The organism is Ralstonia flaminis (assembly GCF_958415495.1).
Taxonomy (GTDB): Bacteria; Pseudomonadota; Gammaproteobacteria; order Burkholderiales; family Burkholderiaceae; genus Ralstonia; species Ralstonia flaminis.
Genome location: NZ_CATZLL010000014.1, coordinates 115,344 through 171,816, shown reverse-complemented (window position 1 = coordinate 171,816; position 56,473 = coordinate 115,344). Strand labels below are relative to the sequence as shown.

The following is a 56,473-nucleotide window of genomic DNA, read 5'->3' as shown; positions in this document are numbered from 1 at the left end:
TTCCTTCTATAAGTGGGTGTGGCAGTTGCTGGTGCGTTTTTGGAGCGCTCGGACCGAGTTGTCCAAATAGGCGTGCAATCCAATCACAGGAGACAGGCATGACCTCGCTGGATGCATTCCTGCGGTGCCGCGATTTTCTGCTCGCGCACCGTGAGGACTACGACACCGCCGTACGCGATTTCGCATGGCCTGTGCTGGATCGCTTTAACTGGGCGCTCGATTATTTCGACGCCATGGCGCGCGGCAACAACGCGATCGCCCTCTGGGTGCTCGACGACCAGGGCAACGAAACACGCCTGTCGTTTGCGCAGATGGCCGAGCGTTCCGCCCGCGTGGCCAACCACTTGCGCGCGCTGGGCGTGCAGCGCGGAGATCGCATCCTGCTCATGCTCGGCAATGTGCCCGCGCTGTGGGATGTGATGCTCGCCTGCATCAAACTTGGGGCTGTCATCATTCCCGCAACGACGCTGCTGACGGCCGAAGACCTGCGCGAGCGCATTGCTATGGGCGACGTGCGGCACGTGATCGTGGGTGGGGCGGATTGCGCCAAGCTCGATGCCGTGTCGGGCACCTTTACGTGCATCGCAGTGGGTACGGACAAGGCGCCTGCAGGTTGGCACCGCTTTGAAGATGCCTACGGCGCCGCGCCCGAGTTCACACCTGACGCGCCAACGCAGGCGAGCGATCCGCTGCTGCTGTATTTCACCTCCGGTACCACTTCCAAGCCCAAGCTGGTGATGCACACGCACGCGAGCTATCCAGTGGGGCATCTTTCCACGCTGTACTGGATTGGTCTGCGCCCGGGCGATGTGCACTGGAATATCAGTTCGCCCGGCTGGGCCAAGCACGCCTGGAGCTGCTTCTTCGCGCCGTGGAATGCCGGTGCCACCGTGTTCGTCTACAACTACGCGCGCTTTGACGCCAAGGCCACGCTCGATGTGCTATGCCGTGCCAAGGTCACCACGCTGTGCGCACCGCCCACGGTGTGGCGCATGCTGATCCAGGAAGACCTGGTGGCCTGGAAGCCCGCGCTGCGTGAACTCGTGGGCGCAGGCGAGCCGCTCAACCCCGAGGTGATCGAGCGTGTTCGCGCGGCCTGGGGCATCACGATCCGGGATGGCTACGGCCAGACCGAGACCACCTGCCAGGTCGGCAACAGCCCGGGGCAGCCGGTCAAGCCGGGCTCGATGGGCCGGCCGCTCCCAGGCTATCAAATCACCTTGCGCGACCCTGACGGCAACGAAGCCAGCGAGGGAGAGATCTGCATCGAATTGAAATCACGTCCGCTGGCGTTGATGGCGGGCTATGCCGGCAATGCCGAAAAAACGGCTGAGGCCATGCGCGGTGGCGTGTATCACACCTCCGACATTGCTGCGCGCGATGCGAACGGCTACCTCACCTACGTTGGCCGTGCCGACGATGTGTTCAAGGCGTCGGACTATCGCGTGAGCCCGTTCGAGCTGGAGAGCGTGCTGATCGAGCACCCTGCCATCGCCGAGGCCGCCGTCGTACCGAGCCCCGACCCCGTGCGGCTGGCCGTGCCGAAAGCCTTCTTGGTGCTGCGTGCCGGGCACGAGCCTGGGCCCGAACTGGCGCGCGACATCCTGCGCTTCTGCCAGAGCCGGCTGGCTTCTTACAAGCGCGTGCGGCGCATCGAGTTTGCGGATTTGCCCAAAACCATCTCGGGCAAGATCCGGCGCGTCGAATTGCGCCTGCGCGAAGCCGCTCGCCCTGAAACAGGCCGCAACGCTCAGGAATACTGGGAAGACGATTTTCCAGCGGATTGATACCGACGACGCCCGCACACCCGGTGCAGACAAGCATGCTGCCCCCCCCGAGGCCGCATGCTTCGTACTGCGCGAGGCTGTTTGAGAAGGCTGTCTAGCGCGACGAACGCGGGACCAAACGCAGCTGGCGCGCGCGATCCAGGTCGTACGCCGGCACACCGCCATGCGGCAGCGATGCACGCGAAGCCGCCAGATCACGGCCGCGCACGATCACCGGGGCAAGCGCGCCCGCACGGATCAGATCCGATGCGGCCTGCTCGATCCAGTCGCGGTAGCTGCGATAGACGTCTTCGGCAGTGGCTTTTTGATGTGCGCAATCGCACAGCGACAGGGCTTCGGATGTGACAAAACAGCTCACAACCTTGCCGTCGACGATGGCTTGGAAGAACAGGTCTCCCACAGACCTGAAAGTCTTACCGGTAAACGAGATGTTCATGATGCTCCCCCCAATGATCAGGCACGCTGCTTGGGCGGCGTGCCCCACATACCGCTTTCGCGGCGCATTGATCACATGCGGGAGCGTGGTTTCCGAAAGGAGGGAAGACGATGGTCCAGTTGCCAATACCATCCGGACGCAATTGACCCAGTGAAGCGGGTCGGACTATCCCTCGGTGCCGTTATGCGGTCTATCAATTCGGTGTTTGACGACAAATTCGCTCTCGCGCTGCGACCTTCCCCGTACAGATGCTCTTCAATATTGTTATGGTCACCACAATCGCTGCAGCAGCACACGGCCGATACCAATTGCGATGGAAATCACCAGCAGCCAGAGCAAAATAACAGGAATACGTGTCGGCGGAAGGCGTGACGTTTGAAACAAGCGCCGTCGCGTTGGAATGACCTGCCAGTTGACAGTGTGTCGTTCCCACCCCAAGCGGGCTGATAGTCCCACGCTTCCCCGTTTCATCGTTCCCATGGCTTGCTCCCGACAGCCTTGTTTTGCTGTGAATTTAGTTTTGTTTAATTCTGTTTTTCTTTGGTTGCATTCTAGGACACTCTACGCGGAGCGCTAGTGCGCCTTGGCATGATTTCTCTACTCCATTTGGCTCACGTCTGTGTGATCTAAGACCTAATGAGGGAGGGAATATGCTGAGGTTTTTTGGGTTGCGAAGGCGATTATCGGAGACGCAAACGCTTACGTTTCAAGCGAATCGGAGGCAAACCAGACAATCATCCCGCAAGGTGGGACGACTAGAGTCGTTCCCCATTTCCAACGCTCGGATGTTGCGGTGCGATGTCAACGTCACGAGGTAGGAAACGCCACCAACACGCGGTAGAGTGCTGGCGGCTACAAAACACCATAAAAAAGCAGGAAACCACACATGACGGAAGCAAAACGCGCCCGGAAGCCTCGGGCGCTGGCAGGGCTTGGCCGCTGTTCGGCCGCCGTGCTGGCAGCCGTGGGGGCAGTCGGGGTCATTGGCATGACGGACGCGGCCTGTGCGCAGGAGCCGAGTCTGGCGACGCGCCGTGCCGCTGTTGAATCGACACTGGCGCACGCTGGTTATTGCCAGCGCCTGGGCGACTACTACTGGGAAATCGGCGACGCCAGCGGCGTGCTCATGCAAGGCCAGCAGGGTCAGCGCATTGGCGCTAACAAGACGGTGCGGCTCGCGTCTGCCTCCAAGTGGGTGTTTGGCGCCTACGTGGTCGAGCGCATGCGCGGCAAGCTCACGCCGGTCGAGATCGACGCGCTCACCATGCGCTCGGGCTATGACGCGCTCAATCCGCTCCTCTGCAATCGCAATGACACGGTGCAGAGCTGCTTTCGTCGTGGGCGCAACGATGCCTTCACACCAGGCCATGTTGGCCGGTTCAGCTACAACGGCGGTCATGACCAGAAGCTGCTGGTCGACCTCGGTTTGGGCAGCGCCGATGCGGCTACGCTTAGTGACGAATTGGATCGCGAGCTTGGCCACACGCCCGGCATGCGGGATGCCGACAAACCGCTCGGCATCAAGTACTTGGCGCCGGAGCCGGCTGGCGGCATGATCGCCACGCCGGCGGCGTACGGGCAGTTTCTGCGCCGGCTGATCCGGGGCGATTACCTGCTCGGCAAGATGCTCGGTCAGCATGCTGTATGCACCGAGCCCGGCAGTTGCCCCACCGCAGTGAGTACGCCCGCCGCGCTGCCGTGGCACTACGCGCTCAACTACTGGATCGAAGACCAGCCCGGCGGCGATCGGGCGTTCAGCTCACCCGGAGCGTTCGGCTTCTATCCGTGGGTCACCGCCGACAAGCGCTACTACGGCATGATCGTGCGCGAGACGCTTGCCCCGCGTGCCTACGTGCGCAGTGCGGCATGTGGCGCGCTGATCCGCAAGGCCTTTGCCGAGGGACGCGCACAGCAATCCCCCGCTGAGAACGAGCAAGCCGGCAGCGCCGACGCCGGTGACTGATCAGCCGGGCATATGCCCCGGCGATCAATAACCGCGGTAGTACGGGTGATAGTAGTGCGGGCCGTAGTAGCCGCCGGCCGGTACGACCACGCAGGCGCTCAGCGAGGCTGCGGCAGCAGCGGCAAGGATCAGTAGGGCAATCGTGCGTTTCATGATGAGGCTCCGGGTGTGTTGTTGGACTTGGCCTCACTCTATGGAAATGCCTCGCAACCGCGCTTTACCGTTTGTAAGAAAAACTGCGATGCCTGGGCTGCCAATCGACGGCTCGGGCTGTCTTTGCCGCGCTCGCGTATGGGCGGACGTAACTTGCCGTTACCTTTGCGAGCAGACCGTGAAGCGAAGTGCACTGGTAAGCGACCGCGCCACGCCGATGCGGGCCTGTCTGGGGTGCGCCACAATGTTCCACGAACTTATCGTCAATCTATTGACAGATTGCCGCGATAGGCAGGAAATACATCAAACAGCAAACGTTGGGCATTCAAGTCTGAAAACCCGGCGCCGATAGCTGTTCATAGAGACATGTCAGGGCGCAACGACGCCCTGCGGGGACTAAGCGATGCGCGCCAACCTGACCGCGCGCGTCGGCACTATGTGTTGGGGGGAACGCATCATGACGACTTTTCTGGAATCCACCATTGCCTGGGCCGTGCCGTGCCTGATCGCCACTGCGATTGTCGTGCCGGTGATGTGGCGCAAGTTGCGTACGCGCCGTGCCCTGGAAGCCATCCATCAGGCGCGCGAACACCGCGACGAATAAGCCACCGGGCCGGGCCTTTTCTGCATTCTGCTTGCCCATGCAAAACGGGCGCCGCATTGCTGCAGGCGCCCGTTTAGGCGTTGCAAGAATCCTCGGCGACGCGCTTTGTCGCGTCGCGCTTGGTTTCGCTTAGGCTGCCACGGCCTGGTTCACCACATCGCGCATCGCAGTGTGTGCGGCTTCCATGGCTTGCGTACGGGCATCCGGGCCCATGGCCAGGCCTTCAGCGCGCACGAATTGCACGTCGGTAATGCCGAAGAAGCCGAACACCGCCTTCAGATAGGCTTCCTGAAAGTCCAACCCTGCGGCCGGACCGGTCGAATACACACCGCCGCGCGTCGACGCGACGATGACCTTCTTGCCGCCTGCCAGGCCAGCCGGGCCCTTTTCCGTGTACTTGAACGTACGGCCGGCTTGCGCCACGCGGTCAACCCAGGCCTTGAGCTGGCTTGGCACTGAGAAGTTGTACATGGGGGCGCCAACCACGATCACATCGCTGGCGAGCAGTTCGTTGACCAGTGCTTCCGAGCGGGCGTGTTCAGCACGGGTGGCATCGTCAAAATCGTTGCTGCCCGTGGCACGGAAGCCAGCGGCAATGGCGCCGTCCAGGTGGGGGATGGCTTCCACGGCCAGGTCACGGCGGGCGACGATGGCGTCGGGGTTTTCACGGCGCAGTTCGTCGACGATGGCAGCGGTCAGGATGCGCGAGGCCGAAGCGTCGCCGAGGATGCTGGAATCGATGTGAAGGACTTGCATGGTGTCTCTCCAAGAAAAAGGTGGGTTGCTGCAAAGATAGTGCGGCGCACCAAGTTCCAGTAGTGGGTCGAATCGACACACATCGTTCTATGGGTGAGACAATGCGCGTGGATCTCGGAGAACGGCCATGGAAGACCTGAACGACCTCGTCCTGTTTGCCAGCGTAGTGACGCACGGCAGCTTTTCCGGCGCCGCGCGGGCATTGGGTATCCCCAAGTCGCGCGTGAGCCGCCGCGTGGCAGATCTGGAGGCGCGGCTGGGCGTGCGGCTGCTGCAGCGGTCAACGCGTGCGGTGCACGTCACCGATGTCGGCTCAGCGTTCTATGCGCATTGCGAGACCATGACCCAGGCCGCGCGCGCCGCTCTGGAAGTGGCCGAGCATGCTGGAGAGAAGCCCTCAGGCCGCTTGCGCGTGAGTTGCCCCGTGGGCGTGTCGAGCCTGTTTCTGGCACCGGTCATACCGAGATTCCTGCGTGCCCATCCGGACGTGCGCCTGGAGCTGGACGTGACCAACCGCCGGGTGGATGTGATTGGCGAGGGGTATGACGTGGCATTGCGCGTGCGCTCGACGCTGGACGATTCCAACCTGATCGTGCGGACCTTTGGTGTGAGCCATCAGGTGCTGGTCGCCAGCCCCGAGTTTGTGGCCGAGCACGGGCCGTTCGACACACCGGAATCACTGCAGGGTGTGGCCGGACTGTGGTTGGGGTCCCTCAGCGGTGAACGATCGCGCTGGCGCCTGACCGCGCCGGATGGTGCGGCCGTTGAGATCGAATGCCAAGCGGTGCTCGCCACCGATGACCTTCGCCTGCTCGGCCTGAGCGCCATCGGCGGCGTGGGGGTGGGGCGGCTGCCGTACAACGTGTGTGCTGAAGCGCTGCAGGAAGGCCGGCTCGTGCAATTGCTGGCCGACTACAAGCTGCAAACGCACCAGTTTCACGCGGTGTTTCCGTCGCGGCGCGGGCTGGTGCCGGCGGTGCGAGCATTTATCGAACTGCTGGCGGCGGAAATGCCCCCATTGACCGAAAAGGTGCTCACCCGCTGCTACGAGGGCGACGACGTCAACCTCAATCGTTGACGCTGCAACGAATTCGGATCGGCAGTATCATCAGGGGCTTCGTTCCTGCCTTTGTGTGACGCCTCCAGGGTGCTCGCACGCGTCTCCATGTCCTCCCGCCCGAACCTCGAATCGCCCACCCCCGATACCGCGACCACGCCGTTGGCCGCCTCGCTCGATGCACCGCCGGTGCCCGAGATTCCGGTGATGGTGGTGATGGGCGGCCTGATGCTCGCCATCTTGCTGGGCGCACTGGAGCAAACGATTGTCGCGGTGGCGTTGCCCGTCATCGCGGGGGAGTTCAACGGTTTTGCGCTGATGGCGTGGCTGGTATCGGCCTACCTCGTGGCCTCCACCGTGGTCACGCCCATCTACGGAAAGCTGAGCGATCTGTATGGCCGTCGCGCCATGCTGACGACGGCCATTGCGCTGTTCGTGCTGGCCTCGGTGGCGTGTGCGCTGGCGACCAGCATGCCGATGCTGCTGGTGGCGCGCGTGCTGCAGGGGCTCGGCGGCGGCGGGCTGATCTCGGTGGCTCAGGCCACCATTGCCGACGTGGTGCCGTTGCGCGAGCGCGGCCGCTACCAGGGCTACGTGAGCGGCATGTGGGCCATGGCCAGCCTGGCCGGCCCGGTGATCGGCGGCTACCTGACGCACTACCTGTCTTGGCGCTGGATCTTCTGGATCAACCTGCCGCTGGGACTCGTCGCATTGGTGGTGGTACGCCGCGCACTGCGACACCTGCCGGTGGCGCATCAGCGTCGCCCGATCGACGTGCCGGGTGTCGTGCTGTTTGCCGTGGGGTTGACCGCGCTGCTGATCATGATCACGCGCGTGGGCCAGGGCGTGCCGCTCATGCAGCCCGACAACCTCGGGCTGCTGGTGGGGGCGGTGGTGGTGCTGGGCGCCTTCGTCTGGCAGGAAAACCGCGCGGCCGAGCCGATCATTCCGCTGTCGATGTTCCGTGTGCGCACGGTCACGATCTGCTGCCTGGCGCTGTTCCTGTGCTTCTTCCAACTGATCGCCACGTCGGTGTTGATGCCGCTGCGCTTTCAGATGGTGGCGGGTGCCAGCCCCGATGCCGCCGCACTGCGTCTGGTGCCGCTTACGCTGTCGATTCCGTTTGGAGCCTTCCTTGCCGGCAAGTGGATGACGCACAGCGGCCGCTACAAGCCGCTGATGATCTGTGGTGCCTGCGTGGTGCCGTTTGCCGTGGCTTCACTGGGTTTGCTGGACCCGCACAGCGTGCTGGCTCTGACCTTGGCGATGATCGTGCTGGGCTTGGCGATTGGCGTGCAGTTCCCGACCGGGCTGGTGGCGACGCAGAATGCCGTCCCGCCGGAAACCGTGGGGCTGGCCACGGCGCTCACGGCGTTCTCACGCCTGCTGGGTGGCGCGGTGGGCGTGGCGGTGCTCACGTCGGTGCTGATCGCGCTGCTGCGTCAGGCCGCGCCAGAGGCGCAGGTGGCTGCTGGTGGGGATCTGCTGATGGATTTGTTCCACGCGGCGCTTGCCAGCAACAGTGCCAACGCACAAGCTTTGCAACGCGAGGGCGAGACGGCGTTCCGCCATCTGTTCTTCTTTGCTGCAGCCGTGTCGGTCATCTCGCCGCTGTTGATTGTGCGGCTTGAGGAAAAAGCGCTGCGCGGCAAGGTGTCAGTCGCGCACGCAGTGGTGGATTAATCGCTACGAAATGCTCGGCGCGAGTGCCCGGCGCCGGGCACGGCGCACGACGCTGCCGTCATGCAGCGCCCAGCGCAGCGTCGGCGCCACGGTGCGCATGGCAGCTGCGCTGAAGGCGGCGCGCAACGGTGGGCGCTCCAGTTGCAGCATCTGCGTGGCCCACGGCGGCAACAACTGGATGCCGGCGTCGAGAAAAAGGCGCACCGCCGGTTGCAGCCCCGGCCGTGGTGCCTGCCATGTCATCAAGACTTCCACCACGGCGCGGGTGCGATCGCTTGCCACCAGTTCGGCGCGCATCGCGTTCAGGTAAGCCTGCACCGCTGCGCGTGATTTCGGTACGTCGGCAGCGCCCAGCAGTTCGGCAATCAATGCGGTCTCTTCAAAGTAGCGGTCCTGATTGGCACCGCTCAGGCTGCCATCCACATAGCGCAGATAGCCCGCCAGGAAGCTCGACATTTCAGCCACGTGCACCCAGGTGAGCAGATCCGGATCGTTGGCGGAATAGGGGCGCCCATCGGGGGCAATGCCCTGGATGCGGCCGTGGATGACTTTGACGTGTTCGATCAGTGTCAGCGCGTCGTGCCGGCTGCCGTAGGTGGTGCCGGCCACGAACTGAGCGGTGCGGCCCAGGCGCCCTTGCAGGTCTTCTCGGAAGTTGGAGTGATCCCACACGCCGGCCAGGGCACGCGGGTGCAGCGCCTGCAGCAGCAAGGCACTGATGCCGCCGGCCATCATCGAGGGGAAGTCGGCATGGACCTGCCAGCAGACGGCATCTGGGCCGAACAGGCCGGGGTCGCCGGGCGGCGAGGCGATGTCGAGCGTGAGGCCACCGGTGGGGCGCGTCAGACCGCGGACCTGATTGGCGATGCGTTCGCGCAGCGTTGCAAGCGGGGAGAGCATGGTGCCGAATTGGTGCCGGATGGCGCGAGAGGTGAATGCCTCCATTTTAACGGGCGGCCCGGTCTCCCGCCGTGATGACAGAACGCCGCACGACCTGCCAGGCATGTGGATCGCTTGTTGCTGGGCCTGTTGCATTCGGCTCTCCTAGAATGCAGATCACGCCCGACGAGAACAGCATGCACGCCAGACTCCATTCCTCCGTCTTGTTTTGCCGATGCATTGGTTTGCTGATTGCCGTTGGCCTGTGTGCGCAAGCGTGGGCGGCCGAAGGCGGGCAAGCCTTGCGCGACAAGTATCAGAGCCTCGCACAGCAACTGGCCGACAACGCGTTCCATCGCCCGCTGGTGCTGGAATCGACCGAGACGCCCAACATGCTCAAGGGCGACATCTACAGCGTGGTCGATTACCCGTTTGCCACCGTGAGCGGCGCGCTGGGCGACCCGGCGCAAGGCCCCGCCAACTGGTGCGATGTGCTGATCCTGCATCTGAACATCAAGTACTGCCATGCCGCGTCGGGCGCCAGCGCAGGCGTGCTCGACGTGAACCTGGGCCGCAAGGTGGAGCAGACGCTTTCCAGCAGCTACCGCCTTGAATTCGGCTATCACCCGGTCGTCAGCAATGCGGACTATTTCCGTGTGGAACTCAGTGCGGATTCCGGCCCATTCAGCACAAGGGATTACCGCATCGTGCTGGAGGCGATTCCCTCACCGGCCGGCGGCAATCACACCTTCCTGCACCTGACCTATACGTATGGCTATGGCACTGCTGGCCGGCTGGCGATGCGCACGTACCTTGCCACCGTCGGCAGCAACAAGGTCGGCTTTACCAAGGCGGCCGAGTCGCCGGGCGCGGCGCCCGAATACGTGGGCGGCGTACGCGGCCTGCTGGAGCGCAACACGATGCGCTACTACCTCGCCATCGATGCGTATCTGAAATCGCTCTCCGCACCGTCGGACAAGCGCCTGCAGCAGCGGCTGACAACGTGGTTCAGTGCCACCGAGCAGTATCCGCAGCAGTTGCACGAAGTTGAACGGCAGGACTACCTGCAGATGAAGCACCACGAGGTTGAGCGCCAGCAGACGGCGCAATAGCGCAGCAGGACCGCCGCCTTACGCTGGGCGATAGACCTTGGCGAAGCGCTGTGCCTGCACGACGCCGTAATCACCGGGGGCGTATTGCAGGACCCAGTCTCCGGCTTGCCCGTGCAGCACGTCGCCCGCTTCGGATCGGGCCATCGAGAAAGGCTCGCGCATCTGCTTGGCGAGCACCACGCTCGGGCGGTTGCGATACGCGCCGGCCAATCCATGCGTGAGCGATGTGTCTGCCGGCAGGTACTTGGCATCGAAGCGCTCGCGCGAGACCACCCAGCGCTCACCCGTTGAACCCGTGATGAGGGCATCGCCGGGCGCATAGCGGTTGGGGCCTTCCAGGCTCATCAGCTCGCCGGGCTGCGTGGCGAAATCGACCTGGACGGTCTCGTCCTTGACGAAGGGGCGCGCGGCGGGGTCGGTGCGCAGGTCGACATGTTGCAGGGTGGGCATGAAGCAGGGGCTGTAAGACAAAGTAAGACGCATACCGCAGCGAAGGGCATAAGGGTAACGCGAATGCGCTGGAAGCGCCGCAGCGTCGAGCGCACAATGCGGCAGCCCAACCCCTTGGAGCGCACATGCCGATCGACTGGACCCTCATCGAGACACGCGGGGCGGATGCCTTGCACGACACCATCGTCGAGATGGAAGGTTGGGCGATGCCGCTCGATGCGGCCGCGCAGTCGGCAAGCTACTTTCTGCTCTCGGCAGACGCGCCTTGCTGTGGCGGCTGCATGCCCCGCTGTCCGGCGACGAGTATCGAGGTGTTCGCCACGCAGCCGGTGCGCATGGGCGATGACGTTATCCGCTTGCGCGGCCGCCTGCTGCGCTTGCAGGATGATCCGGCGGGCTGGCGCTATCAACTGGTGACAGCCGCACCGACGGCAGCTCAGCCCGCGGCCCAATCGGCACGCGTGAGCCGCCGCGTGTTCCTGGCCGCCGGCGCCGCGTTGGGGCTGGCGGCCTGCGCGCCTGGCCGCTTTGCCAACTACACCGAAGGCGAGGCCGGGGCGGATACCACTTGGACGCCACTACCGGGCGCACTCACGATCGACATCCACAGCCACGCCGGCCGCGTGATCGTCTCGCGCGATCCCAAGATCGGCGCCAACCGGCCGTTTCTGCCGGTAGCTGAGCCGATGCGCGCAGGCGGCATGAACGTCATCTGCCTGGCCATCGTCACCGATACCACTGCCGTGCACGTGGCGGCCAGCGGCAACCGCTTCGAGGCCTTCCGTACGCCTGAGCCCGGTGAGCTGTACCAGCTCGGCATGACCGAGTTTGCGCGTGCCCAGCGCTTGATCGACAAAGAGCAGCTGCATGTGGTGACGGATGCCGCATCGTTGGCGGACGTTGGCACACAGGGGCCGAGCGTCATCATTGCGTCGGAGGGTGCTGACTTTCTGGAAGGCCGCATTGAGCGTGTGGACGAGGCCTACACACAGCATCGTCTGCGGCAACTGCAACTCACGCACTACCGTGTGAACGAGCTTGGCGACATCCAGACCGAGCCGCCTGTGCATGGCGGTCTGACGGACTTCGGTGCCGAGGTGGTACGACGCTGCAATACGCTGGGCATTGTCGTGGATGTGGCGCACGGCACGTATGACCTCGTCAAGCGGGCAGCGGCAACCACGACCAAGCCGCTGGTGCTGTCGCACACGGCGCTCTCAGGATCGCCGAGGGCGCGCAGCCGTTTGATTTCGGCAGAGCATGCGCGCGCAGTGGCGGATACGGGCGGCGTGATCGGCGTATGGCCCAATGCGGCGGACTTCCCCAACCTGGATGCCATGGCGACGGGCATCAAGCGGATGGTGGATGTGGTGGGCGTGGCGCACGTGGGGTTGGGTACCGACATGCTCGGCTTCATCAAGCCGCCGGTATTCACCAGCTACAAGCAGTTGCCTGCGCTGGCGGCTGCGTTGCTGCAGGCAGGCTTCACGCAGGCAGAGGTGGGGCAGATTCTTGGCGGCAACTATCGGCGCGTGTTTGAGGCGACGGTTGGCTGATACCTGTGCGGCGATTGGGTGTGTATGGGGCGTCGTATGGCCTGTGATGGGCTGATCAGCCGGTTGTAATCAGGCGCACGTCGTACAGCTCCTGCTCCATGTCATCAAACGGCTCCCACCGATCACTCGCCATCTCGAAAAATGCATCTGGGACTTCCATGGCGAACGTCGCACCTTTCTCTCGATTACGCGTACGAACCCGTTCGCGGCGGATATCTCTGGAGGCGTCCAGCACGTAGATCTTGAGCGGGTGACCTGTGTCTTCAACGCGCGCGTAGAAGCGTTGGCGGCTGCTTTTTTCCAACAGGCCGAGTTCAAGAATGACATCGTGTCCGGCGTCCAGGATGTCGCTGGCCGTTGCCCAGATTTGCGACAGGCAACGTTCCTTCCGTTCGATGTACCACGGCAACAGGCCGTCGGCGGGCCGGTCTGGGCTGAACAACTGAACGAACCACGCATCCAGGATCAGGCTCGGTGCACGATGCTGATGGCGCAGGCGTTCAACGTAGGTTGTCTTTCCCGCACCAACAGGTCCTTCCACCAGATGAATGGTTGGCATGTTTGTGTGGCGGGTCAGGAAAACACCGGGCGGAAAAAGCTGCGTTCGTAACTGACGATGCAGCCGGTTTCGTCTGCATATTGAAAGGCGGCGATGCACGCAGGGTCGCGCTTCGACTGTTCCCGATAGACCTCGTATGCCGCGAGGCTTGGGAACGAGAACAAGGCCAGCGCGACGTTGTTTGCGCCTTCGGACGGCAGAAAGTAGCCGTGGTGTTGGCCGCCAAATTTCTCGACCAGCGGAATCCACATCTTGCCGTAGGTCTCGAACTCAACAAGCCGGGCCGGATTGATGATGTAGCGGAGGTAGCAGGTGATCATGGCGTGTGCGGGCGAGAGGGGAAAGGCTGTGAGCCTAAATGCCTGCCCGCCGCGTCGTCAATCTCAGTAGTACCGCAGCTCTGTCGCCTTGCCGTGGAACACCTTGTACGAGTAGATCGTGTAGCCAACGATGGTCGGCAGCACGATGGCCACACCCACCAGCATGAATTCGAGCGACTCCGGCGCGCTGGCGGCCTGCCAGATGTCGAGCTGGTCCACCACCAGATACGGGAACAGGCTGTAGGCCAGGCCATTGAAGGCCAGCAGGAAGATCGCGCCGGTGCCCACGAAGGGCGCCCAGATCAGGTGTTCATCTCCCTTGGCGATCTGTTTGGGCAGTCGGCGCAGCACCCAGTCGATCAGGCCGAACAGCGCGATCGTCACCAGCGGCACGGGCGCCAGCAGAATGATGTTGGGCAATGCAAACCACTTGTCGAACACGCGTGTGCTGACCCACGGTGTGGCCAGCGACACCGCAGCCACGCCCAGCGCGGTGAACCACAGGCTGCCGCGCGCCCACTGCACCGCGCGCAATTGCAGCGCGCCTTCCGTCTTCATGATGAGCCACGTGGCGCCTAGCAGCAGGTAGCCTGCAATGAGCCCGCCCGCCGTGCAGAGTGCAAAGATGACGTTGGCCGTGTCGTACTGGAAGCCCGTGATGTACAGCCCCAGCATCAGGCCCTGTGCCGCGGTGGCGATGACTGAGCCCGCATAGAACGCGCGGTTCCACCACGGCTTGTGGTGTGCGCGCGCCTTGACGCGAAAGTCGAATGCCACGCCGCGCAGGATCAGCCCGAACAGCATGATGGCGACGGGCAGGTACAGCGCGCCCAGGATTTCGCCGTGCGCAGCAGGAAACGCCACCAGCAACAGGCCGACGCCGAGTACGAGCCAGGTTTCGTTCGCATCCCAGAACGGGCCGATGGAAGCGATCATCGTGTCCTTCTCGGCATCATCGGCGCGGCGCAGCAGGATGCCGACGCCCAGGTCGTAGCCGTCCAGCACCACATAGGCCAGCACGGCAATGCCCATCAGGGCCATGAAGACCACCGGCAGCCAGCCGGCGGGTTGGGTAAGGTCAGGGATGGTGCTCATGCGTGGCTCGCGACGGGGGCGGAAGGTTGGGGGCTGTGCTTGGCTGGCACGTCGGCGTCAGTCGGGTCGATGGCGCCGCCGGCCTTGCGGGCCAGGTAGAACACCACACCGATGTATGAGGCGATGAGGAAGGCGTACAGCGCTAGATACATCGCCAGCGTGCTGCCAATCATCTGGGCGGGCACGGTGGAGGCGGCCTGCGCGGTGGTCAGCACGCCGTAGACGAGCCACGGCTGGCGGCCGATTTCCGTGACGTACCAGCCGGCGATCACGGCCACCCAGCCGGAGAACGTCATCGCCACCAGGGTGCGTGCCAGCCAGCGCGGCAACTCACCACCACGGCGCAGGCGCCAGGCACTTGCCCACGACACGGCCAGCATCAGCATCCCCACGCCGACCATCAGGCGGAACGCAAAGAACACCGGCAGCACGGGCGGATGCTGGTCGAACTGGTCCAGCCCACGCACCTCGCCATCGAGCGAATGCTTGAGATACAGCGACGCCAGCTTGGGCACGGCGATCTCGAAACGGTTGCTGCGCGTGGCTTCGTCCGGAATGCCGAACAGCACGGCTGGCACGCCGCGCTCGGTCTGCCAGATGCCTTCCATGGCGGCCAGCTTGGCCGGCTGGTGCTCCAGTGTGTTCAGGCCGTGCGCATCGCCTGCAACGATCTGCAAGGGGATCAACATTGCAGCCAGCACCACGCCGGTCTTGAGGGCGGCGCGCACGTCGGCGCCACGGTCGTTGCGCAGCCAGCGATACGCCGAGAGCCCCGCCAGCAGGAACGACACCGTCAGCCCCGAGGCCAGCAGCATGTGCGTGAACCGGTATGGGAACGACGGGTTGAAGATGATCGCCAGCCAGCTTTGCGGATGCGCGCGGCCGTCGATCATCACGTAGCCGGTGGGCGTCTGCATCCACGAGTTAAGCGCGATGATCCAGAACACCGAGATGGTCGTGCCCAGCGCGACGAGGAACGTGGCGAACGTATGGACGCGCTGGCTTACGCGGCCCGTGCCGAACAGCATGATGCCGAGGAAGCTCGCCTCCAGAAAGAACGCGGTCAGCACTTCATACGCCAGCAGCGGCCCGGCGATGTTGCCCACGGTGTTCATGTAGCCCGGCCAGTTGGTGCCGAACTGAAAGCTCATCGTGACGCCCGACACGACGCCCAGCGCAAAGGTCAGTGCAAAGACCTTCACCCACAGGCGATACGCGGCCATCCAGGCTTCATCGCCCGTTTTGCGATAGCGCAGTTTGAAGAACAGCAGTACCCATGCGAGTGCAATGCTGATGGTGGGAAAGAGGATGTGGAAGGTGATGTTGGCGCCGAACTGGATGCGCGCCAGTACAACAGGATCGAGTGACATGGTTCTTCTCAGGTGCTGACTACTTGCTCTTGCTGCCGCCACCAACGACAACGGCCAGCTTGTTCTTCACTTCCAGCAGCTTGTGGACCTTGGCGCCCATCTTCATGAGCTGCTGCAAGGAGTCGGCATCCAGCTTCTGTACGTCGTCAAACCAGTTGGTCATGAGCGTGATGAGCTGGTACATCTCCTTCATGCGGGCCTGGGCGTGGCGGTCATCCGGGTCGGCGGGAGATTCGAGCATCACGTCGCGCAGCAGCGTGAGCGTGGGGTCGATCTCACGCTTGCGGCGTTCTTCGGCCAGCGTGCGGAAGATGGTCCAGATGTCGTCGGGGGCAGAGAAATATTCGCGCCGGTCGCCAGGTTTGTGCGAGAGGCGCACCAGCTTCCACGACTCCAGCTCCTTCAGGCCGATGCTCACGTTCGAGCGCGAGAAGCCGAGCGCCTCGGCAATCTCGTCGGCGTTGATCGGCTCGCGCGCGGCGTAGAGCAGGGCGTAGATCTGCCCGACCGTGCGGTTGATGCCCCAGCGGCTGCCCATCTCGCCAAAGTGCAGGACGAAGCGCTGTTTCAAGGGAGAAAGTTGCATGGTTTTGATCTTTCTCAATTTTCAGGAATTTCTGAAAGTTTAGTCGTCTTGTGCGCTTGCACAATGCGGCGCGCTGTCGCGGCACCCCGCAAGCGAGCGTCGCAGCAGGTCGCCGACCGGATGGCATGCGCCTCCATCTTCCCGCACTTCTTAGGGCCTTTTCATGTGAATGAAATTGTCAAGCAAACGTATGGCGATTGATGTTGACTAGGCAGTTATGCGGTAAAAATTAGAAAATTAACCCAGATGAGTAATTATCAAAGGTTATTTTTTGAATAATAAAAACGGCTCTCATGAGTGAGGAAAGGATTACCTTTGTGCCGCGTTTTCCATTGACACAGATAATGAAGGTTGAGCATCACATTCCTTGCTGTATAAGGGGTTTTTGCTGACCTGATATGACATCTTGAATGTCGATTGGCGTGTCGAATTGCAATAGATAAAAGTCACTCTCATCTACGGATTTATACAGAGGCTGACCTGTTTTTGGTTGGTACCCTCCGAAAGAGGGGGGGATTTTTGTCTTAATAAATTCAGTTTCTTGCCGAAAATTCGTTTGCAAAACAAATCAGCAAGGAGAAGCCCCATCATGCGTGTCAACGAACCGGTGACCCAACACGAATACGAGTTCCCCGACAACGCCACGCTCATGTCGACCACCGACACCCAGAGCTACATCGCCTACGCGAACGCCGCGTTCGTCGAGGTCAGTGGTTTTTCGCGAGAGGAGATCGAAGGCCAGCCGCACAACATCGTGCGTCACCCAGACATGCCGCGTGAAGCCTTTGCCGATATGTGGGCCACCCTCAAGGCGGGGCAGCCCTGGACGGCGCTGGTCAAGAACCGCCGCAAGAACGGCGACCACTATTGGGTTCGTGCCAATGCCACGCCGGTGGTACGCAACGGCCAGCCGACGGGCTATATGTCGGTGCGCACCAAGCCCACGCGCGAAGAGATTGCGGCTGCCGAGGCGCTGTACAAGGATTTCTGCACCGGCCAGGCCGGCAGCCGCAAGTTCCACAAGGGGTTGATCGTGCGTACCGGGTTGATGGCCTGGCGCTCGATGTTTCAGGTGATGCCGGTGCGCTGGCGTATTCGCTTGACCTTCCTGACGTTGTTGCCGGCCCTGTTGGCAGTGGCATGGGCGTTTGGGCTGTCTGGTGCCGCGCTCGGTGGTTTTGCCATTGTGGAGCTGGCCATGCTGGTGCTCGCTTCATGGTCGCTGAAGGTGCAGATCGCTACGCCGCTTGAAAAGATGCTCGAGCAGGCGCTGACCGTTGCCTCGGGCGAGAATCAGAAAGTCGCGATGATGAACCGCGTGGACGAGATCGGCATGACGCTGCGCTCCATCAGCCAGCTGGGCCTGATGTTCCGCTGGCTGATCGACGACGTGGCTGAGCAGGTCATCAACGTGCAATCGGCCAGCCAGGAGATCGCCAAGGGCAATGGCGACATCAACATCCGCACTGAACAGGCCGCGGCCAGCCTGGAGGAGACCTCCAGCTCGATGACGCAGATGACTGCCACCGTGGCCAGCAATGCGGAAACTGCCGGGCAGGCCAACACACTGTCTGGAGCGGCTACGCAGGCTGCGCTCAACGGTGGGCGTGCCATGGAAGAGGTGGTGGAGACAATGAGCGCGATTTCGCAGAGCGCCAAGCAGATTGCCGACATCATCGGCGTGATCGACAGCATTGCCTTCCAGACCAACATCCTGGCGCTCAATGCTGCCGTGGAGGCTGCGCGCGCCGGTGAGCAGGGGCGTGGTTTTGCGGTGGTGGCCGGCGAGGTGCGTGCCCTCGCGCAACGCAGCGCCGGCGCGGCCAAGGAGATCAAGGCGTTGATCGGCACCAGCGTCGACAAGGTGGAATCGGGCTCGCGACTGGTTGATCAGGCCGGCAAAACCATGGAAGACATCGTCGATCAGGTCAAAAAGGTGTCGTCCATGATCGCTGACATCAGCCTGGCCACTGCGCAGCAAACCGATGGCATCACGCAGGTCAGCCAGGCGGTCATCCACCTGGATCAGGTCACGCAGGAAAACGCTACCCTGGTCGGGCAGAGCGCGGCGGCTGCGGAAGGTTTGCGTATTCAGGCCACGCGCCTGGTGGAGGCTGTGAACGTGTTCCGTTGAGTCACTTTGCGTTTGCGCGTGAGCCGTTGCATGCACTCGGTAATTGCAAAAACAGCGTAGTCGCCACATGGCGATTGCGCTGTCTTCGCCTACTATGCCTATGCAGCAACGTCCCTCACAACGCACATTCTCTGGAGCGGAAACATGGCCTCACACGGTTTGATTGCCTGGTTGATCATTGGCGCAGTGGCTGGCTGGCTGGCCGGTCTGCTGGTCAAGGGCGGCGGCTTTGGCATCTTCGTCGACATCGTGGTCGGCATTGTTGGTGCATTCATCGGTGGATGGCTGGCAGGAGTGCTCGGCATCTCGATGGGCGGCGGGTGGATCGGCTCGATCATTACGGCGGTGATTGGTGCGGTGATCCTGCTGTTCATCCTCCGGCTCATCAAACGCGCGTAGCGATAGGGGTGCGGCCAAGGCCCCCGGCGGGGCCTGGCCGTTGTGCCCCAATACCCCAAAAACCGCCGAATTCCACAACGCTCCGCATCACCTAGACTGGTTGTACAAGACAGCCAAGCCGCGCCACAAGCGCAGGCGCGGCAGGCACACGCTAACCAAGCGAGACCACCATGTCTGACCAGCTATCTCCGCCGCAAGAACTCTACGAAGGGTTCGAGATTCACGTGTCGCCCAGCCCAATCCGGGCCGACAACACCCGATACACCTATACCGGTTACGTCTGCCACCCCGGCGCTAACCCTGCGCAGCCCGGCCACGTGGTGCCTTTCCACGCCGATGGCGACGACAGCTTCCGCAGCCCGGAAGCTGCGATGGAGGAGGCTGTGCACGTCGCGCGCAGCATTGTCGACGGCACGCATCCGGATCTGTCGGTGCTGTCGCTCGTTACGCACGGGTACTGACCCCCTTCCGTATCTACCTCAGCGTTCTTTTGGCGCTCACGCGTGGTGCGTCGATCGTCTTCCATTGACGCGCGCCGCGTTTGTTGTGTCGCACCATAAGGAATCGCTTACGCACCGAAACCGTGCTTCCCGCTGCCCGCGTGCGAGGCACGGCGGCCGTGCACACTCGCGGTAAACCTCTACAGATCAAGGGTTCTAGGTGCTGGCACACCTGTTGCATAGCACCGTTGCGCGGGTCAATGGCGATTCGCGCTCTTCGTGGTGAAGGCTCTGGTGCTCAGGGCCATTTGGACAACGGCGTCCCAGAACCTGGCAAGTGCAGCCCGGTTCTCGGGCGCCTTTCTTTTTTTCGGAAGCGGGATTCGACATGACCGGCAAAGCCACCCGAATCGATCTGTTCAGCCTGCGCACGCCGCAGATGCGCGCCTTTCATCTGACGTGGCTCGCGTTCTTCGTGTGCTTCTATGCGTGGTTTGCCTGCGCGCCCCTTATGCCGGTGCTCAAGGGCGAGTTTCATCTCACCCCCGGGCAGATCGCGAACATCAACATTGCAGCGGTGGCGGTGACGATTCTTGTGCGGCTGATTGTCGGCCCCTTGTGCGACCGCTTCGGCCCGCGCAAAACCTATACCGGGCTGCTGGTGCTGGGGGCCGTCCCTGTGCTGGGTGTGGCAACGGCGCAGAGCTACGAGGCGTTCCTGTTCTTCCGCCTGGCGATTGGTGCGATTGGCGCGAGCTTCGTCATCACGCAGTACCACACCTCGGTCATGTTCGCGCCCAATGTGGTGGGTACCGCCAACGCGGCGGCGGCTGGTTGGGGCAATGCGGGCGGCGGCGTGGCGCAGGGCACGATGCCGCTGCTGCTGACCGCCATCGTGATGATGGGCGTGACGCAAAGCCTGGGCTGGCGCCTCGCCATGGTGGTGCCGGGTGTGGCCATGCTGATCGTCGCGGCGCTGTACTGGCGTTACACGCAGGATTGCCCAGAAGGCAACTTCGATGAGCTGCGCGCCGCCGGTAAGACCATCGACGGTGGCAAGAAAGGCGGCTGGGGCAGCTTCGTCACGGCAGCCGGCAACTACCGCGTGTGGTTGCTGTTCATCACCTACGGCGCGTGCTTTGGCGTGGAGATCTTCATCCATAACATCGCGGCGACTTTCTATGTTGATCGTTTTGGGCTGTCGCTCTCGGCTGCCGGCATGGCCGCGGCGAGCTTCGGCCTGCTGGCGCTGTTTGCCCGTGCACTGGGCGGCATCGTGTCGGACCGCGTGGCGGCCAAGCGAGGTCTCGATGCCCGCACCCAACTGCTGTGCCTGCTGATGGTGGGCGAGGGCCTGGGCCTGTTTGGTTTTTCCCACGCCGGCAGTGCCACGGTGGCGGTGCTGGCCATGCTCGGCTTTGGCCTGTTCACCCACATGGCGTGCGGCGCGACGTATGCGCTGGTGCCGTTCATTGATCGCCGCGCGCTGGGTGGCGTGGCCGGCATCATCGGCGCGGGCGGCAACGCCGGCGCGGTGGCGGCGGGCTTCCTGCTCAAGGGCATGGGCGATACGCAGGCCACGTTGTCCATCCTGGGCGTGCTGGTGGCGACCTCCGCCGTCTGCGCGATCGCGGTGCGCTTCTCGGCAGAACACAAGGCGCGTGAACAGGCGCTGTACGACAACACGCTGGCAGCGGCCGGCAATGCCTAAGGAGAACAACGCCATGACCATGAAGATCGTCGTCATCGGCCACGGGATGGTAGGCCACAAGTTTCTGGAAAGCCTGCTGCATGCCCCCGGCCATCACTTGCACGTGACGGTGCTGTGCGAAGAGCCGCGCCCCGCGTACGACCGTGTGCACCTGTCGGAATTCTTTGCCGGAAAAACGGCGGAAGACCTCTCGCTGGTGGCCCCCGGCTTCTTTGACCGCGACGACGTGGTGCTCAAGCTGAATGTGCGCGCTACCGCCATCGACACCACGGCCAAAACAGTGACGACCTCTACCGGCGAGGTGCTGCCGTACGACAAGCTGGTGATTGCCTCGGGCTCCTCACCGTTCGTGCCGCCAGTGCCGGGCAAGGACCGCAAGGATTGCTTCGTCTACCGCACCATCGAAGACCTGGAGGCAATGGCCGAGTGCGGCCAGCGCGCCAAGACCGGTGTGGTGATTGGCGGTGGCCTGCTGGGGCTGGAATGCGCCAAGGCCCTGCGCGACATGCATCTGCAGACGCACGTGGTGGAATTTGCCGGCCGCCTGATGGCGATGCAGGTGGACGATGGCGGCGGTCGCATGCTGCGCCGGAAGATCGAAGACCTGGGCGTGACCGTCCACACGCAGAAGAACACAGTGGAGATTGTTGACGGTGAAGACGGTACGCACCGCCTGAACTTTGCCGACGGCACGCACTTGGACGCCGACATGGTTGTCTTCTCCGCCGGTATCCGCCCGCGTGACGAACTCGCACGCGCCTGCGGCCTGGAAGTGGGCGAGCGCGGCGGCATCGTGATTGACTCCGAGTGCCGTACCTCCGCGCCGGATGTGTACGCCATTGGCGAATGCGCACTGTGGGGCGGCAAGGTCTACGGCCTTGTGGCACCGGGTTACGAGATGGCGCGCATCACTGCCAAGCGAATTCTGGCCGCTGATGGAGAAACCACCTTCACCGGCGCCGACATGAGCACCAAGCTCAAGCTGATGGGGGTGGACGTGGCCAGCCTGGGCGACGCGCAAGGCTCGACGCCGGGTAGCCGCAGCGTGCAGTTCACCGATGAGCGCAAGCAGATCTACAAGAAGCTAGTGGTGTCGGAAGACGGCAAGTACCTGCTGGGCGGCGTGCTGGTGGGCGACGCAGCCGAATACGGCACGCTGCTGCAGATGATGCTCAACCGCATCGAGTTGCCGGAGGCGCCGGAATTCCTGATCTTGCCGCAAGCTGATGGCCACACTCGCCCAGCCTTGGGCGTGGATGCGCTGCCTGACAGCGCGCAGATCTGCTCGTGCAACGACGTGTCGAAGGGCGCGCTGTGTCAGGCCGTGTGCAGCGGCGCCACCACCGTGGGCATGCTCAAGGATGCGACGAAGGCCGGCACCTCATGCGGCGGTTGCGTGCCGCTGATGACGCAGGTGATGAAGGCCGAGATGAAGAAGCAAGGCCTGGCCGTCAACAACCACATCTGCGAGCACTTCCCGTATTCGCGCCAGGAGCTGTATCACTTGGTGCGCGTGGGCCGCATCCAATCGTTCGAGGCGCTGCTCAAAGCGCACGGCCAGGGCATGGGCTGCGATATTTGCAAGCCTGCAGCGGCGAGCATCCTGGCTTCGTGCTGGAACGAGTTTGTGCTCAAGAAAGAGCACGCCAGCCTGCAGGATTCCAACGACTATTTTCTTGCCAACATCCAGAAGGACGGTACGTACTCCGTGGTGCCGCGCATGCCGGGCGGTGAGGTGACGGCCGATGGGCTGATCGCCGTGGGCCAGGTCGCCAAGAAGTACGGCCTGTACACCAAGATCACCGGCGGCCAGCGCGTGGACCTGTTCGGCGCGCGCCTCGAACAACTGCCGCTGATCTGGGAAGAACTGATCGCAGCCGGCTTTGAATCGGGCCACGCGTATGGCAAATCGCTGCGTACGGTGAAGTCGTGCGTGGGCTCCGCATGGTGCCGCTATGGCGTGGGCGATTCAGTGGGTTTTGCGGTGGCGCTGGAGAACCGCTACAAGGGCCTGCGTTCACCACACAAGCTGAAGTTTGGCGTGTCGGGCTGCACGCGTGAGTGCGCTGAAGCACAGGGCAAGGACGTCGGCATCATCGCCACCGAAAAGGGCTGGAACCTTTACGTGTGCGGCAACGGCGGCATGAAGCCCCGGCATGCCGAACTGCTGGCGGCGGACCTCGACCAAGACACGCTCATCAAATACGTCGACCGCTTCCTGATGTTCTACGTGCGCACCGCAGACCGCCTGCAACGTACCAGCACGTGGCGCGACAACCTGGAAGGCGGACTAGACTATCTGAAGGACGTGGTTATCAACGACAAGCTGGGTATTGCGGCTGAACTGGAAGCCGAGATGCAGCACGTGGTCGACACTTACCAAGACGAATGGAAGACCGCCGTGACGAACCCGGACGTGCGCAAGCGCTTCCGCCACTTCGTCAACAGCGACGCGAACGATGCGAACGTCGTCTTCGTTGAAGAGCGCGGCCAGATTCGCCCCGCCACGCTGGAAGAGCGCAGCAAGACGCGCCCCGTGCGCATTCCTGTTGTTGCTGAAGCTGCCTGAGTGCCTGAGGACAAGGAAATCGCCATGCAAGCCAACCGCTGGACCCCCATCTGCGCCCTGGACGATATTGTCCCGAACACCGGCGTGTGTGCGCTGGTGGGCGATGAGCAAGTCGCTGTGTTTCATGTCGGGGGCGACACACCGCAGCGTGTCTACGCCATCGGCAACTACGATCCGAACTCCGATGCGGCCGTGCTCTCACGTGGGCTGGTCGGCAGTCTGGGCGATCGCATCGTTGTGGCTTCGCCCATCTATAAGCAGCACTTCGATCTGGCGACAGGCGAGTGCCTTGAGGCGCCGGCCAACTCGGTGCATGCGTATGCCGCAAAGGTCGAAGGCGGCAAGGTATGGGTGTTGGCATGAACACCGAGTCTGTGCGCCCCAAGCTCATCGTCATCGGCAACGGCATGGCCGGCATGCGCACGGTCGAAGAGCTGCTCAAGCTGGCGCCGGACCTGTACGACATCACCGTGTTTGGCGAAGAGCCGCACGGTAACTACAACCGCATCTTGCTGTCTCCAGTGCTGGCGGGCGAGAAGCAGGTTGACGACATCATGCTCAACACGCGCGAGTGGTATGCGCAGCACCACATCACGCTGCATGCGGGTGACCCGGTGGTGGCCATCGACCGCCCGCGCCGTACGGTGCGCTCGCGCGATGGTGTGGAGATGCGCTATGACCGCCTGTTGATCGCCACCGGCTCGCGACCCTTCATCCTGCCGGTGCCGGGTCACATGCTGCCGGGCGTGATCGCGTTTCGCGACATTCAGGACGTGGAGACGATGTTGGAGGCGGCGCGCAACCATCGGCATGCCGTGGTCATCGGCGGTGGTCTGCTCGGGCTGGAGGCCGCCAACGGTCTGATGCGCCAGGGCATGGACGTGACCGTAGTGCACCTGCCGGACACGCTGATGGAGCGCCAGCTCGACAAGCCCGCCGCGCAGTTGCTGCAGAAGGCGCTGGAGGCCAAGGGCCTGCGCTTCCTACTGGGCGCGCACACGGCCGAGTTGCTCGGCACAGATCGCGTGACGGCCATTCGTTTTAAAGATGGCTCCGAGATTCCCGCCGACCTCGTCGTCATGACGGCCGGCGTACGTCCCAACATTGAACTCGCGCGTGCCGCCGGCCTGCATTGCGAACGCGCCATCGTCGTGGACGACACGCTGCAGACCTACGATCCGCGCATCTACGCCGTGGGCGAATGTGTGCAGCACCGCAGCGCCACCTTCGGCCTGGTGGCCCCCATCTGGGACCAGGCCCGTGTGTGTGCCGCGCATCTGGCCGGTGCTGGCCACCGCCGCTACATCCAGCAGGCCACGGCGACCAAGCTCAAGGTCACGGGCGTCGACCTCTACTCAGCCGGCGACTTCATCGGCGGCGAGGGTACCGAAGACATCGTGCTGCGCGACCCGCGCCGCGGCGTCTACAAGCGCCTCGTGCTCAAAGACGAACGTGTTGTCGGCGCAGTGCTGTATGGCGACGTGGCCGACGGCCCGTGGTATTTCGACCTGATCCAGCGCCAGACGCCCATCACGCCGATCCGCCAGCGCCTGTTGTTCGGCCGAGCACTCTGCGAAGCAGAGGCCGCGTGATGAACCAAGGCGACTCGACCAAAGCGCAACTCGGCGACACCGCGTGCACGGAGATGGTTTGGCCTTTGACGTTCCGGCCCTAGATGGCGCCTTGAATTTTTGTAAGCGGGCGGAAAAAGGAAGGAGGCTTGTTTGAGCGCAGCGAGTTTGCCTCCTTCCCCGCCCAGTTACACAAATTCAAGGGGGGGGCGCCATCTCGGGCGCGCATTTCTTTGCTTACTTTCTTTGGGCAAGACCAAAGAAAGTGAGTCGTCCCCGGCAGGGGACGAAACCGGGGATGGACCACCAAATCCCGCCCCGGCAGGGGATGAAACAAAGGATGCACCACCCACGCAAAGCAATACAAAGACGACGATGACCACCATCCCCCTTCACCCAATAGCGGACGCCGTGCGCACCACCTGCCCATACTGTGGCGTCGGCTGCGGCGTGCTGGCAACCCCGCAAGCAGACGGCAGCGTCAGCATCCAAGGCGACCCGACGCACCCGGCCAACGCAGGGCGCTTATGCGTAAAGGGCTCCGCGCTGGGCGAGACCATCAGCCTGGATGGCCGCCTGCTGTACCCCGCCATGCGCGAGCGCTCGCGCGATGTGGGTAACGTGGATGCGTCGCCTGCGCCCCTGCAACGTGTGTCGTGGGACACCGCACTCGATACCGTCGCGCAGGGCTTGCGCCGCATCGTCGACGAGCATGGCCCGGATGCTGTTGCGCTGTACGTGTCCGGCCAGTTGCTGACCGAGGATTACTACGTCGCCAACAAGCTCATGAAGGGCTTTATCGGCACAGCCAACATCGACACCAACTCGCGGCTGTGCATGTCGTCGGCCGTAGCGGGGCACAAGCGCGCGTTTGGCGAAGATCTCGTGCCCGTCTGCTACGACGATCTGGAAGCGGCGGACCTGATCGTGCTGGTCGGCTCCAACACCGCGTGGTGCCACCCGATCCTGTTCCAGCGCATCATGCGCGCCAAAGAGGCGCGGCCCGAGATGAAGGTGGTGGTGGTCGACCCGCGCCATACGGCCACGTGCGAACTGGCGGACCTGCACCTGCCCATCAAGCCGGGTACCGATGTGTGGTTGTTCAACGGCCTGCTGTCGTTCCTTTCGCGGCGTGGCGTGGTGGACCGCAACTTTGTCACCCTGCATACCAACGGCCCGGACGCTGCACTGCAAGCGGCCGGTACCGTGAGCGACGACGTGGAAGCCGTGGCCAAGGCATGCAAGCTCAAGCTCGACGACCTGCTCACGTTCTACAGCTGGTTTGCCGACACGGAGCGCACCATCACCGCGTTCTCGATGGGCGTCAATCAATCGACCGCGGGCACGGACAAGGTCAACAGCATCATCAACTGCCATTTGCTGACCGGCCGCATCGGGCGCGCGGGCATGGGGCCGTTTTCCATTACCGGTCAACCGAATGCGATGGGCGGGCGCGAGGTGGGCGGCCTGGCCAACATGCTGGCCGCGCACATGGAGCTGAATGAGCCTGCACATCGCGAGTTGGTGCAGACGTTCTGGAACGCCCCACGGATGGCTGACAAGGCGGGCCTGAAGGCGGTGGACCTGTTCAACGCCATCGAGGAAGGGCGGGTGAAGGCTGTATGGATCATAGGCACCAACCCCGTGGTCAGCCTGCCGGATGCCGATCAGGCGCGTCGCGCGCTCGCCAAGTGCGAACTGGTCGTCGCCTCCGACATCGTTGAGACGACCGACACGACCGTGCTGGCCGACATCCTGCTGCCCGCGCTCGGCTGGGGTGAGAAAGACGGCACGGTGACGAACTCCGAGCGCCGTATCTCACGCCAGCGCGCCTTCCTGCCGGCGCCCGGTGAGGCGCGTGCCGACTGGGACATCGTTGCCGGCGTCGCCCGCCGCATGGGTTACCACGGCTTCGACTTCAAGACCCAGCATGAAGTGTTCGACGAACACGCGCGCCTGTCCGCCTACGCCAACGAAGCAAGCGGCGTGCAAGGTGTTCGCCGTGCATTCCACCTCGGTGGCCTGACGGGGCTGGATGCAGATGCCTACAGCAGCATGGCGCCTGTGCAATGGCCCATCACCACGCCAGGCAATAGCGAAGCACGTCTGTTCAGCGATGGCCGCTTCGCGTTTGGCGATGGCCGTGCGCGGTTCGTGCCGACACCGGCCCGCGCACCCGCGCATGCGGCCGACGGCGACTACCCGCTCATCCTCAACACCGGCCGCGTGCGCGACCAGTGGCACACCATGACGCGCACCGGCCGCGCGCCCAAGCTGGCGGATCACGTACCCGAGCCGTTTGTCGATCTGCACCCGCACGACGCGCTGCTGGCCGGCGTGCGCGAAGGCGGCCTGGCGCGTGTGTCGTCGCGTTGGGGCAGCGTCGTGGCGCGCGTGCGCATGACGGGCGGCATCGCGCGTGGCAGCGTGTTCGTGCCGATCCACTGGAATGGCCAGTTCGCCTCAGACGCGCGCGTGGGTGCGGTCGTCAATCCGGTGGTCGACCCGGTGTCGGGCGAGCCCGAGTTCAAGCACACGCCGGTGATGGTCGAGCCGTTTGACGTGGCGTGGCACGGCTTCGTGCTCTCGCGCCGTGCGCTCGGTACGGAGGACGCGACGTGGTGGACGCGCATCCAGGGCAAGCGGTTCGTGCGTTACGAACTGGCTGGGCGGCAGCAGCTCGACTCGGTGCACGACTGGGCGCGCGCACTGCTCGGCGTGACCGACCCACATGCCGATTGGCTCGAATACGAAGACAAGACCGCGCGCGTTTATCGCGCGGTACATGTGGTGGACGACTGCATCGAAGCCTGTGTGTTTCTCTCGCCGCGCCCGGACTTGCCATCGCGCAACTGGCTGGCGGGTCTCTTCGCGCAGGCGCGCCTGGAAGACCAGGACCGTGCAGGCGTGCTGCTTGGCCAGCCGATCGAAGCCGCTGCAGACGTTGGCCCCACCGTGTGCTCGTGCTTTGGCGTGGGCCGCAACACCATCTGCGATGCCGTCCGCACGCACGGTTTGCAATCCACTGGCGAGATCACGGCTTGTCTGAAGGCGGGCGGTAATTGCGGCTCATGCGTGCCGGAACTCAAACGCCTGCTGGTCGAGGCGCGCGTGCAGCAGGCGGCGTGATCGGCACGCTACGTCGCCGACAGGTGTCGCATTCTGCACAACAACACATTTCTACCCGGAAGATATTGATGTCAAATTAAATCCGGGTAGAATTGGCTCCTTTGTTTCACTGGAGCCTGATCATGCATCCCGCATCGGTTGTGACCTGTACGGCGTTTGCCGGCGCGCGGCGTATTGCCGCCGGCCCGTTGCGCGATGTTGCGCAGGCGGTCAAAGCCTACGTCGACCACCATGCCGATGCCACCGTGCTCGTCTTTGACGACGCAACCAGCGATGTGGTCGAGCTTGACCTGCGTGGCTCGGTTGACGACGTACTGGCCCGGCTTCCCGCCCAATCCGCTCCCGAGATTCCTGACGAACCAGCGCTACCGCGTGGCCCGGGCCGCCCGAAGCTGGGCGTGACTGCGCGCGAGGTCACACTGCTGCCGCGTCATTGGGAATGGCTGGCCTCGCAGCCCGGCGGGGCGTCGGTCACGCTGCGCAAGCTGGTCGAAGATGCCCGCCGCGCCAGCGAAGCACGCGATCGCCAGCGCGCGGCAGTCGACGTGGCCTATGGCTTTGTTTCGGCCATGGCGGGCAATGCCCCTGCTTATGAAGATGCCCTGCGCGCCTTGTTTGCTGGCGATGCCCAACGCTTTGTTGTCTGCACTGAGGCCTGGCCTGCTGACGTGCGCGAACATGCCCGCTGGCTTGCGAGCCGTGCATTCGGCTCATCGGCCCCCCCCACACAAGAAGAAGGACAACACGCCGCATGAGCACTCCCCAATCCAATCCCACCGCAGCGCGTCCGCTGTGGCGCACCTTTGTGGCCTTTCTCGGGCCGCTGATTCTCGCCAACATCCTGCAATCGCTGTCCGGCACGCTCAACAATGTCTACGTTGGACACATGCTGGGTGTGAAGGCACTGGCAGCGGTGTCGGCGTTCTTCCCAATCCTGTTCTTCTTCATCGCCTTCATCATCGGGCTGGGCTCGGGCGCGGCGGTGCTGATCGGGCAGGCGTGGGGCGCCAAGAAGCCGGAGGCGGTGAAGACCGTGGCCGGCACCACGCTGTCGGTGGGCTTTGCCGTGGGCCTGACCGTGGCGCTGCTGGGTGGCCCGTTTGCGCAGGCACTGCTGCGCTGGCTTGGCACGCCAGCTGACATCCTGCAGGATGCCACGCTCTATGCCAGCGTCATGCTCTACGCCATGCCGGGTCTGTTCGTCTACCTGCTCGCCACCGCGATGATGCGTGGCGTGGGCGACACGCGCACGCCGTTGCGTACGCTGGCGCTTTCCACGTCGATTGGGCTGGTGCTCACGCCATCGCTGATCCGTGGCTGGTTTGGCCTGCCGCAACTGGGTGTGGCCAGCGGCGCGGTGGCGACGATTGTGTCGTTCACGGTGGCGCTGGTTTGGCTGGCGTTCTTCCTGCGCCGCCGCAACCATCCGCTCGCGCCAGATGCCGTACTGGCACGGCATCTGTGGGTGGACTTTCGGGTGCTCAGGACTGTTCTGAAGATCGGCGTGCCGACGGGCGTTCAGCTTGTCGTGATCTCGATTGCAGAGCTGGCGCTGCTGTCGTTCGTCAACAGCTTCGGGTCGGACGCCACGGCCGCTTACGGCGCCGGCACTCAGATCATCAGCTACGTGCAGTTTCCCGCCATGTCGATTGCCATCACGGCATCGATTCTGGGTGCACAGGCCATTGGCGCCGGCAATACGGATCGGCTCGACGCCATCACCCGCACCGGGCTGATGCTCAACGTGGCGATTACGGGGCTGCTGGTGGTGCTGGCGTTATTGTTCTCGCGCTCCGTGATCGGCTGGTTCACCACGAACACCGAAGTGATGAGCCTGGCCCAGAGCCTGCTGCATATCTCGTTGTGGAGCTCGGTCATCTTCGGTATGGCAAGCGTGTTCTCGGGCGTCATGCGTGCCAGCGGTACGGTGATGGCGCCGACGGCCATCTCCATCATCGCCATTGCAGCGGTGGAAGTGCCGGTGGCATGGATGCTGAGCCGGCACATCGGCACCGATGGCATCTGGGCGGCGTATCCCGCTGCGTTCATCGCGATGTTCTTGATGCAGGGGGCGTACTACGGTCTGGTGTGGCGACGCCGTGCGCAACGCTTCGGTATCCGCCGCATGGTGTGATGGTGGGTTCGCCGGGGCGCTGTGCACGCGGCAGCTCCGGCGTTCAGTGGGCCAAGCGCTCGACACCGAGCGCTCGCGCAGTGCCTTCTTGTTGATCTTGCCGACGCGGGCCTTCGGTATCTCGTCCACATGGGCAATGAGGCCCGGCGCCAGCACCGAGTGCACCGATCGCTTTCAGGAGGCCGTCGATGCCGTCGGGGTCAACCGGAACACCGCCACTGCTGCCTTGAGTTCGGCGGCCTGATCTTCGAGTGATTGCGCGGCCGCTGTGGCTTGTTCTACGAGCGCCGCATTCTGCTGTGTGACTTCGTCCATCTGCGTGACGGCCTGCCCGACTTGCTCGATGCCTCGGCTCTGCTCCTCCGACGCTGCGGCAATCTCGCTCATGATGTCCGTGACCTGAGCCACGGCGCGCATGATCTCCTGCATCGTGCGTCCGGCGCGGCCGGCGAGTTCGGTGCCGGCCGCTACGCGGGTGACGGAGGTTTCGATCAGGCCCTTGATGTCCTTGGCTGCACTGGACGAGCGCTGGGCGAGCGTGCGCACCTCGCCGGCAACCACGGCAAAGCCACGCCCCTGCTCGCCGGCTCGGGCTGCTTCCACTGCCGCGTTGAGCGCCAGGATATTGGTCTGGAACGCGATGCCCTCGATGATGCCGATGATGTCGGCAATCTTTGTCGAGCTCTCGCCGATCTGCCCCATCGTTCCGATCACGCGCGTGACTACGTCGTTGCCGCGACTGGCAGTCTCCGAGGCGTTGTCAGCGAGCGCACTTGCCTGCCGAGCGTTGTCGGCGTTCTGCCGCACGGTGCCCGTCAATTGCTCCATGCTGGACGCGGTTTCTTCGAGCGAAGCGGCTTGTTGTTCCGTACGCGAAGACAGGTCGAGATTACCTGCAGCGATCTGCTGCGTTGCCGACCCGATGGCCTCGCTGCCTGCGCGCACGCCGCCGACGATATGCAGCAGATTCTCATTCATGTGTTTGAGCGCGGCCAGCAACTGGCTCGTTTCGTCGCGACCCGAGACCGCGATTCGGCAAGTCAAGTCGCCGGCGGCCACGGTTCTTGCTACGCGAACCGCTTCCGCCAGCGGCCTGGTGATCGAGCGGATCAGCCACCCGCAGGCCAACACGGCAACGGTCAGGGTCAATGCCATCGCGCCAATGACGCGCCACAGCGCAGCCCGGTACGCCGCTTGAGTCTGCACGTACTCCTGCTTTGCGATGGCCATTTGCAACTGGGTCAACTGGCCAAGCACTTGCACGACAGGCTTCACGACCGGGGGCGTCTCGCTGCTGATGCTGGCACGCAGGCCGCCGATGTCGTTGGCTTTCAACCGATCAAGCAGGTGCCCGATCGCAACGTCTGCCCGTTTCATCAACGGATCGACCTGCGCCACCAACGCGCTTTCCTGATGCGCCAGAGGCGCACCGGCGTAGGTTTGCCATGCCTGCTTGATGCCCGACTGCGCGGCGGCGAGCTTCTGTGCCGCGTCAGCGGGCGTGACGGCGCCATCCAGCGCTTCCTGCGCAATCTGCGCGATACCAACCGCATAGCCGTCGGAGACGATCTTGAGCTGCCCGAGGCGTACCACGCGGTCGTTGTAGAGCGCCTCAACCACCGCGTTGGCCTGATGCATTCGCAGCAGGCCCATGACGCAAGACAGCGTGAGCAACGCCAGCAGGACGGAAACCAGAAGAATCAACCGTGTCTTGATACTGAGTGTGTTCATGGTGGCAAGGAGTGAGGCGCACTGACGCGAACGTGCGACAGACCTAGCCAGGCGGCTTTATCACCTGGCGCAGGCCATGTCGTTCAGCCGATGTTCCGGCGGGATCGAAAGCCGAATCACGCCGCGTTGTTGCGCAGTACCTTTTTGTTGATCTTGCCGACGCTGGTCTTCGGGATCTCGGCCACAAAGGCGATGCGGTCCAGTTCCGGCACCGCGTACTTGCTGATGCGCTTGGCATCGACGAGCAGCAGGTGCTCGCGAATGGTCTCGGCCTTCACGTGGCTGCCGGTCTTGCGGACGACGAAGGCCATGGGGCGCTCGCCCCACTTCGCGTCACGCACGCCGATGACCGCGCTCTCCAGCACGCCCGGCACCTCGGCAATCAGTTGCTCCACCTCGATCGACGACACCCATTCACCGCCGGTCTTGATCACGTCCTTGATGCGATCGACGATCTGCACGAAGCCGTCGGGCCCCATCACCGCAACGTCTTGCGTATGCAGGTACCCGCCTTCCCAGAGCGCTTCGGAGGCTTCGGGCTTCTTGAAATAGCCCTGGGTGAGGAAGGGGGCGCGCAGGACGATTTCGCCCTGGGCCTTGGTGTCGCGGGGCACATCGCGCAACTGATCGTCGACGATGCGGAAGTCGACCATCGGCACGGGGCGCCCGGTTGAGCAGCGCATGCGCACCTCTTCCTGCCGGTTCGATGGTCGGAACTTGGGCGGCAGTTGCGCCAGCGATACCACGGGGCCCGTCTCCGACATGCCGTAACCCGCGAACACGTCGATACCGCGCGCAAGCGCCGCCTCGCAGAGCGCGGGCGACAGCGCCGAGCCGCCGATGATGATCTTCCACCCCGACAGGTCGACCATGCCGCCTTCCGAGGCTTGCAACAACATCTGCAGCAGGGTCGGCACGCAGTGCGAGAACGTGACGCGCTCGGTGTCGTGCAGCTTGAGCAGAACGTCCGGTGCGTAGCGACCCGGCATGACGATCTTCAGGCCGAGCGTGACTGCAATGTAGGGCATGCCCCAGGCCAGCACATGGAACATCGGCGTGATCGGCATGTAGACGTCTTCACGGTGCAGCCGTTGCCCAGCGCGTGGCGCGCTGAGTGCCATGCCGGTGGTCAGCGTGTGCAGCACGATGTCGCGGTGGCTGTAGCTCACGCCCTTGGGGTCGCCGGTGGTGCCGGTGGTGTAGAACGTGGCCGCCCGGGTGTGTTCGTCGAACTCGGGAAACGCAAAGTCGGGTGAGGCCCGGTCCAGCAGCGCCTCATATTCACCCGCCACTGCAAAGCCGGTCTGCGGCACGGCTTGCCCATCGGCAATGACCACCACCTGACGCACCGACTGCAGTTCTGCCCGGATCTCTTCAAGCAGGGGTAGGAAATCTGAGTGCACCAGCACCACCTCGGCGCCAGAGTCATTCAGCGTGTAGAGAATCTGCTGCGCCGAGAGGCGCACGTTCACGGTGAACAGCGTCGCGCCCATCATTGGGATGCCGAAGTAGCTCTCCAGATACCGATGGCTGTCCCAGTCCATGACGGCCACGGTGTTGCCGTGCTGTATGCCCAGCGCCGCCAAGGCCGAAGCCAACTGGCCGATACGTTGGCGAAACGTGCGGTAGCTGTAGCGCAGCTCACCGCGATACGTGATCTCTTGATCGCCGTACAGGCATTGCGAATTGGTCAGCAATTGCTTGACGAGCAGCGGGTAGGTGTAGGCCGACGGGGTTGGGGTGATCAGGTTGTCTTGCATGAGGGTGAGAGCGTTGCATAGGGAAGCCCGTGTGGGCGAGCAGCGGGGTCAGGCAGCGCCATCCACCACGAGGACGATGTCGTCCCCAACCACGCGCACCGGGAAGGTCTTCAGGCACAAGCCGTTTGCACCCGGTGTGCAGCCCGTGGCGAGGTCGAACCGCAGGCCATGCGCGGGGCATTGCAGAACGTTGCCATCCAGGCGCCCACCGGCCAGCGACGCGCCGGTGTGCGGACAACTGTTGTCGACGGCATGAAGGCGGCCATCGACGTTGAACAGCACGATGCTGCGGCCCTCCATGAAGACCAGCTTGCGTTGGCCGCTAGGCAGTTCGCGCGTGCGGGTGACCGTGACGTTACGCGACATGGTGTGCCCATTGCTGCGGAGAAACAGCGCGTTGCATGGCATGCAACAGGGCGCTTGGCGGATGTGCACCCGAGACCGTGATCTTCGAGTTGAAGACGTAGTAGGGCACCCCCGGCACCTCCACCCCAAGCGGTGCCTGCGTTGGCGCGACGGCTGAGCACGCGGCCTGTGTGGCGCCTTGCGTGGGGCTGCATTCCGCTGCCAGGCGCCGCAGAACGTCATCGTCGCCGATGTCTTCGCCTTCCTGGAAATAGGCACGGAACAACCGCTCGACGAGTGGGGCCGGTTGCGCATCGGCATTGCGCTGCAGAAACCTGCCGATCAAACGGTGAGCGCGCTGGGTATTGGGCAGGATGCTGATGCGAGCGAAATCGAACTCGATACCGGCGGCATGCCCAGCCTGCTGCACTTGGGCGCGCCGCGCGGAAACGGCTGCGGGGCTGCCCAGGCGGTTGAGGTAGAACGCCTGGTAGGGCTCGCCTTCAACGGGTGTGTCTGGCAGCAGTTGTGTCGAGCGCCATTGCACCTTGGGGCACATGTCGGGGCGCAGCGCTGCAAACGAGCGCAGCGCACTGGCCAGATGGCGCGTACCGATCCAGCACCACGGGCAGATCAGATCGAAGAAGACGTCGATGGTGAGCTGCGTACGCTGCGGCGCCGACACTGCATGGCGCGCGGGAGCGTGTCGATCAAAGGAGGTCATGGAGCAGCGCTTCCGCATCCGCCCATGGGCCGAACCCCGCGGCGGGATTCAGGTGCCCAACCTCGCCCAGATCGACTAGGCGGCTGCCCCAGTCGGCGGCCATGTCGGCCACGCGATCGTAAGCGGCGAGCGGATCATTGCGGCTGGCCGCGACGATGCTCGGAAACGGCAGCGGCCGGCGCGGGCAGGGCAGCCAGCCGTTCGTCTGCAGTGCGTCGTGGGTGGGGTAACCCGACGGCAGCGGTGTGTCGAGATCGGCCGGCGTCGCGAGCAGCGCGCCGTGGATCTTGCGCGCATGCCGGCGTGCCCAATGCGCGGTGATCATCACGCCCGCGCTGTGCGCAACCAGAACGACCGGCCCGTCGATGGTGGCCAGCGCTTTGTCCAGCGCCGTCACGCGCGCTGTGCAACTCAGCTTGTCGGCTTCCAGCGGTGGCACCGAGGCGGTTTTGATGCCGTCGGCCTGCAGCTTGGCCTGCAGCAGTGTCTGCCAATGTTCGGGCACGTGGTCGCGCAGACCGGGCACCATCAGGATCGTGGGAGAGAGCTTGGACATCGTTGTGGATCGCTACAGCGTGAAAGAACGCGTGGAAGAAAAAACGAGGAGGTCGCCCTCCTCGAATGCCGACCGGGGAGACGGCGGCAACCGCCTCCCGTGGTGTAGGTCGCTCAGAACTTGTGGCGGATGCCGACTGCCATGCCGACCATGCTCGTCTTGCCGGCGGCCAGGCCGTAACCCGTTGCGTTGAGGTCCACGGTGGCTTGGTCCAGCGCCAGCCCTGCGTTGCGCGCGTAGGCGGTGCTCAGGTACAGGTCGGTGCGCTTGGAGAGTGTGTAGTCAGCAATGAAGGCCGCCTGCCACGGATTGGGCTGGGTCGATGGCGCACTGTTGATCGTCTTGATCTTCTGATACGAGTATTCCAGCGACAGCGTCAGCGCATTGGTCGCCTGGTAGTTCACGCCGCCCCAGTAGTAGTCATCACGCAGGGCTACGCTGCCGTTGGCGTTCTTGTTCTGGCCCCAGCGATAGCCGCCCATGATCTTGATGACGTCGCCGAACAGGTAGCTGCCCGCGATGGCGGCCTTGCGCACGGAGCCTGAGCTGAACGCGCCACCGCCCAGCGGCACGCTCGGGTTGTACTGGTCGTAGGCCAGCGTGGCGCCGATCGGGCCGGCCGAGTACGCCACGCCCGCGCCGTAGCCGCTGTCACGACGCGCCTGGCCGGGAACTTCGCCATTGCCGCCGCCGGTTGGGTTGACGCTTGGTGCGCCGGTGCCGAACGACCAGTGTGCCTGTGCCGTGACCGGACCAAACGTGCCGGTGTACATGGCGGTGTTGTCCGAGCGGAAATTGACGCCGGTCTGCACGGCGGCCGGCTCGTACTGCGTGGAATACGCCATCGGCTCGAAGTTGGCGAGCAGCTGGAACAGCGTTGTGTACTGGCGGCCGAAGGTGAACTGCCCCACCGTGCTGCTCTTCAGGCCCACGTAGGCCTGGCGGCCGAACAGGCGGCCGCCTTGTTGTGATTGCCCGGTGTCGCTCGCAAAGCCGCTTTCCAGCACGAAGAGGGCGCTCAGGCCACTGCCCAGGTCTTCCACCCCGCGCAGGCCCCAGCGCGAGCCGGACAGGCCGCCGCTCTGCATGGACACGCGGTTGCCTGAACTGCCGGGTGTGGCGCCCGGCAGGTTGGTGGCGTACTCGATGTTGGTATCCACCACGCCATACAGCGTCACGCTCGATTGCGCGCAGGCCGCGCCGGCACAGGCAAGCAATGCTGCGGGGGCGATGTGTTTCTTCTTCATGATGCAGGGTCTCCTCTTGGTGTAATCGCCACTGGGTGCGGTTTGCCCCAGCGATCGTTAGAACGGTTTGCTGCCGATGATGCCCGCGCGCTCCATCTTGCGATGGCACGGCGGGTAATCCATCACGGCGTAGTGCTGCGTGGCGGTGTTGTCCCAGATGGCCACGCTGTTGGCTTTCCAGCGCCAGCGCACTTGATATTCAGGGATGTACGCCTGGCTGATCAGGTAGCGCAGCAGCTCCGAGGCCCCGTTCGTGGCGTCTTGCCCGTAGCGCACGCGCGCCGGCGTGTGGTAGTTCGTGAAATGCGTGGTGAAGCCGTTCACGTACAGCACCTTCTCACCGGTCTCCGGGTGTGTGCGGACCACCGGGTGTTCCGGATCGGGGTACTGCGCCTTGAGTGCGAGTCGCTTCTCGATCGGCATGACCGCACCAAAGCTGGACTCGATGCTATGGCGCGCACGCAGGTCGGCAATGTCGCGCTTCACGTCATCCGGCAGCTTTTCGTAGGCCAGCGCCATGTTGGCCCACATGGTGTCGCCGCCGACGGGCGGGCATTCCACACAGCGCAGCACGGCACCGAACTGCGGCGCCTCGCGCCACGTGGTGTCAGCATGCCAGCAGTTTTCGTAGCGGTCGTTCGGGTGGTCGGGCGTCTTGTAGATGCGCACGAGACCCGGGTGCTCAGGGTCGCTGCCGGCGACAGGGTGGTCTTCCAGATCGCCAAAGCGGCGGGCGAAGGCGACGTGCTGCGCGCGGCTCAGGTCCTGATCGCGCAGGAAGACCACGCGGTGCTTGAGCAGTGCAGCGCGGATCTCCGAAAACAGGTCGTCGCTTTGCACTGCATCGGCCAGTTGCACGCCAATCAGCTCGGCACCCAGCGCGTGGGTCAATTGTTCGACACGCATGCGGGCCCCCTCAGATGACGAAGACGGAGGAACCCGTCGTCTTGCGTGCTTCGAGATCACGGTGTGCCTGCACGGCCTCCTCCAACGCGTAGCGTTGATGGATCTCGATCTGGATGCGCCCGGCAGCCACGTGGTCGAACAGCTCGCCGGCAAGCGCAGCTTTCTCGGCTGGGTCTGCGATGTAATCGGCCAGCGCCGGGCGCGTCATGTACAGCGAGCCCTTCATCGCCAGCAGTTGCGGATTGAACGGCGGGATCGGGCCTGACGCGGTACCCACGCACACCATCAGCCCGCGCCGCTTGAGCGAGTCGAGCGACGCCTCAAAGGTGTTCTTGCCCACGCTGTCGAACACCACGTTCACGCCAACGCCATTGGTCAACTCCCGCACGCGCTTGGCGACGTCTTCGTGTGTGTAGTTGATGACGTGATCGCAGCCATGTGCACGGGCGATGTCCGCCTTGGCTTCGCTCGATACGGTGCCGATCACCGTCAACCCGAGCAGCTTGGCCCACTGCGAGACGATCAGCCCCACGCCGCCCGCAGCCGCATGCAGCAGGATGGTGTCGCCCTTGGCAAACGGATAGATGCGGCGCAGCAGGTAGGCCGAGGTCAGGCCGCGCATGGTCATGGCAGCGGCGGTTTCGCAGGCGATGGCGTCCGGCAGCTTGATGAGCGGTGCGGCGGGGATGAGGCGCTCGGTGCTGTACGCCCCCAGCGTGTTGATGAAGCCGGTGTACGTCACGCGGTCGCCCACGGCCACGTTGGTCACATCCTCGCCCACGGCTTCGACGATGCCGGCGGCTTCGACACCCATGCCGGCCGGGCGCGGTACCGGGTAGAGCCCCGAGCGGAAGTATGTATCGGCAAAGTTCAGGCCGACGGCCTCGTGGCGCAGGCGGACCTGGCCGGGGCCGGGCTGGCCGACTTCGATGGTCTCGCAGCGCAAGACTTCGGGGCCGCCGGTTTCATGAAAGCGGACTGCGGTTGCCATGGGTATCTCCAGGTTTTTTCAGTTGTTTGGGGTGCGCGCCGCCGGCACGGCTCGCTGGGCGAGCCGCGGTCAAAGCGGAGAGGGGATGGGGTAGCCTTGGGAGGCGGCGCGCGGTTAAGTCGGGCTAGGTGCTTACGCAGAGGCCACTGCAGATGGGCTGAGGGCGGGCGCTGCATCCACCTGCACACTGGCCACGCGTTTCAGTTCGGCTTCGTAGCTGCGCGCGGCCAGCAGGAAGCAGCCTGCTGCAACCACACCGAAGATCGGCATGACAGCCAGTGCGGTCTGCAGGCCCCATGCATCGGACATGGCGCCGCCCACGAACGGGCCGATCGCCAGGCCGAACAGGTTCTGGAACAGTGAAAGCACTGCAGCCCCTGTGGAACGCACACCCGGGTGGACGACATCGAACACCACGCTGGATGCCGGTGCCACCGTGCACGTCATCAGGAAGCCACCGAAGGCGATCAGCAGGAATTGCTGGTTGGCTGGCATGGTCGTGCCGAACGCCGTGGTGAACACCAGCAGCGTAACGATGGCCAGCACCGCCACGGCCAGTAGCCGGTTGCGCTGACGGCGCGCCGCCACCACATCGGCCACGACGCCCCACACGAAGGCGCCCAGTGCGCCGCACAGCACGACCAGCGCGGCCTGCATGGCGGCACGGTCCGGCGGTGTGCCATGGTAGCGGTTCAGGTAGCTCGGCAGCCACGACCAGATGGTCGATACAACAATCAGCTGGAAGGCCGCGCCCAGGCAGGTCCACCACAGCGTGCGTGAATGCGTGAGTGCGCCGGCCACGCGTTGCAGGAGCGTTCCTGCTGACTGCCGCGTCTGCGCCGCACCGGGCGCCATTGCCACCGTCTTGTAGTCCGGCACGAACACGTAGAGCAGCGCCAGCAGCAACCCAGGCACGCCCACCACGCCAAAGGCCGCCTGCCAGCCCCAGCGTGCGGCAATCACACCGCCAAGCAGCACCCCCAGCACCGAGCCCACGGATGCCGCTGCAAAGAAGGCGCCCATCAGCGTGGCACGCAGGCGTTTGGGGAAGAGGCTGGCAATGAGCGCCGCCCCCACCGAGCCGTAGCCGGTTTCACCCACACCGACGATGGCGCGCGCGGTGAACAGCTGCCCGTAGTTGCGCGTGAACATGCAAGAGATGGTGGCCAGGCTCCACACCGTCGCCATGATGACGATGCTCTTGACGCGGCTGAAGCGGTCAGCCATCAGTGCTACCGGCAAGCCCCCCACCGCCACCACGATCGAGATGACGGACACCAGCGCACCCAGTTGTTTGTCCGACAGCGCCCAGGCCGTCTTCAGGTGCGGGAACAGCGACACGATGACTTGCCGGTCGATGTAGTCGAACAGCATCAGCGCAAAAGTCATCGCAAACGCAAACCACGCTTGGGGTCGGCTGACGAGGTAGCCGTCGTGGTTGTCTGCGCTCGGGTCGGCAGCGTGCAGATTCATGGTTGTCTCCGAGTGGCGGCGCTTGCATTGAGCGCCGCCTGTGTTGGGCCCGGTGAAAGCGCGACTTGTAGTTTAGGCTGCGCGCAGCGGTAGGTTCTTCACATTCGGCGCGCGGTTGGGGGCCATGCCGTTCTTGGCCAGCGTTTCCTCGGCGCTGTCGTACCAGGTGCCGATGCGGTAGATCTGGCGCGCTTCCTTGCCACTGGCGATTTCGCGGCCGAGTTCTTTTGCCACGCGCACGCATTGCTCGATCTGCTGCACCGAGGTCATGCGGTTGCCGTGCTGGTCGATGATGGTGTCTTCAATGCCGCAGCGCGGGTGCAGACCCATTGCCATCGCCATCATGTTGAACGGCAGGACGTTCTTGAGCAGCGACTCCGCCGTGAGCGTGCAACCATCCGGCGCGCGGTGGATGAAGTTGAAGAAGTTGAACGGGTTGGGGCCGTCAAAACCGCCACCAATGCCGATCCACGTGAGGTTGAGCGGACCCTTGTAGAGGCCCTTGCGCACCAGGCGCTCCAGCGTTTCCATCGCATGGATGCCGGTGAGCTGGAAGTGCGGCTGCACGCCGGCGGCCTGCAGGCGGCGCAGGTGTTCTTCCAGCCATTGTGGCCCGGCTGGCACGGTCATCTCGCGGTAGGCCTGCTGCAGCGCGGGGTGCGACAGGGAGGTGCCTTCCAGGTATTCCGGATACAGCAGCTCCATGATGTTCATCTGCGTGGTGTTGATGGCCACGGTCACCTGATCGGGTGTCGGGGTCAGGTCGGCCAGCATGTGGCGCGTGTCGTCCGACAGCCACTTGGCAGCCTGGCCTTCGTCTTCCGGCGCAAACGAAATCGAGCCGCCCACCTGGATGATCATGTCGGGCACCGCTGCGCGCACGCCGGCAATCAGCTCGTTGAATTTCGACAGCCGCTTGGAGCCCTTGCCGTCCAGCTCGCGCACGTGCAGGTGTAGCACGGTGGCTCCGGCGTTGTAGCAATCCACGGCTTTCTGCACCTGCTCTTCCATCGTGACCGGGATGTCTTCCGGAAAATCTTCCGGCATCCATTCCGGGCCGTACGGCGCAACGGTAATGACCACCTTGTCCTGGTTCTCGGGGTGCAGGGAATCGTCGAGAAATTGCATCGTGGGGCTCCTGTAGGGGATGTCTCTGGTGGACTCCACTATAGGGAGACGGTAGGGTTGTATTTCTCAATTGGCGCCAAGTTTTTCTCTTTGTGCGCCATTCCGTGTAAACACCAAGAGGGCCCAAACGGCCCCAGAGATTGGCGGACATCCATGGAGACAATGGTGCGCGCCCGATCGCTGAACGGCTACTTTCAGGTCGTGCGGCGGCTCGGATTCAACCCGCAGGAGGCGTTGCGGCAGGTGGGGCTCGACCCGGCCAAGCTGGCCGACACGGAGCAGCTCGTGCCCGTGGTGGCGACCTGTCAGTTGATGGAGGTCACGGCGGCCAGTGCGCCGTGCCCGACACTTGGCCTGCAGATGGCCGAGGCGCGGCAGGAACTGGATTTTGGCGTGCTTGGCCTGCTGCTCGGGCACAAGCGCACCCTGCGCGAGGCGTTGCAGGCCATCATCCAGTATCGCCATCTCATGAACGAGGCGCTGGCGGTCTACCTGGAATCCGATGGCGACATGGTGGTCATCCGGGAGGAGATCATCACCGAGGCGCCCGTGCCATTGCGCCAGGCCAACGAGTTGGCCGTGGGTGTGCTGGCCCGCATTTGCAGTGCGCTGCTGGGCACACATTGGAAGCCGCGCGGCATCCACTTCACGCATGCAGCCCCGATGGATGTCAGCCTGCATCGCCGCGTGTTCGGTTGCCCGATCGTGTTTGACAGCGATTTCAACGGCATCGTTTGCGTAGCGGCCGATCTGGAGACGCCCAACCCAGCCGCTGACCCGGCGCTCGTGCGCTATGCAGAAAGCCTGGCCGAGCCGCTCAACGTGTCGGGGCCGGCTGCGGTGGTGCAGGAAGTGCGGCGCGCGGTGTATCTGTTGTTGCCGCTGGAGCGTGCGTCGGTGGAGCAGGTGGCCGAGCACCTTCACCTGAGCGCACGCACCCTGCAGCGGCAGTTGGAGTCTGCCGGCGCAACGTTCTCCGAACTGGTGGAGGAGGTGCGCCACAACCTGGCCGTCCGCTACATGGCCAACCCGAGTTACCGGATCGGCCGGGTAGCGGCGCTGCTGGGGTACACGCGGCAGGCATCATTCACGCGCTGGTTCGTCGCCCACTTTGGCATGACGCCGCGCGCTTGGCGCGATGCACACGCGCAGACGCAATAGCGTCAGGCTGGGTTGAGCGCGGTATCGGCGTCATCTGGACTCGGCTGACGCGCAAGCCGGACTGCCGGCGACTGGAGGATGCACAACAACTGCAGCGCAAAGCCGGCCAGCGCCATCAGCAAGCACGCACCGGTACCCGCCTGCGCCGCCAGCCATGCGGCCAATGCAGCCCCCACCGGCCGCGCACCGTACGACATCACGTTGACCGCCGACACGCGCGCCAGCAGTGCGGGCGGCGTGACCGTCTGCCGCAGCGTGGTCGTGCTGACTACCCACAGGATCGGCCCGCACCCCAGCATGAAGAACCCCGCATGGGCGAGCGCCGGCCACGGCTGCCAGAGCGTCGCTGCCAGCAAAGCACCGCCGGCCAGCCCGCATACGGGGCCGGTTGCCACCACATGGCCAAAGCGCCAGCGCGCCAGGATGCGCGCAGCGAGCAGTGCGCCGATCACCATGCCTGCACCGTACATCCCGAGCGTGAGCCCGATGGCCTGCGCCGACAGCCCAAGCCGGTGCGCCGCATACGGCACGAAGACCGCGAGCACCATGAAAAAGGACATTGTGAAGAGGCACTGCGTAATGAACACCGGCCGCAGCAGCGGGTGATGGAACACGAAGCGCGTGCCCTCGGCGATGTCGCGCAGCGGATGCGTCGCACGCCGTGCGGCAGCCGCGGGCGAGGGGACGCCTGTCAGCAGCGCTGCCGCACCAACGGATAGCGCGGCGGCCAGTACGAAGGCCGTCATGGCGCCGGTCCAGCCGATCAGCGCGCCACCGATGGCCGGGCCGCAGGCAAACGCCACGGTGCGCGCCAGCTCGATGCGCCCGTTGGCACGCGAGAGCATCATCGGTGGTACGAGCGATGGCACCAACGCCGGTGCCGCCACGCTGAACACCACCGTGCCGCATACCGCCACGAAGCCCAGCACGCTGAGTGCAGTCAGGTTCAGGTGCCCCGCCAGCAGCAGACCGGCCACCACGAACAGCGCCACCGCACGCACCGCCTCCGCGCCGGCCATCAACGTGCGTTTGGGCCAGCGGTCCGCCAGCATGCCGACGGGAATGGCAAACATCACGAACGGCAGCGTGAGCGCCACCTGCAGCCAGCTCGCCGTGCTGGCATTGGCGTGCAGGGTAAGCACCGCCACCATCGGCATGGCGGCCAGCGCGATCTGCTCGGCAGATTGCGCGGCGAGGTTGGAGCCCGCTAACCGGTTGAAGCCGGAGGGCAGGCGGTCGATCGATGAGTCAAGGGTGGCGGGCATCGCACGTCTCCTGGTCCTGAAAGTGTTGGGCTTCAGGTTAGGGACGACGATGCGTTGTGGCGCTCCGCTTCTTGCGGGTGAATTCTGGCGATTGCGATGCAGAACTACAGGATCGGCGCGAACAGCTTGGCCACGTGCATGATCACGCGGCGTAGCGGGTGGGCGCGCTCGTATTCATCGCGGCCAATGCGGGTGGCTTCAGCAAAGTCGGCTTCAAGCATGCGCGTGACATCGCTGGCGAAGCGTTGGTCGGCAGTCATGACCATCACCTCGAAGTTCAGGCGGAACGAGCGGTTGTCTAGGTTGGCACTGCCCACGGCTGCCGCGTCGTCGTCGATCAGCACGACTTTCTGGTGCAGGAAACCGGGCAGATAACGGTAGATTTTTACGCCCGCGCGGATGGCCTGATGCGCGTACAGCGTCGAGGCCAGGAACACCACGCGGTGGTCCGGTCGAGATGGGATCAGGATGCGCACATCCACGCCGCGCAGCACGGCCAGGCGCAGTGCGGCAAACACGGCCTCATCCGGAATGAAATACGGCGTGGTGATCCATAGCCGCTTGCGCGCCGACTGGATGGCCTCCATGAAGAACAGTGAGCAGGTCTCTTGCTTGTCAGCCGGGCCACTGGCAACCGCTTGGCAGACCATGTTTTCCTCGGGGCACTGCTCTGGCACGAGCAGTTGCGGCACTTCTTTCGCGGCCCAGTACCAGTCTTCGGCAAAGGTGAACTGCAGGTCCATAACCGCCGCGCCGACGATCTCGATATGCGTGTCGCGCCACGGCGAGAGCGGCGGCCTCTCGCCCAGATATTCGTTGCCGACGTTGTGGCCGCCCACGTACGCACGTTCGCCGTCCACTACCACCAGCTTGCGGTGATTGCGGAAATTGAGTTGAAAGCGGTTGACGAAGCCACTGTGCGTGGCGAACGGCTTGGCGTGGATGCCCCCGTCGATCAGACGCTGCACGTAGTGGCGGGGCAGGGCATGGCAGCCGATGCTGTCGAACAGGAAGTACACGCACACCCCGGCACGGGCGCGTTCAAGCATTGCCTCGGCCAAGCGGCGGCCCAGTGTGTCGTCATGCACGATAAAGAACTGCACGATCAGCACGCGACGCGCCTGTGGGATGGCTGCGAAGATGGCGTCAAAGGTTTCCGCGCCGTTTACGAGCAGGCGCACGCGATTGTGTGACCGGCATGGCATGCCCGTGAGACGTGGCAAGGCCTGCATGCAGGCGTGCTGCGGCTCGACCACACTTGATTCGTGGTCACGCAGGCGGCGCCAGTCATCGGAGAGCGTGATCTCGCGCAGGCGTGCGTTGTGAAAGCGTCGTGCATCCACGTAACCGGCAAACGTGCTGCGCCCGAAGATCAGGTAAGGGATCAGCGTGAACTCGGGTAGCGTCACCAGCGAAATGGCCCAGGCGATGGCGCCTTGCGAGGTACGCACGGTAAGCACCGCGTGGACGGCGGCAAACACGCCCACGCAGTGCACGAGGAAGAGGAGGGAGGCAAAAAACGCGGTGGTACTGGTCGGCATCGAAGAAGGAGAAAAAGGGCTCGGCTCGGCACGCGACGATGTGCGCATTCTGACATGCCCCGGGGTGGCGTCGGACAAACACGGATACAGTGGCGCTGTAAGGCTGGCGTAGTCTCACCAGGCATGTGAGGCGTGGCACGCCGCATGCTGATGTGCAGAGGCCGTCCTGTCGACCAACCATCGCAAAAGAACACCAACGAACATGCAAGGGCACCCGCAGATTCCATCGTGCACGACTCGCCGCGCGTGGCTGGCTTCGTTTGCGTGGTTTGCTGCGCTGTTGCTGGCGGGCTGCGTCAGCCTGCCTGAACATGTCGATCGGCCTGTCAGCAATGCGCTGCCCAACGCCGAATCGGCCACCACGCTCGGGCGTCTGGCACAGGCTGCGGCGCCGTCGGCGGATGTGTCTGGCTTCCGGCTGATCCCCTCCGGGGAAGAGGCCTATGCCACCTTGCTCACGCTGGCGGACCGTGCAGAGCGCACGCTGGATCTGCAGTACTTCATCATCGAGAGCGACAACTCCGTGCGTGAGCTGATGCGCCACGTGCGGGCTGCTGCCGAGCGCGGCGTGCGCGTGCGCATGCTGGTCGACGATCTCCACAGCGACGGGCGCGATCTGGCTTTCCTCAGGTTTTCGTCGCACAAGAATATTGATGTGCGGCTGTTCAACCCGTTTCCGGGCGGCCGCATGTCGAACCTGACGCGCTATCTGAGCGGTGCGGCCGAGTTCCGCCGCGTCAACCGGCGCATGCACAACAAGGCGTTCATTGCCGACAACGCGCTGGCCGTCACGGGCGGTCGTAACCTCGGTGCGGAGTATTTCACGCAAAACGAGACCACCAATTTCGTCGACCTGGACGTACTGGCAGCGGGGCCAGCGGTGCGGCAACTGTCGGCGGCGTTTGATGCGTACTGGAACAGCGAATTCGCCTATCCGGTAGAGGCACTGGCACCCGAGCCCAGCACCGCGCATCCGCCCGAGCCGAAGGAGGGCAACTATCCGCCGCCGGTGACGATGCCGGATCGGCCCGCAGCGCCGCCGCAACACATTGAGGTGCCCACGCAGCCTATCGACATGGATGCCGCGCCCGGCCCGCAGGGGCCAGCATCCGCACGGGCAGGGCAGCCTCCGGCGCAACCGGACGCATTGCCCTTGCGCCCCGCCGCAGGCGACTGGTTCCTGGCGGACCAGATCGCCCGCAACCGCCTGCGGCTCGAATGGGCGCCGGCGCGGGTGACGGTCGATCGCCCAGCCAAGGTATCCGGTGACGATGTCACCTCAAGCGAGGAGCGCGTCGCCCAGACGCTGCTGCACGAGATCGAGCAGGCCCAGCAAGAGGTCATTCTGATTTCACCGTACTTTGTGCCTGGTGCGCGTGGCATGGCGGTGGCCAAGAATCTGGAGGCGCGCGGCGTGCACTTGCGCGTGCTGACCAATTCTCTGGCCGCGACCGATGCGCCCATCGTGCATGTCGGCTATGCCAAATACCGCAGTGCGTTGTTGGGCGATGGTGTCGAACTCTATGAACTGCGTCCCACGCTGGGCGATCGGCCGAAATTGTTCGGTACGTTCCGGTCGGCGCAGGCGAGCTTGCACGTGAAGTCGGTCATTGTTGACCGCAGCACGCTCTTCGTCGGGTCGATGAATGTCGACCCGCGTTCGGTCGGACTCAATACGGAAACGGGGCTGATCATCCACAGCCCGGTGCTGTCGCAGGCGGTGGCGCGGCTGTTCGACGCGGCGATCCGGAGCAGTGCTTACCATGTGACCCAGGTAGATGGCCACCTGCGCTGGACCACGTACGAGAACGACAAGGAGATCGTGACCGACCATGAGCCGGACGTGAGCCTGGGCCGGCGCGTATGGATTCAGATGCTGGCGCCGTTTACGCCGGAGGAGCTGTTATAGGCCAGTGTGCGCAAGAAAAAACGCCACGATGTGTGGCGTTTTTTCTGGCATCTTTCAAATCTGGCTGGGTAATCGCCCTAGCCGATCCAGCATTACATCTTCTGCTTGGTGTTGTCGGCAGCGCTTTCCAGCTTCTGGCCACCCGACTGGATGTCCTTGCCCATGCCTGCCATCGTGTTGCAACCGGCCAAGACAGCGCAGCCCAGGGCTACCAGTGCAATCAGTTTCTTCATCTTGATCCCCTTGTGAGTAGAGCGGTCTACCGCGCGATCTTGCGCGGTTTCGCATGATTGCCACCCATCCGGTGGCGCAGACCGCATTTTAGTGCCACCCCGCGCACGTAGGGTGCTTCGGGCGCATCTTTTTGACAGTCTTTCGTATCACTTGCGGCGTATCCCGGACATTCGTGGGGAGGGGCTCTACTTCCGCCGCCCCCTGCCGTTAGGACATTTCAGGAGTGAAACGGGTGCCAGACAACCGGTACATCGAAGCCGGAAAAAAGAGCACAAGACAGCGCCTGACGGCCAACCATGCGGGGGAATACATATGTGGAAGTGGATGGACACGAGCATTCGGACGCGATTGACGATGCTGGTTGCGGCGTTTGCCGTGATGATCGCGGTCGTGGGTTTTGCGGGCATCTCCACCGGCCGGGCGACGAATGACGACCTGCGTGCCGTGTACCTGGAAGATGCCAAGGGGCTGGACCTGCTGGCCAAGGACACCATCAATCTGCTGTGGGCACGCATTCACCTGACCAATTTTGATTCGGTGTCGTCGCCGGACGAACTGAAGAAGCTGCTGGCCGATGCGCACACCATGGTCAACTCGGCCAACGACGCGTGGGCCGAGTTCATGAAGCTGCCGATTCCCGACGCCGACCGCGCCCAGCTGCAACTCGCCGACGCAGCACGCACCAAGTTCGTGAAGACGGCGCTGGAGCCTGCCATTGCCGCGCTGGAACGCAGCGATCTCACCACCTATCGCGAACTGAACACGACCCAGGTGCCCAAGCTGTTTGTCGATTACGACACGGCGCTGGGGCCGCTGGTTGGAGCACGCTTCAAGTACGGCAAGACGCGCTTTGACAATTCGCAGTCGCGCTATGCCATGAGCATCTGGATTGCGGGTGGCTTGTTGGCTGCAGCGCTGGTGTTGTCGGTGCTGGCGCGTAGTGTGCTGGGCCGCTCGGTGGTGCGCCCGCTGGAGCGGGCCATTCAGGTGTTTGAGCGCATGGCCTCGGGTGACCTTGCCACGCGCATGGAAGGGCAAACCACGGCTGGTCGTCGGGATGAAACTGCGCGCCTGATGCACGCCGTGTCTTCGATGCAGACGAGTCTGCAGCAGATCATCGGCCAGGTGCGCACGGGTTCGGACTCGATCGCCAGCGCCACCAAGCAGATCGCCGCCGGCAATGCCGACCTGTCGCAGCGCACGGAGCAACAGGCCAGCTCGCTGGAGGAAACCGCTTCCAGCATGGAAGAGCTGACCAGCATCGTGAAGCAGAACGCCGACAACGCCCGTCAGGCCAGCACGCTGGCAGTCAATGCGTCGGATATCGCCGTCAAGGGCGGGGAAGTCGTGGGCCGCGTCATCGAGACGATGACGGGCATCAACGACAGCAGCAGGAAGATTGCCGACATCATTGGTGTGATCGAGGGCATCGCGTTCCAGACCAACATCCTGGCGCTCAACGCCGCGGTGGAAGCCGCCCGCGCCGGCGAGCAAGGCCGCGGCTTTGCCGTGGTGGCCGGTGAAGTGCGCAGCCTGGCGCAGCGTAGCGCCACGGCGGCCAAAGAGATCAAGGAGCTGATCGGGGACTCGGTTGGCCGTGTGCAGAACGGCTCAACGCTGGTGGCCGAGGCCGGTACGGTGATCGAGGAAGTGGTGGTGGCCGTCAAGCGTGTGACCGACATCATGGGCGAGATTTCCGCCGCGTCGGAAGAGCAGAGCAGCGGCATCGAGCAGGTCAACCAGGCTGTCACGCAGATGGACCAGGTGACCCAGCAGAATGCCGCGCTGGTGGAGCAGGCAGCGGCCGCTGCAGAGTCGCTGGAGGAGCAGGCGGAGGCGTTGCGCAGCGCGGTTGCGGTCTTCCGCACGAACCACGTTTGAATGCGGTACTGAGCGACTCGCTTCAGCCGTCAACAACACAACGCCCTTCCGCATGCGCGGAGGGGCGTTTGTTTTTGCCGTGGTGTCCCGAGCCCTAGGGCATCAGATCGCGAGCGCGCTCGGCAATCACGCCTTGTGTATCGTCGATCCAGCGCACAGGGAAGGGCTGCGATAGCAGGTAACCCTGAATCACGTCGCAACGGCAGGCACGCAGCGCTTGGAGCTGCGCGGCCGTTTCCACGCGTGTGGCCGTGACAGGCACGCCGGCGGCGTGCGCAGCGGCTACCAACTTTTGCAGTGTGCCGTGATGGTGGGCATCGGCCCCGGCACTGACGACGCCTTGGTCGAGCTTGACCTGATCGGGGCGGAAGGCCTCCAGACAATCGAGGCTGTGCGCCGTCGCGCCAAAGTCCTCCACGGCCACCCGTGCTCCGCATGCGCGCAGAGCGTCGATGGCCTGATGCGCCGCGCCGCTCACACGCAGCAGCGTGTGCTCCGACACCTCGAATACCAGCCGCGTGGTTGGCACCGCATGGCGTGCAGCAATGTCGCGCACGATGTTGCTCAACTGGGGATCGAGCAACTGCGTCACCGACAGGTTGACCGCAGCATGCACGCTGGATTGATGCCGTTGGCCGCCGCGACCTGACCGCTCGGATTCTTCACGCTGCAGGCCGGCGAGCATCTGGGCGGCATTGTCGAGCACCCAACGGCCTACCTCGCGGATGTCACCGCTCTGCTCCAGGATCGGCAGGAAATCCGCCGGTGCCACGCCGCCCAGCTCGGGTGAGATCCAGCGCAAGAGAAATTCGTAGCCGACGATCTTGCCGTCGGCCAGGCTCAATTGCGGTTGCAGGTTTAGGCTGAACTGGCGGCGCGCCAGTGCGTGGCGTAGCTGCGCTGCCAGGCGCGGATGTTCAGCGGCGGGGTCCGTTGTCTGGTGTGGCGCTGCTGCGCCGTCGGTGCGCGGCGACATTGCGGCAGGGGCATACAGTGCGGGGCTTTGCTCGCCGCCGTGCTGCACGTGATAGAGCGCGCGATCCGCCTGTTCGATCAGCCGTGCGGCTTCCGTGGGCGTGCTCTCGAACAGTGTCATGCCAATACTGCACGAGCAAACCAGTTCGTACCCCTGCGCAATAAACGGCCGCGTGAGCGCGGCGGAGATCCGTCGTGCGAGATCGTGGACGGCCTGTGCGGAGGCAAATTCAGCCGAGGCAACGGCAAAGGTTTCGTGGCCCACGCGCCCGACGATCGGGGCACTGCCATCGGCATCGGGCGTGCATAGCGCCTTGAGGCGTGCCGCACATTCAACGATGACTGCACGTGCCGCAAGGGGCCCTAGCGTGTTGGTCGCCTCGGCAAAATGATCCAGGCCGATCAGCAGCAATGCGCCGGTTGCATGGGCGGCGCCGGGCTGTGCGGTGTGTGGCATCGCTGCCAGCAGGTAGACGAATCGTTCTCGATCCGGCAGTTCGGAGATGGGATCCAGACCCGATGGCGCGACAGATGTTGCGCGACTCATAAATGGGGATCGTCCTGCAAATACCTTTGAAACGGAAATGCACGGGTTTGCCTATGCCGTCAATTGTGTAACGTTGTTACGGCAAACCTCTGGGCATCATAAGCCGAAACACGGCGTGGGTGGCCGATTCGCGGTGGGTTTTCATCGGAACCACATACGCCGCTTTTATAAATTTAGTTGTTGTTAATTCAGATAAAAAAGGAATTGATATCGTTTTGCTGTTGCGGCAACCATGCTGCTGACTTACACCATGCGTTGGCCGCCCCACAGCAATTGCTCGTAGATGAAGCACTGCAACAGCATCTTCTGTGCCGCGACCAACTCGATGAACTCCACGCCGTACTGATAGGTATTGGGCAAGTCAGCGGGCTTCTCGCTGCGGATGAGCGTCGCGGCCACCAGCTCCGAGTGGTAGTCGCGCGTCTTCACGCGAAAGCGCAGGCGCGCGGGTGCACCACTGACTTCCAGCCGATGCGCGGAGCGGAAAGACGCCCCTGTCGTGCTGATGTCGGAGATATGGATCATGCGCGGCGGCTCGCCGCTCACCAGCATCTTGCCGACCACGTTGGTTCGCACACGCAGCGACTTGCGCAACGTGCGGTTCTTGATCCGCCGCGGCGGTGACAGCACGACGTATTCGAAGGGGATGCGGCACACTGCCATCACCGTGCATTCGAAACTAGCGATGCCCTCGCCCGAGAACGCGTGGATCTCCAGCAGTTCGTCCTTGACAGGCATGACCGCGCGGCCGCTGTCGGTCGGCATGGTGATGAGCAGGTGGCGCTGCGGGCTGTAGCCCATCACGCGCGCGGCCCCCTTGCTTTGCCCAGCACCCGCCGTCAGGCGTACGGTGAGCATGCCGCCCGGGCGCAGGCCCAGCAGCTCCATGGCGATGTTGCGTTCTCCGTCCGGGTCTTCACCCCCAATGTCGGGGAACAGCGTGTTTGGGAACTGCGTGTTGGCAAAGGCGGGCGCCGGCTGCGGCGAGCCGTCAGCCTGACGATGCGGACGATGCAGCGTAAACAGCAGGTCGATCTCCTCCGGCGAGTGGATGACGTCGCCCTTGGGTACGAGCAGTTGCCCGTCGGCGTCCAGCATCGGCCACGGCAGGGGGATTGCAAGCGGAATGTCGAGAGGTTGAAGTTCAAGCATGGCAATGGCGCACCCGCACCTGCGCGGGTCCCACGACTTTATACGGCCAAATGTCACGCAACTTTAAGCGCAAAGCGCACTTGGCGTCGCTTCAGGTTTGGGTGGGCACAGGAGTTGCACACACCGTTGCTATGATGCGGCGCAGTCTTTCTTCCACGGCGGGCACGGCGTGACGACAATCTCTCGGCGGGGTGTTTGGGCAGTGGCAGAGCAGTTCGCGCGCTATGTCGTTATTGGCGGCGGTGCGACGCTGGCGCACTACGCCGTGCTGTTTGGGCTGGTGCAGGTGGGTGTCTCGCCCTGGCGGGCATCCGTAGCCGGCAGCGTCATCGGTGCCACGCTCAACTACTTCATCAGTCGGCAGGCGGTGTTCAACAGTACGCGCGGGCATATCGGCGCGATGTTGCGATTTGGCGTGGTGGCGTTCCTGGCACTGGGGTGCAATGCCACCATCATGGCGATTGGTCTGGCGCTTGGGCTGTATTACCTCGTCGCGCAGATGTTCGCCTCGGCAATCACCGCTGTCTTCAACTTTCTGGTGCACCGGCACTGGACTTTTCGGGATGCCGCCGCCGTGGGCAGGCCGACCGGGCCGTCGCCGTAATCAGTGCCGGCTGGCGCCGCCGCGCAGGCTTGGGGTGCTTTCGGTGGTGAATGTGACTTCGCCGATGCCGTCGGCGGGCGGGGGCGGGCCATCGTCGCGCAAGCGCTCGACCACGAGACGCACGTCGATGATGTCGGCTACGCCGGCCGCCTCCAGCGAGACAAGTGCCGCAAGCTGCGCAATGGCAAAGGTATCTGCGAGCAGTGGTGTGTCGTCGTGCAGATCGCCCGCAACGCGCGTGGATGGAGCGACGTCTGCGGCATGTGCGGGATGCTGCGCTGCATCGCGGGCCCGGTAGGCGAAGTACGCGTCGGCAAAGTGCACGCGATGCGCGTCAAATACACGCACGGCTGCGGTGAGGGCATCGTCGATCCAGACCGGATCGATGGGCTCGGTACCCTCGGATTCTGCGGGCAGGCCCGCCAGCTTCAGGGCGTAGCGGTGCGTTTGCGTGCCGGGGGCGACAAAACTCAATTCCATACAACCTCCCACTGACCGCGCACGCCATCTGGACGCGCGTCGGCTCGCCGTGTTCACTCGCCCCCCGAAGCGATCTCCAGGAATAGTAATGGAGCGCGCTCCCTTTTTGCGCGACCTCGTTCTTCTGGATGATCGCCTAAGGCTTGTCTGCAAGTGGAGACATCCACAATGTGGAGAACCCTGCGCGCGTATCAGGCAAACGGTTGCGCCGCGCGTTGCATCCTTTCGACCTAACCAAACGGTTAGCTGCTCTGCGTGTGGCCAGGGTGTAGAGTTGTGGGATGCCCAGCGTCGCCGGGCGGCTGTCGACAATCGGCAGCGACAAACGCTGACGGGAATGACGCGGGGCGCGTTTCCTTCGCGTCGACTTCGAGTACGAGGGGGCCAGAGTGAGCACATGGTCCATGTCCCCTCGCGGGAAGGGATTGCCCCGTTAACCAGCGGCTTCTATAGTCCGCCTCGATTCGTGCGCACGCAACGTGCACGGACCGGTCTGCCAGCCACCGCTGGAGTTGCAGACCACGAGACCGGTTACGGGGATCACGCCGACCGCCCCCGCCCAGCCCGACGCAAAGCATTGCGTTGTTGAGCGCTCTGGGGCGGGACGGCCGTCATCACACAGCCACCCCCGGGACTGCCGCATTCGCGAAATTGCATCGCCATGCTTGAGGACCACCACTTGTACAAGGCTGCGATCGAACATTCGCCGATAGGGATCGGCCTGTGCGCGCCGGAGGGTCGCTTCCTCGACGTGAACCGCGCTCTGTGCGTGCTGACAGGCCATGAAGCGCAGACGCTGCGCACGCGCGATCTGTTCGATCTCTGCCACCCCGATCACACCGAGCGCACGCGCGACGGCGTTGAAGCGCTGCTCTCCGGCCAGCGCGAAGCGCTGTCGATGGAAACCCGCTTTGTGCGCCAGGACGGCAGTACCGTATGGGTACAGGCCGATTTCGCGCTTGCGCATGAGATCAGCGGTGCAAGCATCGGCAAGCATCTCATCGTGCAGGTGCAGGATGTGACTGCGCGGCGCCTGGCGCTTGAGTCGCTGCGCGCTTCGGAGCAGCGCCTGTCTTATGTGCTCGATGGTGCTGGGCTTGGCACCTTCGATTGGTCGACGCGTGCGCGGCATGTGTCCTTCAATCGCCGCACGGCCGACATGCTCGGCTACGATCCCGACGATCTGCCCAACGATCCCGACGCATGGTTCTCCATGGTGCATCCGCAGGATGCGGCCCTGAGTGCGCGGCGCATCTATCGTCACCTGCGCGGTGATGTCGAGAGCTTTGAGGTAGAGCAGCGCATGCGCGGGAGCCACGGGCAGTGGATCTGGATTGCCGCACGCGGCCGCGTGACCGAGCGCGATGCACGCGGCATGGCGACACGCGTGAGCGGTACGCTGCTCGACGTCACCAAGCGCCGAGCCATGCTCGACCAGGCGCATCACCTTGCGCTGCATGACCCGCTGACCGATTTGCCCAACGCACGCCTGTTGCGCGACCGGTTGTTCATCGCCATTCAAGCTGCGCGTCGTTCCCGCGGTCAGGTGGCGGTTGTCTTTATCGACCTGGACCGCTTCAAGCCTGTTAACGACGAATACGGTCACGGCGTAGGAGACCTGGTTCTCAAGGCTACCGCCATGCGCTTGCGCAGTGGCCTGCGCGCGTCCGACACGGTTGCCCGATTGGGTGGCGATGAGTTTGTTGCGATCCTCACGCATTGCGCCACGCGCGACGATGTGGAGCAGACGATCGAGCGCCTGATCGATCAACTGCAGGCGCCGTTCCGTGTGGAGGGCCATGTGCTGTCGATGGGCGTGAGTGCCGGTGTGGCGCTATACCCGGCTGACGGCCACGATGCCCAGACGCTGATCCGTAATGCTGATGCCGCCATGTACGAAGTCAAGCGTGCCGGCGGCAATGGCTTTGGCTTCCATGCCTCGCTCAACTACGAGCGCCTGATGGGCATGCGATCGCGCGACCGCGACCTCGACGGCGAAGCTGACGTGCGCTGATCTGGCGCACAAAACAAACGGCCCGCCGCAAGGGCAGGCCGCTTTCACCAAATGCCGGGGCGGGCATCAGCCCGCTCACGCCACTCAGAACGTGTAGCGCAAGTACAGCTCGTTCAGATCTGTACCCGGGTTCGGACGCTTGATCGACGCGTTCGAGAGGTGCTCGAAGCGGTAGCCAACTTGGAACTGTTGCTTGCTGCCGAAGGCCACGCCCACGCCAATCATGTCGGAGAACTGGAAGGCCGTGCTGAAGTTGTGCTCGTCCGACGTGCGGGTGTGCGACAACAGGCGCGGGCCGACGCCAGCCTCGATGAACGGCACCCACGAGCCGCCGCGCTTTTCAATGCGGAACAGCGGCGTTACGCCAAACTCGGTGATGTTCTGGCGGTTGGTGCCTTGCGTCGAACGCCATTGACCCAGTGCCACTTCCCAGTCCAGGTTCACGAACCAGCCTTCCGGGTTGCCCCAGTGGAAGCCCGAATCGAAATCCAGGTCAACGCCGTACTTCTCGATGCCGTGGCGGTTGTCCTTGCCGTAGATCACACGCACGGACGGGTCGGCCTGGGCGGGCAGGGCGGCAAACAGCGAGGCGGCACCGAGTGCGGCGGCCATGAGCTTGACGGAGCGGGGGAGTGTCGATCGGATCATCGGAGAGAGCGGCAGAAGCGGTTGTGCAGCGCGCGATTTACGGCAACGGCAACGGCCGGCCACGCGCGCAGCGAACATGGCGGCAGACAAACAGACAGCCGAGACAGCGACGTGGCAAGCGCAATTTGCGTACCCGAGGCAATCAGACTAGGCCGAAAAATTCCGACGATTATAGGGGGAATGACCGCACCGCGTGCGGCTCCCTATACACAAGACAGTGTTGCCGACGACGAAATGTCAGTCGCTGGCAACACAGGGGGGGCGTGGGGTTACTGCGCAGTGGGTGCGGAAGCCGGCTGTAGCGCGGCCTGGCCGACCACCGGCACCTCGCCGTGCCAGCCGCCGCCCAGTGCCTTGACCAACAGCACCGCTGCCGAATACTGCTTGCCTTGCAGAGTAAGCAGCGTGCGTTCGGCGGTGTAGGCGGTTGCCTGTGTGGTGATGACTTCGAGGAAGCTGACCGTACCCGCGCGGTAGCGGTTCAGGTCAATGCTTGCCGCCTGCTGGGCTGCCTTGACCGCTTCGGCCTGCACCTCAAGTTCCCGCGCCTGCCAGCGCAGGGCTGCCAAGTTGTCCTCGACATCTTGGAAGGCGCCGAGCACCGTCTGACGATACGTCGCCACCGATCCGTCGTAGGCCGCTCCGGCCTTATCCACCGCTGCCGAACGCGCACCGCCGTCGAACAGCGTGGCGGCAAGGGTCGGGCCGATTGACCAGATGCGGCTTGGCAGCGTTGCCAGGTGTGACA

50 protein-coding genes and 1 pseudogene (1 of these 51 running past the window's edge) are annotated in these 56,473 nt (G+C 63.9%); 23 read left to right on the top strand and 28 right to left on the bottom strand.

The window, feature by feature from the left end; translation table 11 throughout:
• Window positions 1-98: 98 nt before the first annotated feature.
• Window positions 99-1,787, top strand: coding sequence for an AMP-binding protein (locus tag R2N11_RS20330; protein WP_316682178.1), 1,689 nt, complete (start codon window positions 99-101; stop codon window positions 1,785-1,787).
• 94 nt (window positions 1,788-1,881) lie between these two features.
• Here the strand turns inward: R2N11_RS20330 and R2N11_RS20325 are convergent, their stop codons facing one another.
• Window positions 1,882-2,223, bottom strand: coding sequence for a DUF1488 family protein (locus tag R2N11_RS20325; protein WP_031328709.1), 342 nt, complete (start codon window positions 2,221-2,223; stop codon window positions 1,882-1,884).
• An 886-nt stretch (window positions 2,224-3,109) separates the two neighbouring features.
• Here R2N11_RS20325 and R2N11_RS20320 point away from each other — a divergent pair.
• Window positions 3,110-4,186: a serine hydrolase family protein gene (locus R2N11_RS20320; RefSeq protein WP_316682177.1), complete on the top strand. Its 1,077-nt coding sequence runs from the start codon at window positions 3,110-3,112 to the stop codon at window positions 4,184-4,186.
• A 24-nt stretch (window positions 4,187-4,210) separates the two neighbouring features.
• Here R2N11_RS20320 and R2N11_RS20315 read toward each other — a convergent pair whose 3' ends face one another.
• Window positions 4,211-4,339 carry a hypothetical protein gene (locus R2N11_RS20315; protein ID WP_269848268.1) on the bottom strand — a complete coding sequence of 43 codons (129 nt, stop codon included), beginning with the start codon at window positions 4,337-4,339 and terminating at the stop codon, window positions 4,211-4,213.
• Between the two features lie 457 nt (window positions 4,340-4,796).
• Between R2N11_RS20315 and R2N11_RS20310 the strand changes: the two genes are divergently transcribed.
• Window positions 4,797-4,943: a hypothetical protein gene (locus R2N11_RS20310; RefSeq protein ID WP_167313284.1), complete on the top strand. Its 147-nt coding sequence runs from the start codon at window positions 4,797-4,799 to the stop codon at window positions 4,941-4,943.
• A gap of 129 nt (window positions 4,944-5,072) precedes the next feature.
• Here R2N11_RS20310 and R2N11_RS20305 read toward each other — a convergent pair whose 3' ends face one another.
• The gene (locus R2N11_RS20305) at window positions 5,073-5,699 is read right to left on the bottom strand and encodes an FMN-dependent NADH-azoreductase (RefSeq protein ID WP_316682176.1); all 627 of its coding nucleotides are present in this window, start codon (window positions 5,697-5,699) and stop codon (window positions 5,073-5,075) included.
• Window positions 5,700-5,826: 127 nt separating this feature from the next.
• On the opposite strand from R2N11_RS20305, the gene R2N11_RS20300 reads away from it, so the two are divergent.
• Complete coding sequence (locus R2N11_RS20300) at window positions 5,827-6,777, top strand: LysR family transcriptional regulator (RefSeq protein ID WP_199029716.1); 951 nt, start codon at window positions 5,827-5,829, stop codon at window positions 6,775-6,777.
• 87 nt (window positions 6,778-6,864) lie between these two features.
• Window positions 6,865-8,439, top strand: coding sequence for an MDR family MFS transporter (locus R2N11_RS20295; RefSeq protein WP_199029714.1), 1,575 nt, complete (start codon window positions 6,865-6,867; stop codon window positions 8,437-8,439).
• 3 nt (window positions 8,440-8,442) lie between these two features.
• Here the strand turns inward: R2N11_RS20295 and R2N11_RS20290 are convergent, their stop codons facing one another.
• On the bottom strand, window positions 8,443-9,339 hold the full coding sequence (locus R2N11_RS20290; RefSeq protein ID WP_199029712.1) for an oxygenase MpaB family protein: 897 nt from the start codon (window positions 9,337-9,339) through the stop codon (window positions 8,443-8,445).
• A gap of 176 nt (window positions 9,340-9,515) precedes the next feature.
• Between R2N11_RS20290 and R2N11_RS20285 the strand changes: the two genes are divergently transcribed.
• Window positions 9,516-10,430 carry a hypothetical protein gene (locus R2N11_RS20285; RefSeq protein ID WP_316682175.1) on the top strand — a complete coding sequence of 305 codons (915 nt, stop codon included), beginning with the start codon at window positions 9,516-9,518 and terminating at the stop codon, window positions 10,428-10,430.
• An 18-nt stretch (window positions 10,431-10,448) separates the two neighbouring features.
• On the opposite strand, the gene R2N11_RS20280 is transcribed toward R2N11_RS20285, so the two are convergent.
• Complete coding sequence (locus R2N11_RS20280; RefSeq protein WP_199029708.1) at window positions 10,449-10,880, bottom strand: PGDYG domain-containing protein; 432 nt, start codon at window positions 10,878-10,880, stop codon at window positions 10,449-10,451.
• A 125-nt stretch (window positions 10,881-11,005) separates the two neighbouring features.
• Here R2N11_RS20280 and R2N11_RS20275 point away from each other — a divergent pair, with 125 nt between their 5' ends.
• The gene (locus R2N11_RS20275; protein ID WP_316682174.1) at window positions 11,006-12,436 is read left to right on the top strand and encodes a dipeptidase; all 1,431 of its coding nucleotides are present in this window, start codon (window positions 11,006-11,008) and stop codon (window positions 12,434-12,436) included.
• Between the two features lie 55 nt (window positions 12,437-12,491).
• Here R2N11_RS20275 and R2N11_RS20270 read toward each other — a convergent pair whose 3' ends face one another.
• The 5 genes from R2N11_RS20270 to R2N11_RS20250 all read right to left on the bottom strand — a co-directional run bounded on the left by R2N11_RS20270 (window position 12,492) and on the right by R2N11_RS20250 (window position 16,366).
• A complete protein-coding gene (locus R2N11_RS20270) occupies window positions 12,492-12,995 on the bottom strand; it encodes a P-loop nucleotide/nucleoside kinase family protein (protein ID WP_199029704.1) in 504 nt (167 codons plus the stop codon).
• A gap of 14 nt (window positions 12,996-13,009) precedes the next feature.
• Window positions 13,010-13,315 carry an NIPSNAP family protein gene (locus tag R2N11_RS20265; protein WP_199029702.1) on the bottom strand — a complete coding sequence of 102 codons (306 nt, stop codon included), beginning with the start codon at window positions 13,313-13,315 and terminating at the stop codon, window positions 13,010-13,012.
• A 63-nt stretch (window positions 13,316-13,378) separates the two neighbouring features.
• Window positions 13,379-14,410: a cytochrome d ubiquinol oxidase subunit II gene (locus R2N11_RS20260; RefSeq protein ID WP_199029700.1), complete on the bottom strand. Its 1,032-nt coding sequence runs from the start codon at window positions 14,408-14,410 to the stop codon at window positions 13,379-13,381.
• Entirely contained in the window at window positions 14,407-15,780 is a 1,374-nt protein-coding gene (locus R2N11_RS20255) for a cytochrome ubiquinol oxidase subunit I (protein ID WP_316682173.1), read from the bottom strand. Before R2N11_RS20255 ends, R2N11_RS20260 begins: the two co-directional genes overlap by 4 nt.
• 19 nt (window positions 15,781-15,799) lie before the next feature.
• Complete coding sequence (locus R2N11_RS20250; RefSeq protein ID WP_316682172.1) at window positions 15,800-16,366, bottom strand: GbsR/MarR family transcriptional regulator; 567 nt, start codon at window positions 16,364-16,366, stop codon at window positions 15,800-15,802.
• 589 nt (window positions 16,367-16,955) lie between these two features.
• On the opposite strand from R2N11_RS20250, the gene R2N11_RS20245 reads away from it, so the two are divergent.
• From R2N11_RS20245 to R2N11_RS20200, 10 genes are all read left to right on the top strand, one after another.
• Window positions 16,956-18,500, top strand: a complete 1,545-nt coding sequence (locus R2N11_RS20245; RefSeq protein WP_316682171.1) for a methyl-accepting chemotaxis protein — start codon at window positions 16,956-16,958, stop codon at window positions 18,498-18,500.
• A gap of 144 nt (window positions 18,501-18,644) precedes the next feature.
• A complete protein-coding gene (locus tag R2N11_RS20240) occupies window positions 18,645-18,899 on the top strand; it encodes a GlsB/YeaQ/YmgE family stress response membrane protein (protein ID WP_199029692.1) in 255 nt (84 codons plus the stop codon).
• 170 nt (window positions 18,900-19,069) lie between these two features.
• Complete coding sequence (locus R2N11_RS20235; protein WP_316682170.1) at window positions 19,070-19,360, top strand: hypothetical protein; 291 nt, start codon at window positions 19,070-19,072, stop codon at window positions 19,358-19,360.
• Between the two features lie 367 nt (window positions 19,361-19,727).
• Window positions 19,728-21,050, top strand: coding sequence for an MFS transporter (locus R2N11_RS20230; protein ID WP_316682169.1), 1,323 nt, complete (start codon window positions 19,728-19,730; stop codon window positions 21,048-21,050).
• A gap of 13 nt (window positions 21,051-21,063) precedes the next feature.
• Window positions 21,064-23,619, top strand: coding sequence for a nitrite reductase large subunit NirB (gene nirB, locus R2N11_RS20225; protein ID WP_316682168.1), 2,556 nt, complete (start codon window positions 21,064-21,066; stop codon window positions 23,617-23,619).
• Between the two features lie 24 nt (window positions 23,620-23,643).
• A complete protein-coding gene (nirD, locus tag R2N11_RS20220; protein WP_316682167.1) occupies window positions 23,644-23,982 on the top strand; it encodes a nitrite reductase small subunit NirD in 339 nt (112 codons plus the stop codon).
• Window positions 23,979-25,211: an NAD(P)/FAD-dependent oxidoreductase gene (locus R2N11_RS20215; RefSeq protein WP_316682166.1), complete on the top strand. Its 1,233-nt coding sequence runs from the start codon at window positions 23,979-23,981 to the stop codon at window positions 25,209-25,211. The genes nirD and R2N11_RS20215 overlap by 4 nt, the downstream gene beginning before the upstream one ends.
• Window positions 25,212-25,565: 354 nt before the next feature.
• Window positions 25,566-28,319, top strand: coding sequence for a molybdopterin-dependent oxidoreductase (locus R2N11_RS20210; protein WP_316682165.1), 2,754 nt, complete (start codon window positions 25,566-25,568; stop codon window positions 28,317-28,319).
• A 122-nt stretch (window positions 28,320-28,441) separates the two neighbouring features.
• A complete protein-coding gene (locus R2N11_RS20205) occupies window positions 28,442-29,074 on the top strand; it encodes a DUF2239 family protein (RefSeq protein ID WP_199031935.1) in 633 nt (210 codons plus the stop codon).
• Window positions 29,071-30,453, top strand: coding sequence for an MATE family efflux transporter (locus R2N11_RS20200; protein WP_316682163.1), 1,383 nt, complete (start codon window positions 29,071-29,073; stop codon window positions 30,451-30,453). Before R2N11_RS20205 ends, R2N11_RS20200 begins: the two co-directional genes overlap by 4 nt.
• A gap of 174 nt (window positions 30,454-30,627) precedes the next feature.
• Here the strand turns inward: R2N11_RS20200 and R2N11_RS20195 are convergent, their stop codons facing one another.
• From R2N11_RS20195 to R2N11_RS20150, 10 genes are all read right to left on the bottom strand, one after another.
• The gene (locus R2N11_RS20195; RefSeq protein WP_316682162.1) at window positions 30,628-32,184 is read right to left on the bottom strand and encodes a methyl-accepting chemotaxis protein; all 1,557 of its coding nucleotides are present in this window, start codon (window positions 32,182-32,184) and stop codon (window positions 30,628-30,630) included.
• A gap of 116 nt (window positions 32,185-32,300) precedes the next feature.
• Complete coding sequence (locus R2N11_RS20190) at window positions 32,301-33,944, bottom strand: fatty acid--CoA ligase (protein ID WP_316682161.1); 1,644 nt, start codon at window positions 33,942-33,944, stop codon at window positions 32,301-32,303.
• A 48-nt stretch (window positions 33,945-33,992) separates the two neighbouring features.
• Window positions 33,993-34,310 carry a Rieske (2Fe-2S) protein gene (locus R2N11_RS20185; RefSeq protein ID WP_199031939.1) on the bottom strand — a complete coding sequence of 106 codons (318 nt, stop codon included), beginning with the start codon at window positions 34,308-34,310 and terminating at the stop codon, window positions 33,993-33,995.
• A complete protein-coding gene (locus tag R2N11_RS20180; protein WP_316682160.1) occupies window positions 34,300-35,013 on the bottom strand; it encodes a DsbA family oxidoreductase in 714 nt (237 codons plus the stop codon). Before R2N11_RS20180 ends, R2N11_RS20185 begins: the two co-directional genes overlap by 11 nt.
• Window positions 35,000-35,569 (bottom strand): RBBP9/YdeN family alpha/beta hydrolase, encoded by a 570-nt coding sequence (locus tag R2N11_RS20175; protein ID WP_199031941.1) that lies wholly within the window; start codon window positions 35,567-35,569, stop codon window positions 35,000-35,002. Before R2N11_RS20175 ends, R2N11_RS20180 begins: the two co-directional genes overlap by 14 nt.
• A gap of 113 nt (window positions 35,570-35,682) precedes the next feature.
• Window positions 35,683-36,816 carry a porin gene (locus R2N11_RS20170; RefSeq protein WP_199031942.1) on the bottom strand — a complete coding sequence of 378 codons (1,134 nt, stop codon included), beginning with the start codon at window positions 36,814-36,816 and terminating at the stop codon, window positions 35,683-35,685.
• A gap of 57 nt (window positions 36,817-36,873) precedes the next feature.
• On the bottom strand, window positions 36,874-37,722 hold the full coding sequence (locus R2N11_RS20165; protein ID WP_316682159.1) for a TauD/TfdA dioxygenase family protein: 849 nt from the start codon (window positions 37,720-37,722) through the stop codon (window positions 36,874-36,876).
• 10 nt (window positions 37,723-37,732) lie between these two features.
• Window positions 37,733-38,713 carry a quinone oxidoreductase family protein gene (locus tag R2N11_RS20160; RefSeq protein WP_199031944.1) on the bottom strand — a complete coding sequence of 327 codons (981 nt, stop codon included), beginning with the start codon at window positions 38,711-38,713 and terminating at the stop codon, window positions 37,733-37,735.
• A 132-nt stretch (window positions 38,714-38,845) separates the two neighbouring features.
• Entirely contained in the window at window positions 38,846-40,186 is a 1,341-nt protein-coding gene (locus R2N11_RS20155) for an MFS transporter (RefSeq protein WP_199031945.1), read from the bottom strand.
• 72 nt (window positions 40,187-40,258) lie between these two features.
• A complete protein-coding gene (locus R2N11_RS20150) occupies window positions 40,259-41,314 on the bottom strand; it encodes a beta-keto acid cleavage family enzyme (RefSeq protein WP_199031946.1) in 1,056 nt (351 codons plus the stop codon).
• Window positions 41,315-41,467: 153 nt separating this feature from the next.
• On the opposite strand from R2N11_RS20150, the gene R2N11_RS20145 reads away from it, so the two are divergent.
• Window positions 41,468-42,475 carry an AraC family transcriptional regulator gene (locus tag R2N11_RS20145; RefSeq protein WP_199031947.1) on the top strand — a complete coding sequence of 336 codons (1,008 nt, stop codon included), beginning with the start codon at window positions 41,468-41,470 and terminating at the stop codon, window positions 42,473-42,475.
• Between the two features lie 2 nt (window positions 42,476-42,477).
• Here R2N11_RS20145 and R2N11_RS20140 read toward each other — a convergent pair whose 3' ends face one another.
• The gene (locus tag R2N11_RS20140; RefSeq protein ID WP_316682158.1) at window positions 42,478-43,740 is read right to left on the bottom strand and encodes an MFS transporter; all 1,263 of its coding nucleotides are present in this window, start codon (window positions 43,738-43,740) and stop codon (window positions 42,478-42,480) included.
• A gap of 104 nt (window positions 43,741-43,844) precedes the next feature.
• Window positions 43,845-45,281, bottom strand: coding sequence for a cardiolipin synthase (gene cls, locus R2N11_RS20135; protein ID WP_316682157.1), 1,437 nt, complete (start codon window positions 45,279-45,281; stop codon window positions 43,845-43,847).
• A gap of 202 nt (window positions 45,282-45,483) precedes the next feature.
• Here cls and R2N11_RS26430 point away from each other — a divergent pair.
• Window positions 45,484-46,137 (top strand): annotated as a pseudogene (locus tag R2N11_RS26430) (phospholipase D-like domain-containing protein); the annotation flags it as partial.
• A 159-nt stretch (window positions 46,138-46,296) separates the two neighbouring features.
• Window positions 46,297-47,190 (top strand): phospholipase D-like domain-containing protein, encoded by an 894-nt coding sequence (locus R2N11_RS26425; RefSeq protein WP_430715463.1) that lies wholly within the window; start codon window positions 46,297-46,299, stop codon window positions 47,188-47,190.
• Between the two features lie 92 nt (window positions 47,191-47,282).
• Here R2N11_RS26425 and R2N11_RS20125 read toward each other — a convergent pair whose 3' ends face one another.
• Complete coding sequence (locus R2N11_RS20125) at window positions 47,283-47,423, bottom strand: entericidin A/B family lipoprotein (RefSeq protein WP_199031163.1); 141 nt, start codon at window positions 47,421-47,423, stop codon at window positions 47,283-47,285.
• A 313-nt stretch (window positions 47,424-47,736) separates the two neighbouring features.
• Here R2N11_RS20125 and R2N11_RS20120 point away from each other — a divergent pair, with 313 nt between their 5' ends.
• Window positions 47,737-49,305, top strand: coding sequence for a methyl-accepting chemotaxis protein (locus tag R2N11_RS20120; RefSeq protein WP_316682155.1), 1,569 nt, complete (start codon window positions 47,737-47,739; stop codon window positions 49,303-49,305).
• Window positions 49,306-49,399: 94 nt separating this feature from the next.
• Here the strand turns inward: R2N11_RS20120 and R2N11_RS20115 are convergent, their stop codons facing one another.
• Both R2N11_RS20115 and R2N11_RS20110 read right to left on the bottom strand, forming a co-directional pair.
• A complete protein-coding gene (locus R2N11_RS20115; protein ID WP_316682154.1) occupies window positions 49,400-50,827 on the bottom strand; it encodes a bifunctional diguanylate cyclase/phosphodiesterase in 1,428 nt (475 codons plus the stop codon).
• Between the two features lie 243 nt (window positions 50,828-51,070).
• Window positions 51,071-51,979, bottom strand: a complete 909-nt coding sequence (locus R2N11_RS20110) for a flagellar brake protein (RefSeq protein WP_316682153.1) — start codon at window positions 51,977-51,979, stop codon at window positions 51,071-51,073.
• 169 nt (window positions 51,980-52,148) lie between these two features.
• On the opposite strand from R2N11_RS20110, the gene R2N11_RS20105 reads away from it, so the two are divergent.
• The gene (locus tag R2N11_RS20105; RefSeq protein ID WP_316682152.1) at window positions 52,149-52,583 is read left to right on the top strand and encodes a GtrA family protein; all 435 of its coding nucleotides are present in this window, start codon (window positions 52,149-52,151) and stop codon (window positions 52,581-52,583) included.
• Here the strand turns inward: R2N11_RS20105 and R2N11_RS20100 are convergent, their stop codons facing one another.
• Window positions 52,584-53,063, bottom strand: coding sequence for a hypothetical protein (locus R2N11_RS20100; protein WP_199031167.1), 480 nt, complete (start codon window positions 53,061-53,063; stop codon window positions 52,584-52,586).
• Window positions 53,064-53,724: 661 nt separating this feature from the next.
• Between R2N11_RS20100 and R2N11_RS20095 the strand changes: the two genes are divergently transcribed.
• Window positions 53,725-55,077, top strand: coding sequence for a sensor domain-containing protein (locus R2N11_RS20095; protein ID WP_199031168.1), 1,353 nt, complete (start codon window positions 53,725-53,727; stop codon window positions 55,075-55,077).
• An 84-nt stretch (window positions 55,078-55,161) separates the two neighbouring features.
• On the opposite strand, the gene R2N11_RS20090 is transcribed toward R2N11_RS20095, so the two are convergent.
• Both R2N11_RS20090 and R2N11_RS20085 read right to left on the bottom strand, forming a co-directional pair.
• Complete coding sequence (locus R2N11_RS20090) at window positions 55,162-55,725, bottom strand: acyloxyacyl hydrolase (RefSeq protein ID WP_199031169.1); 564 nt, start codon at window positions 55,723-55,725, stop codon at window positions 55,162-55,164.
• 269 nt (window positions 55,726-55,994) lie between these two features.
• Window positions 55,995-56,473, bottom strand: the 3' end of a protein-coding gene (locus R2N11_RS20085) for an efflux transporter outer membrane subunit (protein ID WP_316682198.1). 1,054 nt of this gene lie beyond the right edge of the window; only the last 479 of its 1,533 coding nucleotides appear in the window; its start codon lies off the right edge, out of view — the gene reads right to left on this strand; its stop codon occupies window positions 55,995-55,997.

What these genes read in the sequence shown, in the direction of transcription:
- R2N11_RS20330 (WP_316682178.1), top strand. Translation starts at nt 99, where the DNA reads ATGACCTCGCTGGATGCATTCCTGCGGTGCCGCGATTTTCTGCTCGCG.
- R2N11_RS20325 (WP_031328709.1), bottom strand. Translation starts at nt 2,223, where the DNA reads ATGAACATCTCGTTTACCGGTAAGACTTTCAGGTCTGTGGGAGACCTG.
- R2N11_RS20320 (WP_316682177.1), top strand. Translation starts at nt 3,110, where the DNA reads ATGACGGAAGCAAAACGCGCCCGGAAGCCTCGGGCGCTGGCAGGGCTT.
- R2N11_RS20315 (WP_269848268.1), bottom strand. Translation starts at nt 4,339, where the DNA reads ATGAAACGCACGATTGCCCTACTGATCCTTGCCGCTGCTGCCGCAGCC.
- R2N11_RS20310 (WP_167313284.1), top strand. Translation starts at nt 4,797, where the DNA reads ATGACGACTTTTCTGGAATCCACCATTGCCTGGGCCGTGCCGTGCCTG.
- R2N11_RS20305 (WP_316682176.1), bottom strand. Translation starts at nt 5,699, where the DNA reads ATGCAAGTCCTTCACATCGATTCCAGCATCCTCGGCGACGCTTCGGCC.
- R2N11_RS20300 (WP_199029716.1), top strand. Translation starts at nt 5,827, where the DNA reads ATGGAAGACCTGAACGACCTCGTCCTGTTTGCCAGCGTAGTGACGCAC.
- R2N11_RS20295 (WP_199029714.1), top strand. Translation starts at nt 6,865, where the DNA reads ATGTCCTCCCGCCCGAACCTCGAATCGCCCACCCCCGATACCGCGACC.
- R2N11_RS20290 (WP_199029712.1), bottom strand. Translation starts at nt 9,339, where the DNA reads ATGCTCTCCCCGCTTGCAACGCTGCGCGAACGCATCGCCAATCAGGTC.
- R2N11_RS20285 (WP_316682175.1), top strand. Translation starts at nt 9,516, where the DNA reads ATGCACGCCAGACTCCATTCCTCCGTCTTGTTTTGCCGATGCATTGGT.
- R2N11_RS20280 (WP_199029708.1), bottom strand. Translation starts at nt 10,880, where the DNA reads ATGCCCACCCTGCAACATGTCGACCTGCGCACCGACCCCGCCGCGCGC.
- R2N11_RS20275 (WP_316682174.1), top strand. Translation starts at nt 11,006, where the DNA reads ATGCCGATCGACTGGACCCTCATCGAGACACGCGGGGCGGATGCCTTG.
- R2N11_RS20270 (WP_199029704.1), bottom strand. Translation starts at nt 12,995, where the DNA reads ATGCCAACCATTCATCTGGTGGAAGGACCTGTTGGTGCGGGAAAGACA.
- R2N11_RS20265 (WP_199029702.1), bottom strand. Translation starts at nt 13,315, where the DNA reads ATGATCACCTGCTACCTCCGCTACATCATCAATCCGGCCCGGCTTGTT.
- R2N11_RS20260 (WP_199029700.1), bottom strand. Translation starts at nt 14,410, where the DNA reads ATGAGCACCATCCCTGACCTTACCCAACCCGCCGGCTGGCTGCCGGTG.
- R2N11_RS20255 (WP_316682173.1), bottom strand. Translation starts at nt 15,780, where the DNA reads ATGTCACTCGATCCTGTTGTACTGGCGCGCATCCAGTTCGGCGCCAAC.
- R2N11_RS20250 (WP_316682172.1), bottom strand. Translation starts at nt 16,366, where the DNA reads ATGCAACTTTCTCCCTTGAAACAGCGCTTCGTCCTGCACTTTGGCGAG.
- R2N11_RS20245 (WP_316682171.1), top strand. Translation starts at nt 16,956, where the DNA reads ATGCGTGTCAACGAACCGGTGACCCAACACGAATACGAGTTCCCCGAC.
- R2N11_RS20240 (WP_199029692.1), top strand. Translation starts at nt 18,645, where the DNA reads ATGGCCTCACACGGTTTGATTGCCTGGTTGATCATTGGCGCAGTGGCT.
- R2N11_RS20235 (WP_316682170.1), top strand. Translation starts at nt 19,070, where the DNA reads ATGTCTGACCAGCTATCTCCGCCGCAAGAACTCTACGAAGGGTTCGAG.
- R2N11_RS20230 (WP_316682169.1), top strand. Translation starts at nt 19,728, where the DNA reads ATGACCGGCAAAGCCACCCGAATCGATCTGTTCAGCCTGCGCACGCCG.
- nirB (WP_316682168.1), top strand. Translation starts at nt 21,064, where the DNA reads ATGACCATGAAGATCGTCGTCATCGGCCACGGGATGGTAGGCCACAAG.
- nirD (WP_316682167.1), top strand. Translation starts at nt 23,644, where the DNA reads ATGCAAGCCAACCGCTGGACCCCCATCTGCGCCCTGGACGATATTGTC.
- R2N11_RS20215 (WP_316682166.1), top strand. Translation starts at nt 23,979, where the DNA reads ATGAACACCGAGTCTGTGCGCCCCAAGCTCATCGTCATCGGCAACGGC.
- R2N11_RS20210 (WP_316682165.1), top strand. Translation starts at nt 25,566, where the DNA reads ATGACCACCATCCCCCTTCACCCAATAGCGGACGCCGTGCGCACCACC.
- R2N11_RS20205 (WP_199031935.1), top strand. Translation starts at nt 28,442, where the DNA reads ATGCATCCCGCATCGGTTGTGACCTGTACGGCGTTTGCCGGCGCGCGG.
- R2N11_RS20200 (WP_316682163.1), top strand. Translation starts at nt 29,071, where the DNA reads ATGAGCACTCCCCAATCCAATCCCACCGCAGCGCGTCCGCTGTGGCGC.
- R2N11_RS20195 (WP_316682162.1), bottom strand. Translation starts at nt 32,184, where the DNA reads ATGAACACACTCAGTATCAAGACACGGTTGATTCTTCTGGTTTCCGTC.
- R2N11_RS20190 (WP_316682161.1), bottom strand. Translation starts at nt 33,944, where the DNA reads ATGCAAGACAACCTGATCACCCCAACCCCGTCGGCCTACACCTACCCG.
- R2N11_RS20185 (WP_199031939.1), bottom strand. Translation starts at nt 34,310, where the DNA reads ATGTCGCGTAACGTCACGGTCACCCGCACGCGCGAACTGCCTAGCGGC.
- R2N11_RS20180 (WP_316682160.1), bottom strand. Translation starts at nt 35,013, where the DNA reads ATGACCTCCTTTGATCGACACGCTCCCGCGCGCCATGCAGTGTCGGCG.
- R2N11_RS20175 (WP_199031941.1), bottom strand. Translation starts at nt 35,569, where the DNA reads ATGTCCAAGCTCTCTCCCACGATCCTGATGGTGCCCGGTCTGCGCGAC.
- R2N11_RS20170 (WP_199031942.1), bottom strand. Translation starts at nt 36,816, where the DNA reads ATGAAGAAGAAACACATCGCCCCCGCAGCATTGCTTGCCTGTGCCGGC.
- R2N11_RS20165 (WP_316682159.1), bottom strand. Translation starts at nt 37,722, where the DNA reads ATGCGTGTCGAACAATTGACCCACGCGCTGGGTGCCGAGCTGATTGGC.
- R2N11_RS20160 (WP_199031944.1), bottom strand. Translation starts at nt 38,713, where the DNA reads ATGGCAACCGCAGTCCGCTTTCATGAAACCGGCGGCCCCGAAGTCTTG.
- R2N11_RS20155 (WP_199031945.1), bottom strand. Translation starts at nt 40,186, where the DNA reads ATGAATCTGCACGCTGCCGACCCGAGCGCAGACAACCACGACGGCTAC.
- R2N11_RS20150 (WP_199031946.1), bottom strand. Translation starts at nt 41,314, where the DNA reads ATGCAATTTCTCGACGATTCCCTGCACCCCGAGAACCAGGACAAGGTG.
- R2N11_RS20145 (WP_199031947.1), top strand. Translation starts at nt 41,468, where the DNA reads ATGGAGACAATGGTGCGCGCCCGATCGCTGAACGGCTACTTTCAGGTC.
- R2N11_RS20140 (WP_316682158.1), bottom strand. Translation starts at nt 43,740, where the DNA reads ATGCCCGCCACCCTTGACTCATCGATCGACCGCCTGCCCTCCGGCTTC.
- cls (WP_316682157.1), bottom strand. Translation starts at nt 45,281, where the DNA reads ATGCCGACCAGTACCACCGCGTTTTTTGCCTCCCTCCTCTTCCTCGTG.
- R2N11_RS26425 (WP_430715463.1), top strand. Translation starts at nt 46,297, where the DNA reads ATGCCGGATCGGCCCGCAGCGCCGCCGCAACACATTGAGGTGCCCACG.
- R2N11_RS20125 (WP_199031163.1), bottom strand. Translation starts at nt 47,423, where the DNA reads ATGAAGAAACTGATTGCACTGGTAGCCCTGGGCTGCGCTGTCTTGGCC.
- R2N11_RS20120 (WP_316682155.1), top strand. Translation starts at nt 47,737, where the DNA reads ATGTGGAAGTGGATGGACACGAGCATTCGGACGCGATTGACGATGCTG.
- R2N11_RS20115 (WP_316682154.1), bottom strand. Translation starts at nt 50,827, where the DNA reads ATGAGTCGCGCAACATCTGTCGCGCCATCGGGTCTGGATCCCATCTCC.
- R2N11_RS20110 (WP_316682153.1), bottom strand. Translation starts at nt 51,979, where the DNA reads ATGCTTGAACTTCAACCTCTCGACATTCCGCTTGCAATCCCCCTGCCG.
- R2N11_RS20100 (WP_199031167.1), bottom strand. Translation starts at nt 53,063, where the DNA reads ATGGAATTGAGTTTTGTCGCCCCCGGCACGCAAACGCACCGCTACGCC.
- R2N11_RS20095 (WP_199031168.1), top strand. Translation starts at nt 53,725, where the DNA reads ATGCTTGAGGACCACCACTTGTACAAGGCTGCGATCGAACATTCGCCG.
- R2N11_RS20090 (WP_199031169.1), bottom strand. Translation starts at nt 55,725, where the DNA reads ATGATCCGATCGACACTCCCCCGCTCCGTCAAGCTCATGGCCGCCGCA.